Below are 47,803 nucleotides of genomic sequence, written 5' to 3'. Positions count from 1 at the left end.
CTTCCCGCCCGCCCCGACGACCACGACGACGGGCCACCGCCCGAGAGCCGCTACCAGCACCTGGACGACCAGGCCGTGCGCGCGTCCGCGGCCGCCCTGCAGCGCAGGATCTACTCCCGCTTCCCCCAGCGCAGCCTGTGGGAGGTCTGCGGTGAGCTGATCGCCCTGGTGGACGAGGTCACCGAGGGCGGTGGCATCAGCCGGCGCCGGATCCGCACCGCCCGCACCCTGTCCCGGCTGGGCGTCCTGGTGGTGCTGCTCGTCTTCGGCACCGCCATCACCCTGGCGGCGCTGAGCATCTGGGCGGACCCGGATGCCCTCGGCCCGGTGGACTGGCTACCCCTGCTGGAGACGGTGGTCAACGACCTCGTCTTCGCGGGCATCGCCATCTTCTTCCTGCTCGCGGTACCGCAACGCCTGGAGCGCGCCCGCGTGCTGCGCGTGGTGCACCGGTTGCGCTCGCTCGCCCACGTGATTGACATGCACCAGCTCGTGAAGGTCCCGGAGCGCCTGCCCGCCGCCAGGGTCTACACCGAGGACGCGCGGGAGGACGAACTGGCACTGACGCGCGCACAGATGACCCAGTACCTGGACTACTGCACGGAGATGCTCTCGCTCGTGGGCAAGACCGCCGCACTGTTCGCAGAGGACACCACAGACGCAGACGTGCTGGACGCCGTGGAGGGCATCGAGGCCCTCACGTCGGACATGGCGCGGAAGGTGTGGCAGAAGATCGCGATCATCCAGGAGCAGGGCGGCTGACCACCCACCGCGGGGGTGCCCGCCACGTCGTGAAGACCCGTAGAGCCGGGAGCACCACACAGGCCACGAGGCCCGCGACCGAGGAGCGGACCCCGAAGCCCAGGACGCACGCCAGCAGCACCATCAGACCGATGGCAGGTGTCCCCTCGCCGATGCCCGCGGCCACGAGCGGGACGCCCGAGTCGATGCAGCGGGCCGCGGGTCAGCGCAAGGCCCAGGGGAAGGACGAGCACGAGGGCGATCACCGTGGCCAGCGCCGTGAGGCCCAGGTGCTGCCAACAGGCGGCGAAGAACTGCTCGGGGCGCCGGTCCAGAAACTCTCCCACGGGCCTGCCCCCTCTCTGCTCGACACACCCAGACCCGTCGACCAGGGCTCGGCCGAGTGGTCAGGGTCGGTTGGCCGCCCGAGGGGCGACGTGGTGATTGGCCCATCACAAGGTGGCTTTTTGTTGACGTGCATCCATGTTTTTGTCCGGATGTACTTGCGGCAGTAACTATTTTTTAGGTAATATGTTGAGTATTACGGCGGCCTCCCGGGCCGTCCCCCGACAAGGAAGTGGTTCCCCTGTCCCTGCTCATCCAGCGCCCCGATCCCCGCAGCCTGCGCCGCCGCCCGGCGGACGACCTGCTCTCCGACGGCACCACCATGGGTGCCGTGGAGCTGCTCGTGAAGGACCTGGACGGGATGATCGCCTACTACTCCACCGGCGTGACCCTGGACGTCCTGCAGCACTCCGGGGACACCGCCGTACTGGGCCACGACGGCCGCATGGTCCTGCGCCTGCGCCGCGTCACGGACCTGCCATCCTGGCGCCCGAACCAGGCGGGCCTGTTCCACACCGCCGTGCTCTTCGACGACGACGCTGCCCTGGCCCGCGCGCTCGCCTCGATGGCCCGTTTCGCACCGGGCACCTTCACCGGTTCCGCGGACCACCTCTACAGCCAGGCCTTCTACTTCACGGACCCCGAGGGCAACGGCGTGGAGCTCTATGCCGACCGCCCCCGGGAGACCTGGCAGCGCGAGGCGAACGGCCTGCTCAGCCTGGCCTCCAACTATCTGGACCCGAACGAGTTCCTGCGCACGAATCTGTCCCGGGAGGCGCCACAGCCGACCACGGCACCGGCCTCCACGCTGGGACACGTCCACCTGCAGGTGGGCGACATTCCCACCGGGCGCGAGTTCTACGTGGACACGCTCGGCTTTGAGGTGATGAGCGACGCCGGGTCCGCCCTGTTCATCTCCGCCGGCGGCTACCACCACCACATCGCTCTGAACACATGGAACAGCGCGGGCGCCGGTCCGCGCGCCGCGTCCCTGGGCCTGGGCCAGGTCAACATCGACCTCCCCACCGGCGAGGACATCGCCGCGCTGGAGGAGCGCCTCACGGACCACCGCGTGGCCACCCGCCACGACGGCGCCGTGCTGCGCTTCGAGGACCCCTGGGGCACTCTCATCCAGGTCGCGCAGGCCCCCGAGCCGGGCGTCGCCTGACACTGCCCGCCCCGTCATGTCGGCTTGCTACAGTCGCCAGGGAAAAGGCCCCGACCGGCCACCACACCACCGCAGGAGGTTCCCATGAGCCAGCACGCACCCACCACCGCACGGATCGCCGGGATCGAGCAGGAGATCTTCCGGCTGAACCTGGGCGGGAACACGTTCGGGTGGACGAGCGACGAGCAGCAGTCCTTCGACGTCCTGGACACCTTCGTGGCCGCGGGCGGAAACTTCGTGGACACCGCCGACATGTACTCCGTGTGGGCCGAGGGCCACGAGGGCGGGGAGTCCGAGACGGTTCTGGGGCGCTGGTTCGCGGCGCGCGGCAACCGTGACTCCGTGGTGCTCGCGACCAAGACCGGTGCGCACCCGCGGTTTCGCGGCCTGGCGCACGACACCGTGGTGGCTTCTCTCGAGGCGTCCCTCGATCGGTTGCAGACCGGCTACGTGGACCTCTACTACGCACACTATGACGACGCGGACACGCCCATCGAGCAGCAAGTGGAAACCTTTCACGAGCTCGTGGACTCCGGGCGCGTGCACGCGGTAGGGCTGTCCAACTACTCGCCGCAGCGCATGCGCGAGTTCTTCACGGTGGCCCGCGAGCGCGGCTTGGCGGTGCCCGCGGCCATCCAGCCGCAGTACAACCTGGTGCACCGCCGCGATTTCGAGCGGGACTACGCCGCGATCGCCCGGGAGTACGACGCTGCCGTGTTCCCCTACTTCGCCCTGGCCTCCGGCTTCCTCACGGGCAAGTACCGCACCACCGATGACCTCGAAGGAGCGGCCCGCGAGCAGATGGCCCGGGAGTACGTCTCCCCCGAGGGTTTCGCGGTTGTGGAGGAACTGGTCTCCGTGGCGGACAGGCACCGCGCCGAGCCGGCCACCGTGGCCCTCGCATGGCTGCTCGCCAAGGGCGTCACCGCACCCATTGCTTCCGCATCCTCCGCCGCGCAGCTGTCCTCGCTGGTGGCGGCGCCCGCACTGCACCTGGGCGCGGACGACATCGCCGCACTGGACCGGGTGTCGCAGCCCTTCGCGTGAGGGGACGCTGGGTGCACGCAGCAGACGCCGCGCGGCGGCGTCATGATCGTGTCGCTAATAGCGGAACCGGCGGGGACACCCTTGCCAGGGAAAGTGCCGCGGTGCCACAGTGGAACCGCGACCCAAGAGAAAGGATTCTCGACAATGGCTGAACTATCCGGCAAGAAGATTCTCGTTCTGGTGACCAACCAGGGCGTGGAGCAGGACGAGTTGAAGGTGCCCCTGGAGAAGTTGCGGGCCGACGGGGCGGAGGTCACGGTGGCCGCCCCCGAGACCGGCGAGGTGAAGTCCCTCGTGGGCGACTGGGACCGGGGGGAGACCTTCCCCGTGGACCAGACCATCTCCAGCGTCAACGAGTCCGAGTACGACCTGCTGCTGCTGCCCGGCGGCACGCTCAATGCGGACGCCCTGCGCCTGAACGAGGACGCGCAGGAGATCGCGAAGTCCTTCGCGTCCTCCGGCCGCCCAGTGGCCGCCTTGTGCCACGGCCCGTGGCTGCTCGTGGAGACCGGCGTGGTGGACGGCAAGACCCTCACGTCCTACGCGTCGCTGAAGACCGACATCACCAATGCCGGCGGCAACTGGGTGGACCAGGAGGTCAAGGTGTGCCCCGCCAACGAGTGGACCCTGATCACCTCCCGCGACCCCGGTGACCTTGAGGCCTTCGTGGGTGCGATCAAGAAGCAGTTGAGCATCTGATCCCGTCTTTGCACCGACGCACAGTGGGCCCCGCCGGATCCGGCGGGGCCCACTGCGTCGTCGGGGGTCGTGTGCGGTGGACCGCTGTCCGTGCGGGTGGCGGCGGGCCAGCGAGGGTGCTGCGGATGAGGGCGTCGGCGGGTGCGCACAACTTCTGTGCTGCACCACGCACATCAGAACCCCGATTTCGCCTCTTATCGCAGCACAGATGTTCCCCGAAATGGGCGGGCTCGGCGCCCGTTAGCGGCCCAGCACCTCCCGCAGCGCACCCAGGATCAGCGTGACCGACTCCGGGGCGGCGTTCGGACCCATGAGCCCGATGCGCCACACCGTGTTCGTGTACTCCTTCACACCGGCGCCGATCTCGATGTCGTACTTCTCGAGCAGTTCCTTGCGCACCGCGGCCGAATCGACCCCCTCGGGCACCTTGACCGTGGTCAGCTCCGGCAAGCGGTGTCCCTGCGCCGCGAACAGTTCCAGGCCCATGGCCTCCAAACCGCCCTGCAGCGCGCGGCCGGCGGCCTCGTGACGCTCGCGAACGGCGTCGAGCCCCTCGTCGAGGACACGGCGCAGACCCGCCTCGAGGGACGCGACCATCGCCACGGGCGCGGTGTGGTGGTAGGTGCGACTGGAACCGGAGGCCTCCCCCACGTAACCGCCCAGCATGCCGAGGTCCAGGTACCACGAGCGCGGCTTCTCGACCCGGCGCTGCCACGCCCGCTCGGACACCGTGAACGGCGCGAGCCCCGGAGCCACGCCCAGGCATTTCTGGGTCCCGGCGTAGCCGATGTCGATACCCCACTCGTCCGCCTTGAGCTCGATGCCGCCGATCGAGGTCACGGCGTCCACGAGCAGCAGTGCGTCACCCTTGATCCGGCCCAGGGCGGCGATGTCCGAGCGCACGCCCGTGGAAGTCTCCGCGTGCACCGCCGCGATGATCTTGGGCGAGGGGTGGGCCGCGGCGACCTTCTCCGCGTCCACGGCTTCGCCGAAGGGGAAGTCCACGCGGATCACGTCCGCGCCGCACCGGCAGGCGACGTCGCACATGCGCTCCCCGAACAGACCGTTGACCGCGATCACCACGGGGTCTCCGGGGTTCACGAAGTTCACGAACGCCGCTTCCATCCCGGCCGAACCGGTCGCGGAGAGCGGAAGCGTACGGCGGTTCTCGGTGCCCCACACCGCGCGCAAACCGTCGCATGCACTGTCCATGATCTCCAGGAACTGCGGATCGAGGTGGCCCAGCAGCGGCCGTGCCAGCGCCTCGGTGGCTTCCGGATACGGGTTGGTGGGGCCGGGTCCGAAGAGGTGACGGATGAGGATCTGGCTCATGACTGGGTCTCCTTGCTGGCACCGCCGCGGCGGACCGGGGTTCGCCCGCGGAACGTGCGGGCCCATCGGACGTGTTCCGGGTTACGTCCAGCGTAGGCCCAGGGCCCCGGGCCGCGCGATTCACCACCCGGTGGGTATCACACGACGACGCCGCTCGGGTTCTGTCGTACGTCACCCGGCGGCACACCTCAGTTCCCGCTGGGTGCCACCGGGCGGCGTGGCAGGAAGATGGCGGCCAGGACGATCGCGATCACGATCAACGCACCGATGCACAGGGTCGCCCCGCCCCAGCCCGCGCTCGTGAACGCGATGCCGGCGGCGTACCCCAGCGCGGAGGAGCCGCCGTAGTAGAAGAGTGTGTAGAGGGAGGACGCCTGGGCCCGCCCCTCGGTGGCCATGGCGGGAACCCATCCGTTGGCCACGGAGTGCGCCGCGAAGAATCCGGCGGTGAACACCAACAGACCCGCGACGATCACCGGCAGCCACGGGACGACCGTGAGCAGCAGACCGCCCAGCATGATCAGGGCCGCGGCGATCAACACGGGGCGGCGGCCGAAGCGATCGGCGAGGCTTCCCGCCCGCGCGGAGGACCACGTCCCGGAGAGATAGGCCAGAAACAGCAGGGACACCACGCTCTGGGGCACGTTGAACGGTTCATCCCCCAGGTGGAAACCGATGTAGTTGTACACCGCCACGAAACCACCCATGAGCAGGAACCCCTGCAGGTAGAGGGTTACCAGGCGCGCGTCCTTGAGGTTGACCCACAGGTGCGCGATCAGCCCCTGCTCCCCCGTGAGCCGCACGGGCTGGGGCGTGAAACCGCGCTGACGCGGGATCAACAGGATGAAGGTCACGGCCGCGGCGGCGGCGATCAGCGCGACGACGCTCGTCCCCACGCGCCAACCGAAGAAGTCCGCGAGCGGGGCGGCCACGATGCGCCCGGAGAGTCCTCCCAGACTCGTCCCGGAGATGTAGGTCCCGGCCGCCACGGCCCCATAGCGCGGATTGACCTCCTCTGCGAGGTACGCCATGGCCACCGCGGGAATCCCGCCCAGAGCCACGCCCTCCAGGAACCGCAGGCCCACGAGGGATTCGAACGTGGGCATGACGTTGATGAGCACGCCCAGGACGGCGGCGCAGCTGATCGCGGCGACCATGGCGCAGCGTCGTCCCCAGCGGTCCGAGACGAGCGACCACGGGATCACCCCCACAGCGAGACCCAACGTGGCGGTGGAGACGGCGAGCGCGGCCTGGGCGGCGTCGATGTCGAGGTCCTGGGCCATGATGGGCAGCACGCCCTGCACGGAGTAGAGCTGGGCGAACGTGGCCACGCCGGCGCACAACAGGGCCACGAGAATGCGCCGATAGCCCGAGCTCCCCTTGTCGTAGCCCTCCCACACCCTGCGTGACGATCCCATACCCGGGTGCACCTCCTGCTGCGACTGTCCTGCCCGGGCAGCTGCGTCTTCCCGGGCCCGGCCGTACCATGCGTGCACGACCTCGGCCAGGGTACGCCCGGTGCGCGCCCGGGCCCGGGCCGCTCCCGCGCGAGGTTTCCGTGCGGCGTCGTGCGGGAGTCACGCGGAAGCGGCGGCACCGCACCCGGACACGACGACGCCCGCGTCCGCCCTCGGGAGGACGCGGGCGAACGGTCATTCTGGCGCGGGACGCACCGCTCCGCGGGGTGTCAGGAGCCGGCGACGGTGGAGGCGAGCCGCTCGAGGGACTCCTCCAGAACCTTCTCGCCGAAGAGCGGGAAGCTGATCTTCTTCGTCACCTTGGGGTTGGCGTGCTCCCACGAGTAGGTGAGGGTCACGGTGGTGGAGTCCGAGCCCTCGGGCTGCAGCTCGTACACCCATTCCCAGCCGTTGTCCTCCACGGAGGTGCCCTCGGGGCAGGGCTTCCACGCGATGAGCTTGTTGGGGTCCAGACCGGTGACGTGGTTCTCCGTCTTGTAGTCCCCGCCCATCATCTCGGCGTGCATGTTCATCACGAAGACGTCGCCGACGTTCTGGATGCGCTGGTCCGTGCCAGAGATGACGGTCCCGGAGGCGTCCAGGGTGGGGTGTTTGGCGGGCAGTGTCAAGATCTCGAAGATCTCCTCCGCCGGGGCGTCGATGAGACGGCTGACGGTGATGGACTTCTCACTCATGGCATACCTCCTGATTGACGATGCTGATGGTTTCTACGTTAGCCACGGGAGAGGGAGGCCCTTCAAGCGTTTTTGCGATGGGCGAAGCGGGCGCGCGCCACTCCGATTCCTCCCGCGGCAGTGAGAGCGTCCGCAGGTGATGCGCGAACCCGAGCTCCGCACGTCCTTCGAGCCGCCCCGACGTCACCGCACGGATCCGGTCCGTGGCCTCGACCCGTGCGCCCACTCGGTGCAGTGCAGCCAGCAGGGCTTCGTCCTCGCTGCACGCCAGGGGTGGGAAACCGCCCGTGTGCTCGTAGAACGAGGCGCGCACACCCATGTTCGCCGCGTGGATGTGCGGGTGGCTCTCTACGAGCGTGTGTTCGCGCTGCCACAGCTCGTACACGTGCGGCGGACACTCCGTCGGGTCCGGTTCCACGGTCCCGAGAATCGCATCCACACCGGCGCCCGCGCGCTGCACCTGGTAGCGCAGCCAGTTCTCGGGCACCACCGTGTCCGCGTCCGTGGAGGCGATCCACTCCGGGTCCGACGCCGCGAGCGCCTGCCGGGCTGCTGCGGCGCGCGCTCCCCCGGCGCTGTGCCATTGCCCCGAAACGATCTCCAGTCGGGCTCGGCCACCGTCCCGGTTCGGCACCGCCCACGCCTGGCGCGCGCGCTCCACCGTCCGGTCCGTGCAGCCGTCCGCGGCGAGCACGACCGTGACCTCGACGTCGCCCGTCCCCACACCGCGCGGCGCCCCCCACAAGGGCGGCATGGCATCGATTCGGGACGTGCCGGGAGCGGGCCCGGCGACGTCGTCGGCGGATGCCCACTCGGACCGTGCGAACGACGGATCATGACCCAGCCCCGCGATCGCACCGGCGACCGACTCGAGGCACCGGCCCACGCGGTCCTCTTCGTTGCACGCCGGGATGATCACGGCGATCCGGCGGATCACGTGTTCTCCGCGGGAACGGGCGCGAAGACCTCGATCACGAAATCGGTTTCGCGGTGGCTCAGCACCCCGTGCAGCCCGGGAGTGCGCCGAGCCTCTCGGTGGACGTCCGCGCCGTCGAGCGGCCAGTCCGCGATCGGGTGCCGCCAGTGGCACAGCACGAGGTGCCCGCCGTCCGCGAGCGCCGCCACGCAACGCCGCAACAGCTCGCGCCATTGCTCGGGCGAGCAGAAGTACCCCATCTCGCTCACCACGATCAGCTCTCGCGGGGACCAGTCCTCGTCCCAATCGCGCGGCAGCACGGCGCTGACGAGTTCCACGTTCGGCACGCCCTTCCGTTCGAGCCGGGTGCGGGCGGCGCTCAGGGCGACGTCGCTCGCGTCCACCGCGGTCACGGAACGCGCGCGCCGGGCCAGTTCCACCGTGAGGGCGCCCGTGGAGCACCCCAGATCCAGGACGCTGCCGTAATGCTCCCGCGGCAGGCACGCGAGTAGCACGTCCCGTTTGCGCCGCTCGTACCACGAGGTGTCCACGGCCCAGGGGTCCGCGCTCGCGGTGTGCACACGGTCGAACACGGTCCGCTGATCGGGCGTGCCGAGCACGAAAAACTCGACCGAACGATCGAAGTGTTCGAGCACGTGGGGGCCTAGGAGCACCTCGTCCCCCCGCCGGTCGGACAGCGGCTGCACCTGGGTCACGTGGTGGGCCAGGGCGGAGCGCTTGGCAGCGCGAGCGGCGTCGTCCAGTGGGACCCGCACGAGCCCGCGCGGCAGGCGCGTGGGGGAACCCCAGTGCCAGAACCACACGGGGTACTGCAGGCAGCGCACACCCCACGCCCCGGCGGCCGCGACGACCGTGCGGGCCAGAACCTCGTGGTCGGTGTGCCCGTCCTCCTCCCACGTGACGATCACCAACGGCTGCTCCCCCTGCTCGAGCCATTCGAGATGACGGGCCACCGGCTCGGACAGTTCATCCTCGGACAGGCCGCCGTCGGTCAGGGCGAGGTACTCCGGCGGGGTGTCCGTGCTGGTCAGGGTGTGCACCGCGGCGGCGAGCTCTTCGTGGCGCAATGCGGCCAATCGTTCGGGCGTGTGGGTCGGTGAATCCGGGTGGGAGTTCTCCCCCAGGGTCGCCACGACCACCCGCACATCCGCTCCCGCGTCCGCGAGCCGGTGCATGGTGCCGCCGGCCCCCAGGGTCTCGTCGTCCGGGTGGGCCGCGAACACGACGACCCGGTCCACGCCGGTCAAGTCCACCTCGGGGGCGCGGTGCAGAGCGCCGCAGCGGGCCCAGTCGGCCTCGGGCGTGCCCGGATCACGGTGGTCGAAGCTCACCACGGGGTCTCCTCCGACCCATCCTGGACCAGCTCCAGCAGGGTGCGTCCGAGGGCGGCGGTGTCCCGCTCGGCGTGGTCCTGGCGGATGTAGACCTGCAGGGACTCGACCCGCCGCACGTGTGCGGGGTCCCCCGTGAGCGGACCGGGCCCGGTGGCGCGGGAGACCACGCGGATCACGGTGTCGGCGGCGTCGGCCACCGTGCGGCGCACGCGCAACGCCCATGCGGCGCCGTGCTCACCCGTGGCCTCGCCGCGGTCCACCGCCGCAGCCACACGGTCCAGGACGGCCTGAGCCGCACCGAGCGTGAGGTCGAGCTGCCCGAGGGCGGTGCGAGCGGCGTCGTCGACGGGGCGTGCGGGGCGCACGAGTTTGCACCACAGCAGATCCGCGACGGACTGTGCGCCGCCGAGCCACACGGCCGCCACGCCCATCCCGCCCCACGCGAAGCCCGGGCGGGTCAGGTACCACTCGTCCGCGCCGAGCGGTTGCGCCGGAACGCCCTCGAAACGGACGGGTACCGTGACGACCTCGGCGAGACCGCGGGACGTCCACCCCGCGGCGGCTTCGGGCCGGAATCCCGGGTGGTCCGTGGCCACGACGAACGCCCGACGGTGTCCCGTGGGTTCCCCGACCTCGTCGGTGACGTGCGCGGTCACGACGGCGCGTGAGACGGAACCCGCGAGCGAGCACCAGGGCTTGGTCCCGGTCAGGGTCCAGTGCGGACCGTCGGCGGCGTCATCATCGGCCGAGTGCGCAGCGGACGACGGCGTGGCCAGCAACGGCTCGCCCGACCCCTCCGCGGCCCACACGCCCCACGTGTCGCGGTCGGTGATCAGGTCGGTGCGGCCCGCCTGGCGCAGGATGGCCAGGGCATCCAGGTGGGGTTCGATGATCCTCGCGTACGCGAGGTCCATCCGACCCAGTGCGCTCAGCTCGCGCCACAGTTCACGCGTGGCGCCCTCACCCGGGGCGGGCAGGTCGCGTCCGAGTACGCGCGCCCGGCCCAGGGCGTGATCGACGAAGCGTTGCACGGCCCGGGGATCGGTCGGAGCCGCGGCGGGGACGGGAAGTTCTGGGTGCTCGGACACCCCATCAGCCTACGTGTCGGGGCGGACACCCACCCCACCTTTTCAGCGGTAGGCCACCTACCATGAGGGGAGTCGATCGAAGGGGACAAGGCATGTTCACGGTGGATCCCGCCGCTTCCACACCGGTGTACGAACAGCTCGTGGAATGCGTCCTGCGGGACGTCTCCTCCGGGGAACTCATGGTGGGTGACCGCATCCCACCGGTGCGCGCGCTCGCGTCCGAGCTGGGGCTGTCCGCGGGCACCGTGGCCAAGGCCTACCGGGAGATGGAGACCCACGGCGTGATCGAGACACGCGGGCGCAAGGGCACGTTCATCGCGCAGGGCCGGGACGACCGCGACGCCGCCGCGGCACGCGCCGCCGCCCGGTACCTCGACGAGGTGGCCGGGCAGCTGCATTACTCCCCCGAGGAGTGCATGGCGCTCGTGCAGCACGCGCTGCGCGCCCGTTCGGAGGGGTGACAGCGGCGTCGTCGTCCATGCCTCGGACAACGACGCCGCCAACCTCACTTCTCGGCCTTGCGCCCCCCGTGCCGGACCACCAGTGCCAGCAGGAACGCGGCAAGGCAGAACACCGCGAGCAGGGTGAGCCCCACGAAGTAGGAGTTGCTCTCGGGGTCGTAGGTGGCACCCATGACCAAGGGCGGGAAGTAGCCGCCCAGACCGCCGGCCGCGGCGATGATCCCACCCACGGTGCCCACGTTCTTGGCGGGGGTCGCCCGACCCACCCAGCCGAACACACCGCCGGTGCCGAGGCCCAGGAACAGGGCCATGAGCAGGAACAGCGGACCGTAGACGTGTTCACCGCTGGGCTGGAGGGCCACGAGCATCGCGAGCACGATCGTGCCGCCGAACGAGAGCAGGGTGATGATCTTGGGACCGAAGCGGTCCGCGAGGGTACCGCCCACGGGGCGTGCGATCACGGCGGCGAGCGCAAAGCCCGCGGTGCGCGTGCCGGCCGCGGTGGGATCGTACGAGTACACGTTGGCCAGGTACGTGGGCAGGTAGTTGGAGAAGGCCACGAACGCACCGAAGACCACCGCGTAGAGGAAGCACAGCTGCCACGTGACCTTGAGCTTGAACGCGGCCTTGAGCTTGGGCATGGCCGGTTCCGCCACGACCCCGGCGCGGGCGGGCGAGTCGCGCAGCAGCAACCAGCACAGCAGGGCGCTCACGGCCACGATGACGGCCACGATCACGTGGGTCATGAAGTACCCGGTCGCGGCGACCAGGCGCGGGGTGAAGAACGCGGAGACCGCGGTACCCACCATGCCCGCACCGAACACGCCCGTGGCGAAGCCCTTGCGGTGGGACTCGTACCACGCGGAACAGAACGGGATACCGATCGCGAACACGGTGCCCGCGATCCCCAGGAAGAACGCCACGACCACCAGCAGCGGGAAGGTGTTGAGCTGACCCACCACACCCGTGAGCAGCACGAGCGGTGCGGTGATCCCCAGGATCACGGTGAACATGAGCCGCCCGCCAAACTTGTCGGTGAGCGCACCCACGGGAACCCGGGCGATCGAGCCCACGAAGATCGGCATGGCCACGAGGATCGCGGTCTGCCCGGGACTCAGGTGCATGTCGTTCGCGTAGCGCTTGGACAGGGGCCCCACGATGGTCCACGCCCAGAAACCCACGGTGGACGCCAACGTGGCCAGGATGAGGTTCCTGAACTGGCCCTGTTTCAGGTTCGGTGCGGCCTCAGCGGCGGGGACGGCGGACATGACTCTCCTCAGGGGTGGGGCGGGGAAGGGGCCGGGTTATTTGACGCGCGTGGAACCGGAGCGTTCGCGCGGGGGCCGCGTGCGGCGTCGTGAACTGGCGCGGTCCTGGGTGCCGATGGGCTCCCAACCGCGGCGGTAGTTCACGGAACCGGCACGCGGGCCGTTACCCCGCGAGCGGTAGACGATGTACGGGCGGAAGAGGTAGTGCAGCGGCGCCGTGAAGGCGTGGACCAGGCGGGTGAACGGCCACACCGCGAACAGGGCCATGCCCCACAGCACGTGCACGTGGAAGCTCGTGGAGGCGGCGGCCATGGCCCCCACGTCCGGTTGCAGGATCCACAGGGACCGGAACCACGGCGACACCGTTTCGCGGTAGTCCACGGTGGCCGGGTCGAACACGGACAGCACCGTGGTGGCCAGACCGGCCAGGATCGCGCCGAGCAGCATCACGTACATGAACTTGTCGTTGGCCGTGGTGGCCATGAACACGGGCCCGGTCCGGCGGCGGCGCACGATGAGCATCACGATGCCCACGAGCGTTCCCACACCGGCGACCGAACCGATGGACAGCGCCAGGAAGTGGTAGGCGTGCTGGGACAGACCCGCCGCCTCCGTCCACGACTTGGGGATCACGAGCCCCATGATGTGCCCCACGAGCACGGCCAGGATGCCGAAGTGGAACAGCGGCGAGGCGATGCGCAGCAACCGGGACTCGTAGAGCTGGGACGAGCGCGTGGTCCACCCGAACTGGTCGTACTTGTACCGCCAGATCAGCCCTCCCACGAGGGTCAGCATGACCACGTACGGCAGGATCCCCCACAAGAGGGTGTCGATCACGTTCACTGGTTTCCTCCGGTCATGGGCAGCAGGCGGGGGTCGTAGGCGTCCAGGCCCACGGCCTCGGTGGGCGGTCCGTAACCGGCCATCCGGGCCACGGCTGACTCGTCCTCGGGCGACGGCCCGGGAAGCGTGGAGCACACGAGTTCCACGGCGCACGCCTGGGGCAGGTCGTCCCGGATCAACGCCAGACGCAACAGCTCCAGGGACGGGCGGTAGCGCTGCAACAGCTCGAAACCGTCCTCGCCGGAGACCCGCGCGGCGAATTCGAGCACCACGGGCAAGTGGTCCGGCAGTTCCTCGTCCCCGAACTCGCACCCGCGCGCGCGGTAGACCTGTTTGAACGCGGACAGGGCCTCACCGCGACGGCGCGTGTCACCGTCCGTCCAATAGGTCAGGTGCAGGCTGTGGCGCCGGGACAGGTCGAACTCCTGGACGTAGTCGCCCTGGATCTCCCGCAGGTCCGATTCCCGCAGCCACCGGATCAGGGGTGCCACCTGCTCGGGGTCCACGCCCACCTCGGCCAGCGCCCGTTCCACGAGGGGCAGCTGCTCGATCACCTCGGGGCGCGGGTAGCTCAGCAGCAGGGCCGCCGATTGGCGGATCACCGCGGAACGCTGCGGGTTGCGGTCCCGGTACCCGGGCACCTCCACGGTCCCCTTCCCGGCCCTACCCAGAAGGCTCGACAGCAGCCCCATCACCGGCCCCCGCTCGCCCCGGCGGTGCCCTGGTCCGGTCGCGAACCCGGGTTGTCGGAGGTCGCCGCGAGCGACGCCGCATCTCGCTCCGGTTGCGCCGGGAACAGTCCCGCGGGGGTCCCGTTGCCGTCCCAGTTGAGCAGGTTCACGCGACCGGCCAACTGGTCGTTGCCCGTGGGGTCCTCGCCCGTCTGCCGTGCCCGCAAGGCTGCGAAGTTCTCGACGGCGACCGGCATGGGTCGGCCGGAGGCCTCACCGAACACGCCGGTCTGGCCCATGCCCGGGCCGCCGTCCACGTCCAGGGAACACCCGATCTCCTCGAGGTTGTGGGCGTCCTCCACGTGGGCGGCGGGGATCACGTAGCGCTCGTCGTACTTGGCGATCGCCATGAGCCGGTACATCTGGCGGATCTCGGAACCCGTCATCCCCACGGCCTGGGCGATCGACTCGTCCGGTTCGTCCCCGAGCGTGACGTTGCGCATGTAGGCGCGCATCGCGGCGAGCTTGCGCAGCACGTGGGTGACCAGCTCGGTGTCCCCCGCGGTGAACAGTTCTGCGAGGTACTCCACCGGGATCCGCAGGGACTCGATGGCGCCGAACAGGTTGTCCGGGTCCTCGCCGTCGTGGCCCTGTTCCTTGAGCAGGTCCACGATGGGCGACAGCGGCGGGACGTACCAGACCATGGGCATGGTGCGGTACTCGGGGTGCAGCGGCAGGGCCACGCGCAGGGTCTTGGCGAGTGCGTACACAGGCGACTTGCGGGCCGCCTCGAGCCAGTCCTCGGGAATCCCGTCCCGGCGAGCGGCGTCGATCACCTCGGGGTCGCTGGGGTCCAACATGAGGTCCAATTGGGCCTCGTAGAGGTCCTGCTCGTTGGGCGTCGCGGCCGCCTGGGTGACCTTGTCGGCGTCGTACAGGAAGATGCCGATGTAGCGCATGCGCCCTACGCACGTCTCCGCGCACACCGTGGGGATGCCCACCTCGATGCGGGGGTAGCAGAACGTGCACTTCTCGGCCTTGCCGGACTTGTGGTTGTAGTAGATCTTCTTGTACGGGCACCCGGTCACGCACTGGCGCCACCCGCGGCACCGGTCCTGGTCCACGAGCACGATCCCGTCCTCGGACCGTTTGTAGATGGCGCCGGACGGGCACGAGGCCATGCAGGACGGGTTGAGGCAGTGCTCGCACAACCGCGGCAGGTAGAACATGAACGTCTGTTCGAACTCGAACTTGATCCGGTCGTTCGCCTCGTCCCGCAGCTTCTGCACCACGGGGTCCAGGTGACCCATCTCGGTGGTGCCACCGAGATCGTCGTCCCAGTTGGCGGACCACTCGATCTTGGTGTCCTCACCCGTGATGAGGGACTTGGGCCGGGCCACGGGGAAGTCGTCACTCGCGGGGGCGTTGACCAGGTTCTCGTAGTCGTAGGTCCACGGCTCGTAGTAGTCCGCGAGTTCCGGCTGCACCGGGGACGCGAACAACTGCGCGAGCTTCTTGAGCCGGCCACCGGACTTGAGCTTGAGGTTGCCGCGCCGGTTCAGTTCCCAGCCGCCCTTCCACCGCTCCTGGTCCTCGTAGCGGCGCGGGTAGCCCTGACCGGGGCGGGTCTCCACGTTGTTGAACCACACGTACTCGGTGCCCGCCCGGTTGGTCCACGCCTGCTTGCACGTGACCGAACAGGTGTGACAACCGATGCACTTGTCCAGGGTCATCACCATGGCAACTTGGGACATCACACGCATCAGTACTCGACCTCCTGGGAACGCTTGCGGACCACGGACACGATGTCCCGTTGGTTTCCGGTGGGCCCCATGTAGTTGAAGGCCCAGGACAGGTGGGCGTAGCCACCGATCATGTGGGTGGGTTTGACCAGGATGCGCGTGACGGAGTTATGGATCCCGCCGCGCTTGCCCGTGGTCTCGGACTTGGGGACGTCGATCGTGCGCTCCTGTGCGTGGTGGACGTACACCACGCCCTCCGGCATGCGGTGGGAGACCACCGCGCGGCCCACGAACACGCCGTTGGTGTTGACGCACTCGACCCAGTCGTTGTCCTTGACCTCGATCGCGCGGGCGTCCTGTGGGGCCATCCACACAGTGGTGCCACCGCGGGAGAGGGACAACATGAACAGGTTGTCCTGGTACTCGGAGTGGATGGACCACTTGTTGTGCGGGGTCAGGTAGCGCACTGCGATCGACAGTTCGCCCTTCTCCCCGAGCTGTGGTTCACCGAAGAGCCGGTGCATGTCCAGCGGAGGCCGGTAGATGGGCAGCATCTCCCCCATGTCCTTGAGCCAGTCGTGGTCCAGGAAGAAGTGCATGCGCCCGGTCAGGGTGTGGAACGGCTTGAGGCGTTCGATGTTCACCGTGAACGGCGCGTACCTGCGGCCACCGGTCTCGGAACCGGACCACTCGGGGGACGTGATCACGGGCACGGGGGCCTGCTGGGTCTCCGTGAAGGTGATCACCTTCTCCTCCGAGCCCCGGGAGAGGTCCGCGAGCGGTTTGCCCACGCGCTTCTCGAGGGTCTCGAAGCCCTGGGTCGCAAGCGCGCCGTTGGTGGTCCCGGACAGGCTCAGGATGGCCTCCGCCATCCGGGCGTCCGAGTCCAACGCGGGGCGGCCTTCGGCCGGACCGGAGTCGAACACGCCGTGCTGACGGCCTAGCCGGCCCACGACCCCGGTGACGTCGAACGTGACGTTCTTGGTGGTCAGCCCGAGCTTGTCCGCGAGCGGGCCGAGCGCCACGAACTTGTCCCCGATGGCCGTGTAGTCACGCTCCACAATCTTCAGTTGGGGCAAGTTCTTGCCCGGCACGGCGGGAACATCCGTGCCCTTCCACTCGGGCACGCGTCCGCCGGGTTGGGCGATCTCCCCCGGGGTGTCGTGCTGCAGCGCGGTGGCCACCACGTCCTTGCGGGTGTCCAGGTGCCCGGCCGAGAGCCTGCCGACCTCGTCCGCGAGCAACTGGAACAGCTTCCAGTCCGTCTTGGCCTCCCACGGCGGGGTGATCGCCGGGGTGAACGCGTGCACGTAGGGGTGCATGTCCGTGGAGGAGAGGTCGAACTTCTCGTACCACGTGGCCGCGGGGAAGACGACGTCGCTCAGCAGCGTGGAGGACGTCATGCGGAAGTCCGCGGAAACCAACAGGTCGAGCTTCCCCTCGGGTGCTTCGTCGCGCCAGCGCACGTCGTGCGGCGTGGACTCCGCGTGGTCCTGCCCCTGCACGCTATTGCTGGTCCCGAGCAGGTGCTTGAGGAAGTACTCCTCGCCCTTCGCAGAGGAACCGAACAGGTTGGAGCGCCACAGCACGAGGGTGCGCGGCCAGTTCTCGGGGGCGTCCGGATCCTCGACCGCGAAGTTCAGCTCGCCGTTCTTGAGCTTGGCCGCGATCCATTCGGGTTCCGACGCCGCTTCGCCGCGTTCCACACCCGCGATCGCCGCGTCCGCGACGTCCAGCGAGTTCTCGTGGAACTGGGGGTAGAACGGCATCCACCCGAGCCGCGTGGACTGGGCCACGACGTCCGCGGTGTGCATGCCTCTCAGGTGACCCTCCGCGAGCGGCGACTGCAGGGAGTCGGAGGAGTACCCGTCCGAGCGCCACTGGTCCGTGTGCATGTACCAGAACGCGGTGCCGATCATGAACCGCGGGGGACGCATCCAGTCGTTCGCGGACGCCATGGCCGCCCACCCGGTGATGGGGCGGGCCTTCTCCTGACCCACGTAGTGGGCCCACCCGCCGCCGTTGCGTCCCTGACACCCGCACAGCATGAGCATGGCCAGGATGGCCCGGTACGTGGTGTCACCGTGGTACCACTGGCAGATGCCCGCGCCCAGGATGATCATGGAGCGTCCGCGGGACTTCTCCGCGTTCGCGGCGAACTCGCGTGCCGTGCGGATCACGGCCTCCGCGGGGACGGACGTGACCTCCTCCTGCCACGCGGGGGTGTAGGGGGTCCGTGCGTCGTCGTAGCCGGCGGACCACTCACCCGGTAGGCCCTCGCGACCCACGCCGTACTGCGCGAGCATGATGTCGAAGACCGTGGTCACCGCGCGCCCGGCCACCGTGGTGGTGGGTACGCCGCGGCGGATCGTGGAACCGGCCCCCGTGGGGTCGGTGAACGCGGGCAGATCGAGGTGGGTGACACCGCCGTCGTACCCGGCCGAATCCGCGATCGACAGTGCGGGCAGGGTGTCCCCCAGGTCCAGGTTCCACTTGCCCTCGTCCTGGTCGTTGTAGCGGAAGCCCATGGAGCCCTGCGGGATGACGGCCTTGTGCGTGTGCCGATCCAGCAGGACGGTCTTGAACGCGGGATCGGCCTGCCCCGCGGCGGCGGGATCACCCGCTGCCGCGAGATCCTCCGCGGTGACGAACTTGTCCGGGACCACCGTGCCGTCCGCGCGCTCGTCGAGCGAGATGAGGAACGGGAGGTCCGTGTACTGCAGCACGTACTCCTCGAAGAACCGCACGCGACGGTCCACGAAGTTCTCCTTGAGGATCACGTGACCCATGCCCATGGCGAGCGCGGCGTCCGTGCCGGCCTGTGCGGGCAACCACTCGTCCGCGAACTTGGTGTTGTCCGCGTAGTCCGGGCTCACCGAGACCACCTTGGTCCCGCGGTAGCGCACTTCCGCGAGCCAGTGCGCGTCCGGGGTGCGGGTCACGGGGATGTTGGAACCCCACATCATGAGGTAGGTGGCATCCCACCAGTCCCCGGACTCGGGGACGTCCGTCTGGTCGCCGAAGACCTGTGGCGAGGCCACGGGCAGATCGGCGTACCAGTCGTAGAAGCTGTTCATGACCCCACCGATGAGGTTGATGAACCGCGCACCCGCCGCGTGGGACACCATGGACATCGCGGGGATCGGCGAGAACCCCGTGCACCGGTCCGGGCCGTAGGTCTTGATGGTGTGCACGTGCGCGGCCGCGGTCATCTCCACGGCCTCCTGCCAGCTCGCGCGCACCAACCCGCCCTTGCCGCGGGCCTGCTGGAACTCACGACGCTTGACGGGGTCGTTGACGATCGACTCCCACGCGAGCACCGGATCGTGGTGGAGCTGCTTGGCCTCGCGGTACATCTGCAACAGCACGCCCCGGATGTACGGGTAGCGCACGCGGGTGGGCGAGTAGGTGTACCACGAGAACGCCGCACCGCGCGGGCACCCGCGGGGCTCGTACTCGGGGCGGTCCGGGCCCACGGAGGGGTAGTCCGTCTCCTGCGCCTCCCACGTGATGATGCCGTCCTTGACGTACACCTTCCACGAGCATGACCCCGTGCAGTTCACACCGTGGGTGGAGCGCACCACCTTGTCGTGGCTCCAGCGGTTGCGGTAGAAGGCGTCACCCGCGCGACCACCCTCACGGAAGACGGCGCGGCCGTCCGGCGTCTCCTCCCAGCAGGAGAAGAAACGTCCCATTTTCAACAGCGCATCTGATGCCGGTCCGTCGATCCCGGCAGGGGTCTCGGTGGTTGCCATACCGGCATGCTAAGTCGATTTGGTATCGAAAATGCGTATTTTGTTCGGCGTGGCTCGAACATTGCGGTGAACCCGTGTGACGTGCGGGAATACGACATATTTAGCTGGACTAATAAGCCTGGGTGCTGCCGCTGGTTCCCGAGGTTTTCAGGAGCGGTCTCGCGGTTCGCCGTCCCGGTCCCGACGGCGGCCGCACGGACGGTCCCTCAAGGCTGCCGGGCGATTCCCGACGGCGTCCGCGCACCGGTTCCCGGGGGCTCGCGAGGCAACCATGCGACGTCGTTCCCGGATGTCCGTGCGAACGGCTCCAGGCGCTCGCGGGGCGACCGAGCGACGTCGTCCCCTCCCGGCCGATGGTGCCCGACCCGGTCGCGGAGGGCCGGGGCCCGCGCCCGTAGACTGGTGCCCCATGAAGTCGTTCGTCGCTCCCGTGCTGCTCGTGATCACCGCGCTCGTCCAGGCCATGGGCATCTACCCCTACGTCCAGGACGGCATCACGCTCACGGGGCAGCTGCTGTTCCCCATCCTCTTCGCGCTCGCGGCCATGTACCTGGCCCGCAAGGGTCGCCCCGGCGCGTTCGGCACGGCGCACATGGTCATCCTGGTGCTGTCCGTGGTCCTGGTGGTGCTGTCCCTCGTGGGCATGAGCCAGCAGCTCCCATACTTCTACCCCACCATGATCCTGTACTACATCGCGTTCGTGCTCATGGCCGTGGAATGCGCGCTGCGCATCGCCGGGTTGCCCAAGAAGTCACGTGCCGTGGGTCCGGAGTCCGACGACGTCGCCCCCACCCACTGAGCCGTGCCCTCCTCCCCGAACGCGTCCTTGCAGTTGCCCTTCGACACCGTGGTCGTGGCAGGGGGTCGCTCCTCCCGACTCGGAGGCGCCCCCAAAGCCCAGTTGTCCTTCGAGGGCTCCACGCTGGTGGCCCACACGGTCGCGGCGGTGCGCCTGTTCGGTGCCGTGGTGGTCGTGGGGCCCGAGGATCCGCGGCTGCCGCCGGACGTATTACGCGCCCGGGAGGATCCGCCCTTCTCGGGACCGGCGGCGGCGGTGGCCGCGGGCGTCGTCGTCCTGGACGGCGTGAGCGGACGTCACGAGTGGACGGCGGTGCTCGCATGCGACATGCCGCATGTCGACCGCGCACTGCCCGCGCTCGTGCGGGCTGCGCAGGACGTCCCCCCGGAGGTCGACGGCGTGATGGCGTTGTCCGACGAGGGCCGGGCCGAGAACCTCGCCGTGCTGATCCGTTCCGCGGCGCTGAGCGCGGTGCTGCGCGAGGTGCCCACGGTGGACGTGTCCGTGCGCTCGGTGTGGCGTCATCTGACGTTGGACACCGTCCCCGTCCCCCACGCCAGCACGAGCGACGTGGATACATGGGAAGATGTGCGTAGATTCGACCTGCACTGAATCGCCACGTCGAGGAGACATCATGCCCGGACTTCCGCACCAGCACGATCCCGCCGCTCACGAGGACGACGACCAGCGCGAGAACCGTTCGGCGGCGTCGGAACCGACCGTGCGCTGGGCCTCGTGGGACGAGGCCCGACGGATCGCCTACGGCACCCCGCACTCCCTCCCCAACATCCTGTTGCCGCTGGCGAAATGCCTCGACGAGATCCTCGCCGAGTCCGTGACCGCCGAGATGCCCGTGCCCCACTACGCCTCCGCCGCGGCGGACGGCTGGGCCGTAGCCGGGGAGGGCCCGTGGCGGATCCGCATGCCGCGCCCCGCCGAGACCGACGAGCGCCTGCTGCTGACCCTGCCCCCGGACCAGCGCATCCTCCCGGTGGTGGAGCTCAAGCCGGGTGAGGCCACCCACGTCAATGCCGGGGACGCCGTCCCGTTCGGGACCCGCGCGGTTCTCGAGGCCCACCGGGGTCACGTGGTCCCCGCCGACCCCGCGGCCCGCGACATGCCGACCGGTGAGCACGGCCGCGGACCCGAGGAGGGCGACACCCTCGAGGACGCCACACCCGCAGCGACCCTCGTGAAGAACCAGGACGTCCGGGCCGTGGGCGAGGAGATCGAGCAGGGGGACCTCCTGCTGCGCGCCGGTCGCAAGCTCAACCCCGCCCACCTCGGTCTCGCCGCGAGCGCGGGCCACGACATGCTCCCCGTACGACGCCGCCCGCGCGTGACCGTGCTGCTGGGTTTCGCCAACGTGGTCGAGGACGGCATTCCCGGCCCCGGTGAGGTGCGCGACGTCCTCGGACTGCAGCTGCCCGCCGCACTGCGCGAACTGGGCGCGAACGTGGATCAGGTCCGGCGCGTGGCCGACGGCGCGGACGGAATGATCTCCGCATTCACGGAAGCCCCCATGGGTGCGAGCTCGCTGCTCGACGCCCGCGCGGAGATCGTGGTCTCCACCGGCGGCACGGGTCACGGGGAGGACGATCACGTCCGTAAGGCCCTCGAGGATCTCGGGGCCCACCTCATCATCGACGGCGTGGCGCAAGAACCCGCCCACGGGGTGATCGTGGCCCAGCTGCCTGACGACGGTCCCGTGGTGCTCGCGCTTCCCGGTTCACCGCTGTCCGCGATGACCGGCCTGCTGAGTGTGGGGCACGCCCTGATCGCCGGGGCCAAAGGTGAGGCCATGCCGTTCACGCGCCGCGTCACCGCGGGTCAGGACCTCGAGGCCACAGGCCGCACCCGCGTGATTCCCGCCTACCTTCAGGACGGCCGTGTGTTGCCGGAACCCACCGTGGGTCCCACGATGCTCTCGGGTCTCGCCCACGCGGATGTGCTCCTGGTGGTTCCGGAGGACGGCATGAGCGCGGGCCAAGACGTGGAGGTCATCCCCCTCCCCTGGCGGGGCTGAGGCAGGGGCGTCACGGGGTGGGCCTACGGGGTGCGTCCGGCCGCCAGGAACTTTTGGGTGCCCTGACGCCCCCGCGCAATTTTCAGGCGCCGTGAGGCCATGGAGCCCAGCCGGTGGTGGCTCCAGAGTGACTTGGAATTCGCGGGTGGCCTTGGAATGACTGATATGTCCAGGACGGCTTTGGAACGCCTGGGAGTTCCTCAGCGGCCCGGGCATGGCTGAGAGTTACCGCGTGGCCCGGGGTGACTCATAAATTCGCCCGCGGGCGGGCACCGGGGCGGACCTCAGTTCACGGTGACGAAATAGACGATCGCCCCGATGATGAACGTCAGCGAGGCCAGCAGGGCGCACGACAGTTCCACCAGGATGCCCACGCCCATGGCCTTCGCGGCCACCCAGGATGTGCTCAATGCGGTGTTGAAGTCTCTGTTGCGCACGGTCTCGGACAGCAGGAGCCCCACCACGAAACCGATGAACAGGCCTACCACGGGGATCACGAACATCCCGATCACCGCGCCCACCACACCGAAGAGCAGCGTGCGGTTCGGGATGGCCCGGCGTTTGAGCTTGCTGCCGGTGAGCACGAGACTCGCGGACATCCCCGCGAGGAGGAGCGTGCCGCCCAGGGCGAGCACGACCCACCCCTCGGGGGCACGCACCACGAACGCCCAGATGATCAACCCGATCAACGCGGTGATGGAGCCCGGGAGCACCGGGACCACGATCCCCACGCAGCCGATGACGATGAGGACGGCTGTCGCGATGGTGGCGATAATGTCTGCGGTCACGCCCTCATCGTACGGGCAGGGCCGCTGACGAACGGCCCGCCGCGGCGGAACGCGGCGCGCGCGGGGGTCGTCATCGACTGCGCAACCCATGCACAACACCCGGTGGCACCAGTGGTTCCGCAGACCCATGGCCCGTGAACCGCGATCCGAACAGCGGTCCCCGTGGCGCTCCGGGCGGCGGTCCGGGCGGCGGTCCGGGCGGCGGTCCGGGCGGAACCGGCAGCCGCCTATTATGGTATTTCGTACACCAATTATGGAACGGATTCAGCGTGCCCCCCATCAGTGCCCCGCAGCGGCCCAGCACCTCCACCGCCCGCAGGGGCCGCTCATGGCACCGCACCGCGGGCAAGCCCGTGCGCTGGTGGCTCGTGGCCCTCGTGATCGTGATCGCAGCGCACCGGTGGATCCCGGACACCCGATGGCTCATGGTGCACATGGTCACGCTCGGGCTGATCACCACGTCCATCATGGTGTGGTCCCAGCACTTCACCGAGGCACTGCTGCACCACAAGCTCCCGGACTCCGGCCGTCCGCGGCAGATCGTGCGGATCTACGGGGTCACGGTGGGCACCGCCCTGTTGATCGTGGGGATGCTCGCGGGGTGGTGGTGGCTCACTGTGGCCGCGGCCACCGTGATCGGCGTGATGCTCACCTGGCACGGCCTGGCCCTGCTGGCACAATCGCGCACCGCACTGCCCGCGAGATTCGGACTCACCGTGCGCTGGTACGCCACGGCCGCGTTCTTCTTACCCGTGGGGGCGGTGTTCGGCACGATCCTGGCCCGCGACCTCTCCGCGACGTGGCACTCCCGGCTCCTGCTGGCCCACCAGGCCGTCAATGTCCTGGGTTTCGTGGGCCTCACCGTGTGCGCGACCCTGCTGACGCTGTGGCCCACGATCCTGCGCACCCGGATGCGCGACGACGCGGTGCGGTTGTCACGCATCGCTCTGCCCCTCATGGCCGCGGGCAGTCTCCTCGCTGCCGTGTTCGCGGTGCTCGGAACGGCCTCACTCACGGCCGCCGCGTTGCTGCTCTACGCCGCCGGCGCGGCCACGGTGGGGTGGCTCATGCTGCGCACCGGGATGCAGCGCCGCCCCGAGGGTTACATGGGATGGTCCGTGGCCTCGGGCATCGCCTGGCTCGTGATGACCACGGTGCTGGCCGCGTGGCTCGTGCTGACCCGCGGGGTGGAGACCTCCGTGGCGCAGTCCCTCACGATCCCGTTCGTGGCGGGATTCCTGGTGCAGACTCTCTTCGGCGCCATGAGCTACATCCTGCCCTCGACCATGGGCGGCGGCCCCGCAACCGTGCGCGCATCTCTTGCCGCCATGAACCGCGCCGGGGTCTACCGCGTCACGGTCGCCAACCTGTGCATCACGTTGTTCGCCCTGCCCGCCGGGGTCCTGCCCTCGTGGGTCCGCGCGCTCGTGTCGATCGTGGGGGCCGTGGTCCTCGCGGCCTTCATCCCGCTCATGATCTCCTCGGCCAAGGTGGCCATCGCCGCACGACGCCGCGCCGTCGCCGAACGCGCGGCCGGCACAGCACCCACGGACCGCACCGGGGCAACCGCTGCCGAGTCCTCCCGCCGCGGGATGGGAACGGCCGCCCAGTTCCTGGCCGGGGTACTCACGGTGCTGCTCACGATCGCGGCGGGGATCGCCGTCTCACCCCAGTCCGCGGGTTTCTCTCTCACGGGCAGCAACAGTTCGAGCGCGGAGGGCACCGGGGAAACCACCGAGGTCAGGATGCATGCCCAGCAGGACATGCGTTTCGACCCGTCCGAGATCCGGGTACCTCAGGGAAACCGCCTGGTGATCCACCTGACCAACGACGACCCCACCACGGTGCACGATCTCGTCGTCGCCAACGGCGCCACCTCCGGCCGCCTGGACCCGGGAGCCTCCGCGACCGTGGACGTGGGAGTGATCACCGACAGGCTGGAAGGCTGGTGCTCGGTGATCGGCCACCGTTCCATGGGGATGGCCGTCGACGTGATCCCCGTGGACGCACAGGGCCAAGAGGTCACCGCCACCGGAACGGATGGCGCCCACGGTTCACACGGGCACGCGGAGCACACCGGAACGGACCCGGCGCAGGCGGCGGATCTCAACGCCGCCCCCGGTGAGGGTTTCACGACCCGCTCCCCCGAACTGGCCCCCGCATCGAACGAAACCGTGCACCGGATGACGCTGGACGTCCAGGAAGTGGCCCGCGAGGTGGCCCCCGGCGTGACCCAGGACGTGTGGACCTACAACGGTCAATACATGGGGCCCACGCTGCGCGGGAAGGTGGGTGACACCTTCGAGATCACCCTGACCAACGGCGGCACCATGGGTCACTCCGTGGACTTCCACGCGGGGGACGTCTCCCCCGACCAGGCCATGCGCACGATCGCCCCCGGCGAATCGCTCGTGTATCGGTTCACGGCCCTCCGTTCCGGGATCTGGCTCTACCACTGCTCCACCATGCCCATGAGCAGTCATGTCGCAGCGGGCATGTTCGGCGCGGTGATCATCGATCCCCCGAACCTGCCGAGCGTGGACCGTGAGTACCTGCTCGTGCAGAGCGAGACGTACCTCGCGGCCCCGTCCCCGGATCAACCCGGTCTCCCGGAGGGGGTCAACGCGGTTGTGGATCCGGAGAAGATCGCCGCGAAGCAACCCTCGTTCACGATGTTCAACGGCCATGCCACCCAGTACATGCACGACCCGCTCACGGCCCGCCCGGGAGAGCGCGTACGGATCTGGGTGCTCGCGGCCGGCCCGTCCCAAGGGTTGAGCTTCCACGTGGTGGGCGGCCAGTTCGACACCGTCTACACGGAGGGCGCGTACCAGCTCTCTCCCGATGGACCCGGTAATCCCGGTGGGACGGGTGGCGCTCAGGCCCTGGATCTCGCACCAGCGCAGGGCGGCTTCGTGGAACTCGACTTCCGCGAGCCCGGGACCTACACGTTCGTCAATCACTCGTTCGCCGAGGCCGAGCGGGGCGCCCGGGGGCTGATCCGGGTCCAGGAGTGAGCGGGGCCCGGGCGACGTCGCATCGTCACCCGGGCCCCCGGTCACGTCCCGACTCAGTCGGTCAGTGCGCTGCGCAGCGTCCGTAGCGCCACGGACAGCGCGGCGAGTTCGGCGCCGGCGTCTCCGCTGTCGGCCATGGACTCGATCTCGTCCAGGACCTCCCGCAACCGCTCGAGCCGGTCCGCGTTCTCCTGCTCCCACGCCTGGACCTTCTCCTGAGCGTTGTCCCCCGGGGAGTCCAGGGCCTGACCCGCGAGCGCCACGAGCGTGGAGTACAGGTCCTCGCGCATGGCGATCCGGGCCATGTTCTCCCACCGCGTGGTCTGCGGCAGGGCCGTGATCCGGTTGAGCAGGTTCTCCAGGCCGTAGCGGTCGAACAGGGCGAAGTACACGCGGGCGATCATCTGCACGGTCACGCCCTCGCCGGAACCCTGCGCGGTGTCGTCCGACGACGCCGCGGCGTCGCCGGGCTCGTACCCCGCGATGCCCTGCGCCTGGGCGAGCCGGGCGACGTCGAGCAGCGCGAACGCGTCGAGCAGTTCCGCCCATTCCACGGCGAGTGCGCGGGGCACGCCCTGGCGCTCGGCGAGCTCGGCCTCGGTCCGGGCGCGCTCGGCGGATTCCTCGCCCAGCAAGCGGTCCTTGCCGAAGCGCAGTGCCACGATGGGCCGGTACATCTCCACGAGCTCCTGGATTCCGGAGTCGGTGTCCTGGCGGTGCAGGAACCAGCGGACCACGCGGTCCAGCAGCCGCCGCATGCGCAGCGACATCCGGTTCCACAGCTCCAGGGGCACGTCCGCGTCCAGCTGGGCGTGGCGGGTGGCATAGCTCTCGAGCTCGAAGATCTCCATGGCCACAGTGAACGCGCGGGCCACGTCCACGAGGTCCGAACCGGAGTCGTCCACCACTCGGTACGCGAAGGCGATCCCGCCGTAGTTGATGATCTGGTTGGCCACCACGGTGGCGATGATCTCCCGGCGCAACGGGTGGGTGTCCAGCTTGTCATCGAAGCGCTCCCGGATCTGGGCCGGGAAGTACTGGGACAGCGTGCGGTGGAACCAGGGGTCGTCCGCGAGGTCGCTGTCCACGAGTGCCGCGGAGAGCTGGATCTTCGCGTACGCCGTGAGCACGGACAGCTCCGGGCCGGTCAGGGGCTGGCCCTGGGCGGCGCGCTCGCGCAGCTCGGAGTCGGAGGGCAGGAACTCCAGCTCCCGGTTGAGGTCCGCGTGCTCCTCCAACCAGTGCATGAGCCGGATGAACGTCTCGGTGAATTCCACACCGCGAGCGCGCTCGGTGGTCAGCAGGACGTTCTGGGCCACGTTGGTGCGGAGCACGAGTTCGGCGACCTCGTCCGTCATGGACTCGATGAACTCCGCGCGCTCGTCCGTGGAGAGCAGGCCGGCCTGGACCATGCCGTCCACCAGGATTTTGATATTGACCTCGCGGTCGGAGGACTCCACGCCGCCGGAGTTGTCGATCGCGTCCGTGTTGACCAGGATCCCGTTCAGCGCGGCCTCGGTGCGCCCGAGCTGGGTGGCCCCCAGGTTGCCGCCCTCACCGATGACCTTGACGCGCAGGTCCTCGCCGTTGACGCGGATGGCGTCGTTGGCCTTGTCCCCGACCTCCTGGTTGGTCTCGGTGGACGCCTTCACGTAGGTACCGATGCCACCGTTGTACAAAAGGTCCGCGGGCGCGAGCAGCACCCTGCGCACGAGTTCCTGCGGGCTGAGCGACTCGACGTCGTCCTCGATCCCGAGCGCCTCGCGCACCTGCGGGGTGATGGGCACGGACTTGTCCCGGCGCGAGTACACGCCGCCGCCCTCGGAGATCACGTCCCGGTCGAAGTCCTGCCACGAGGTACGCCCGGCGGTGAACAGCCGTTCGCGCTCCTGGTAGGAGGCCGCGGCGTTCGGGGTGGGGTCCAGGAAGATGTCCCGGTGGTCGAACGCGGCGATCAGGTGGATGTGCTCGGACAGCAGCATGCCGTTGCCGAACACGTCCCCGGACATGTCGCCCACGCCCACCACGGTGAACGCCTCGGACTGGGTGTCCACGCCCAGCTCGAAGAAGTGGCGCTTGACGGACTCCCACGCGCCGCGGGCGGTGATGCCCATGGCCTTGTGGTCGTAACCCACGGACCCACCGGACGCGAACGCGTCACCGAGCCAGAAGCCGCGCTCCAGGGAGATCGCGTTCGCGGTGTCGGAGAACGCGGCCGTGCCCTTGTCCGCGGCGACCACCAGGTAGGAGTCGTCGTCGTCGCGGCGCACCACGTTCTCGGGGTGCACCACGGTGTCCCCGGCCACACCGGAGGTCTCGGCCGACTCGCTCGCACCGCCCTCGGAGCCCGGGGTGGCATCACCGCGGGACGACGACGCCGTGTCCCGCGCGGTCTCGCCGGTCCCGTCCTGCGCGGTGCCGGTCTCGGCCTCGCGCTCGATGTTGTCGGTGACGTCCAGCAGGGAGGCGATGAACAGCTTGTAGGCCTCCCGACCCTCGGTCAGCCAGCCCTCGCGGTCGGTCGCGGGGTCCGGCAGCTGTTTGGGGAAGAACCCACCTTTCGCACCCGTGGGCACGATCACCGCGTTCTTGACCATCTGCGCCTTGACCAGCCCCAGCACCTCGGTGCGGAAGTCCTCGCGCCGGTCGGACCAGCGCAGACCGCCGCGGGCCACCTGGCCGAAGCGCAGGTGCGTGCCCTCCACGCGCGGGGACCACACCCAGATCTCGAAGGCGGGGCGCGGTTGCGGGGCCGCGGGGATGGCCGCCGGGTCCAGTTTGAACGCCATGGTGGGCCGGCTCTGGAACACGTTGGTGCGCAGCGTGGCCGTGACCACGTCCGCGAGCGCGCGGAACAGCCGGTCCGCATTCAGGCTGGGGACCTCGTCGAGCACCCCGGCCAGGCGCTCCAGGGCGCCGTTGCGCGCCTCGTCGCGGGCGGCGTCGTCGTCGGTGAAGCGGGAGGGGTCGAAGCTCGCCGAGAACAGCTCCGCGAGCTCGTGGGTGGCCCGCGGGTAGTCCACCAGGGTGTCCGCGATGAACTCGAACGAGTTGGGGTAGTTCAGCTGCAGCAGGTAGCGCACGTAGGCGCGCAGCACGGCCACGGTGCGCCAGCCCATGCGCTCGGTGAGCACCAAGCGGTCCAGGCTGTCCGACTCGGAGCGGTTGGAGAGCACCGCGCACAGGGTGTGCTCGATGAGGTCCTCCGTCTTGGCGTCCTCGGGGCCCTGGGGGTCCACACCCTCGGGCAGCTCCACACCGAAGTCGTAGAGCTGGAACTCGCGCCCGTCCGCGGGGGTGACCGTGTAGGGGCGCTGGTCCAGCACGGTCAGGCCCATGTTGTGCAGCAGCGGCAGCAGCTCGGTGAGGGACAGCGCCTGGGTGAGGTAGATGTTCAGCCGGACCTGGCCGTCCGCGGTCTGCGCCACGCGCACCTCCGCGGGCAGGTCAGGGTCGCGGCCCCACAGCTCCTCGCAGCGCTTGAGGTCCTGGATGGCCTCCTCGATCTCGTAGTCCTCGCGGTACGAGCCCGGGAACGCGTTCTCCCACACGGGGCCCAGCGCACCGGCCTTGTCGTCCTCGAACTCCAGGCCGATCGCCCGGCCCAGGGACTCGGGCCAGGAGCGCACCGCCGCGCGCAGGCGGGCTTCGAGGTCCTCGTGGTCGAAGTCCCGCACCTCACCCGTGTAGGGCAGCCGGATGCGGAAGAACAGGCGGGCCAGGGAGGAGGAGGTCAGGCGCACCTCGAAGTCGATGGCCTCGGCGTCGAAGACCTCGAACAGCTGGGCCTCGATGCGCTGGCGCACCGAGGTGTTGTAGCGGTCCCTGGGCAGGAACACCACGGCGGACATGAAGCGCCCAAAGGTGTCCTGGCGCAGGAACAGACGGGTCTGGCGTCGTTCGTTGAGCCCCAGCACACCCCCCGCGGTCTCGTAGAGCTTCTCCGCGGACATGTGGAACAGCTCGTCCCGTGGGTAGTCCTCGATGATGCCCATGAGGTCACGGGCGGAGTGGGAGTCCGGGAGGAAGCCGAAGCGCTCGACCACCCGCTGCACCTTCTCGCGCACGAGCGGGGTCTGATGGGCCGGGACCGAGTAGGCGTGGCGGGAGAACAGCCCGAGGATCAGGTACTCGCCATCCACATCCCCGTTCTCGGCGAACGTGCGCACCCCGATGTAGTCCAGGTACTCGCGGCGGTGGATCGAGGAGCGGCGGTTGGCCTTGGTCACGAACACCACCTGGTGGTCGCGCGCATGGGCGCTGCCCAGGCCCGTGAGCTTCTGGGCATGGCCCTCGGTGCCCTGCTCCCGCAGCAGCCCCAGGCCCGTGTCCGGGCGCGAGTGCAGCACGGCGTCCTCGCCGTCCACCTCGAGGTCGTAGCGCTTGATGCCCATGAACACGAAATTGCCGCCGCGCAGCCACTCCAGGAACTCCTGGGACGCGCCCACGTCCGGCAGCCGCGAGCCGTCCTCGAACGTGATGTCCTCCAGGGGCGCGAGGGAGTCGGCGATGCGTCGGGTCTGCTCCAGCATGACCTCCTGGTCCTCCGCAACCCGGCGCACGTCCGCCACGAGCGCCTCGATGTGGCGCGCGAGCTCCCCGCGGGCCTGCTCGTCCAGGGTGCGGTGCAGCTCCACGCGGATCCAGGACTCCACGGCGGTGTGTGAGCGCCCACCGGCGGCGCCGCCCACGAGCTCGTCCGTGATGGGGATCGAGGTGGTGTCCCCGGAGGAGACCGCGGAGATGTTGGGGACCTCCCCCAGGGATCTCAGCACGTCCTCGGAGTCACGTGCGGCGAGGAGCAGCGGGTGCAGCACGAGCTTCGCGCCGCCCCAGTTAGCGGCGATCTCCGTGGTCAGCGTGGACACCAGGAACGGCATGTCCGTGGTGACCATGTACAGCACGGTGTCCCCGTGGTCCTCCCGGACCTCGATGCACAGTTCGTCCGTCCGGCGGCTGCGCCCGACCTCCCGGTGGCTCTCCGCCCGTTCCGTGAGCACCTGCTGGTCCGTTCCCGCCATGTCCGCGTCCGGGACCGAGCGGTAGTACTCGTTGAGCCACGCCTGCTCTGCACTCCATCGCGGCCGCTGCCACACCGTGGGGATGGCCTGGGTGGTGGCTTGAGGAGAGGTCACTGCTGCATCACGCCTTAGCTGTCGTTGAGTTGGGATGTCACTCCACGGCGTGGCTCGTGGTGCCCGGTGGGGCACGGCGCACAGACCTCCGCCGGACCGCTCGCCCCGGAACCCATGACGTCTGCCTAACCCACGGCCACACTGCCGCATGTTCCACCACCATAGGACCCCGCGAGCACCGGGACCAGACGCCGCGCGTGTTCGCGCAAGCGTTGCACGGCCCTACACTCATGCAGTTACGGTTTTCCCCTCGCACCCCGCCCACCGGCGACTGCGGGTGCCCCTGACCCCGCAGCCGGGGCGCAGGCCCGCCCCCCCACGACAGAAAGCAGAGCAGTCATGACCAACGTGAACCCATCGGATGTGGTGGCGAACGCCGTCACCGCCGGGGAGGCCAAGGCCACAGCGCCCTCCGGCGCCCTCGTGCTGCGCGGCGTGCTGGGCGGTGCCGTGCTCGCGGCCACCACCTCGTTCGCAGTGTCGGCCACCGTGAGCTCCGGCTCGCCCGTGGTGGGCGCCCTGCTCTTCCCCGCCGGCATCACCATCGTGATCCTCATGGGCATGGAGCTGCTCACCGGCGGCTTCGCCCTGACCCCCATGGCCGCGCTGCGCGGACTCGTCCCGTGGTCGGCCGTGGCCCGGTACTGCCTGATGGTGACCATCGGCCACATCATCGGGGCTGCGCTGTTCGCCCTGCTCTACGCGGGCACCCTCACGGGCTTCGGCTCCCACGACGCCGGCGCGCTGGGCAAGAAGTTCGCCGACACCGCCGCGGCCAAGACCACTGCCTACCAGGCCATGGGCTTCGCGGGCATGGTCACGGTGTTCGTCAAGGCCGTGCTGTGCAACTGGCTCGTGTCCCTGGGCGTGTTCATGGGCATGGTCTCCAAGGACACCATCGGCAAGATCGCCGCCATCTGGCTGCCCATCATGGCGTTCTTCGGCCTGGGCTTCGAGCACGCCGTGGTCAACTTCTTCATGATCCCCATGGGCATGCTCATGGGCGCGGACGTGGGGCTGGGCGACTGGTGGATCTGGAACCAGATCCCTGTGCTGCTGGGCAACCTGGTGGGTGGTTTCGTCTTCACCGGACTCGCGCTGATGTACGCGCACCGTCCGGCCCGCACGGAGGCCATCGAGACCGCGGCCGCTCGCCCCGGCGCAGAGCAGTAGTCCGGTAGGTCGGTCAGGGGGCGGCAGCCAGCTGCTGCGTGGTCACCTCGACCACTTCCCCGTTCTGCAGGCTCGGCAGCTCGACCCCCAGGATCCGGCCCGCAGTCAGGCGGATGAACGTCCCGTGGGCCACGATCATCACGTCCTGCTGCGGGTACCGCGCGGCGATCTCGCGCAGTACCGCGATCCCCCGCTGCACCACGTGCTCGGCCGCCTCACCGTGCTCCTCCATGAACGCGTGCCGCTCGTCCTCTGTCATCCCGGTGCAGTCGTAGCCCTCCGCGTCCCCGAAGGAGCGCTCCGCGAGGTCCGCGTAGGTCCCCGCCGGCGTGAGTCCGAGCTGCGCCCCGATGATCCGGGCCGTCTCCCGCGCGCGCTGCAGGGGTGAGGAGACCAGCGCGTCCCAGTGTCGCCCCGACGCCGCGAGTTCCCGGCCCACCGCGCGGGCCTGTTCCCTGCCCGTGTCGTTGAGGGGGATGTCCGTGTGGCCCTGCAACAACCGTTGCAGGTTCCAGTCCGTCTGGCCGTGGCGGATCAGGGTCAGGGTCGTTTCGCTCACCCCACCAAACTACCCCGCGGGCACCCGGGCGCCGCAGCGGCGTCGTCCCCCTGTGGCGCGGACGCGGACGACGCCGCACCCACCGCGGGTGCCTCGGGCCGGGTGTTCCGTCGCGAGCGCGGACGACGACGGACCGGCACTCCGCTCGGGGATGCCGGTCCGTTCGAAGCTCTTGCCGCGGGCGACGCCGCGTGACTCAGTGCGCGGGGCGCTCGTCCGTCTCGATGTCCACGCGCTCCTTGCGCAGGGTCTCCTCGATGACCTCGGTGCGCTCGACGCGCTCGGCGACCAGGCGGACACGCTGGTACGGGACCCGCATGGTCTGCACCACGGGCTCGGTGCGGTACAGTATCAGTTCGTCCTCACCCACGGGTAGTTCGCGACCGTCCAGGAACGCCTGACGCTCCTCCTCGGTGATGGGGGTGCGCACCACGTTGGCCTCCTCCGAGGCGAGGGTGACCTCCTGGCGGACGGGCTCACTCACCACGTACTTGCGAAGCCGGGCACGGCCGGTGACCTCCTCCTCGCGGTTGATCACCAGACGCTCCTCGTGACGGATCACGGAAGCATGCTCGTCGTCCGGGGCTGCTGCGTGGCGGGGGTCGCGCGGGTCCTGCCCCGGTGCGGTGTTCTGTACTGCCATCCTGACCTCCTGGGAGAGTGTGGTTTTGAGATTAGCAGCCGGGTTCCGAATCGGCCCACCATGTAGCATCCTTAGATTCTTACTGGGTCCCGGGAGGTTGATCTGATGAGTTACTCGGATGACGGCAACGGTTATTTCACGCGTGCCCTGGACGCCGAGGACCGCGGTGAGCACGCCCTCGCGGAGACCGCGTACCGGCAGGCCATCGAGCTGTTCCACGAATCCGGCGACACCGCCAAGGAACTCGCCGCGTGCCACTACAACCTGGGCCACATCTACGTGGTCATGGAACGCACCAGCAAAGCCGTGGCGGAATACCGCACCGCGCTCGAGTACTTCTCCCAGCTCCCGGGCAGTGGCAAGCACAAGGCCCGCGCGCACCTGATCCTGGGGTCCCTGCTGGTCGAGACCGGGGAGTTGCGCGCGGCCGAGACCCAGTTGTTGGACGCCCTGGGCCAGTACCTGGACGCTCCCCACGAACCCCGCGATCAGGCCGACTGCTACAGCAACCTCGCACGGGTCTACCGCGAGACCCAACGCAATGCCCAGGCCGTGACCGCGTACAACCGTGCCGTGGACTTCTACGAGGAGGTCCCCGATTCCCTGCGCGACCGCTCCGACTGCTTCACCGAGCTCGGCACGGTCTACGAGAGCACGGGCAAACTCGACGAGGCCGCCGCCGCATTCGCCGAAGCCGCCCGCTTGCGCCGCGGCGCCGAGCAGCAGGGCGGGCGCCCGTGAGCACTCCCCTGATCTACGGGTGCATGGCCCTGGGTGGCACCTGGGGTCAGGAGTCCGTCCCGGCATCCCAGTACGACGTCGCTCGCGAGGCCGTGTACGTCGCGCACCGGGCCGGCTTCGAACTCTTCGACCACGCGGACATCTACATCGGCGGTGCCTCGGAGACCCTGTTCGGTCGCATCCTGGCCGAGGACGCCCTTCTGCGGCGCGCGGTGCGGATCCAGACCAAGTGCGGGATCAAGCTGCCGGGTAACACCGGGCCCCAGGGCTCACCCGTCCACTACCGGCTGGACCGGGACTCGGTGCGGTCCTCCCTGGAGGGGTCCCTGCAGCGGCTCGGCGTGGACCACGTGGAGCGGTTGTTCCTGCACCGCCCGGATCCGCTCACGCCCCTGGGCGAGACCGCGCGGGCCCTGGACGAACTGCACCGTGAGGGGCTGATCGGTTCCGTGGGGCTGTCCAACATGACGCCGCATCACGTGGCCGCGTTCCAGCAACTGTTGAGGGTGCCGGTGACCGCGGTGCAGATCCAGATGAGCCTGGCCCACCGGGATTTCGTGGAGTCCCAGGTGCTCGCCAACCACCCGGAGGGGACCGGGGTGTCCTTCCCCGGTGGGCTGCTCGCCCAGTGCATCGCGGACGAGATCGAACTGCAGGCATGGGGTGCCATGGCCGGTGGGATCTATTCGGGTGCACCCGCGCCCACGTCCGGCCTCGCATCCGCGCCCGCTGTCGAGTCCGGCGAGGACGAAGACCCCGTGCAGCGGACGAGCGCCCTCGTGGAGCAGCTCGCCCAGCGCATGGGTGTGTCCCGCGAGGCCGTGGTGGTGGGCTGGTTGCTGCGCCACCCGTACGGTATCCGCCCGGTGGTGGGGACCCTGAACCCGCAGCGGATCGCCGCGTGCGCGCAGGCCCCGCGGGCCGCCGAGCTCATGACCCACGAGGACTGGTACGCACTGTGGACGGCGGCGCGGGGCCGTCCGCTGCCCTGATCCAGACCCTGTCACCGCGGCCGTCCCGCCACGCACCGCGTCCGTGTGAGCCCGGGTGGCATGTATGCGTCGTCATCAAACGGTGACCTTCCGGTGCTTGCCTGCGCCCTGCTCCGTGGATATTTTCTTCTGTAAAGCCGATGCGGCGGGCTGCCGCGTGGCCGAAGAGGGAGAACAAGGCTATGGAGCATCGCTGGCTCACCCCGTTGCACGGGCATGTCGTGTGCCGCCCGGAACAGTTCGGGTACCGCACGGACCTGGGCGTGCTGGACGCACCGGCCGGGCGCTCACTACGAGTGGACGAGCACACGGTCGTGGAACTGCGTGTGGGTTCCGGGCACCACCAATGCGTGATCACCCACGCCGGGGAGCAGTGGGTCGAGACAGTAGGGCTGTTCGAGGACTCCGCGGCGCAACTGCCCACGCTGTGCAGCATCGCCCACCCCACGCCGTTCGCCTCGCACGTGGAAGTGGGCTGCACGGTCACCGAGCACTCCCCCCGCGGTCTGCAGCGGGAACTCGCGCGCCTGCACGACACCCTGGATGCGGCGCCCCTGGCGGTGTGCGTCCAAGACACCGAGGACCCCGCGGCGGTCACCGCCGCTACGTGCCACGCGGACCCGGATTCCCATGCCGTGCTGTGGTGGACGTGGCGGGTCTTGCCGGAAAGCGGCCACATCCTGCGCACCCGCGCGCAGCTGTGGTTGCGGACCCCGGTGAAGCTCGCCGCCTGAGCGACGTCGCCGGCCTGCGCCCTCACGCCGCGAACCCGTACCGCCCCCTCTACGTGCCGGGGCCGGTTACGAACATCTGTGCTGCGATACGCCCCATTTCAGGCCGGATTCGCGTCTTTCCGCAGCACAGATGTAGTGCCCCGCGGGCGGGGCGAGGGCGTGTGGTGCGGCAGCGCGGCGTCGGCGCGGTGCGCGGGTGTGCGCAGGTCAGAACAGCGACGGCGCCGTATACGGTTCCAGCAGTTCGCGCTGTTCGGGGGTCAGGCGCACCACCGTGCGCGTGCTCGGGAGGTAGAACGCGAGCTGGGTCTGGGCCCGGACGCAGGGAGCGCCGTCGGCGGAGTCGAGGATCTCGAACCCCAGGACCAGGGTGGCGGCCCGGGCGGAGACCACCCACACGCGCACGTCCACGGGGACGTTGCGGTACTCGAGCGGGCGCAGGTACTTGACCCGGTGCTCGGCGATCAGCGCCTGGGTGCCCTCCGGGAGCACCGAGAACAAGGGGATCTCGGCGGGGAGGACCTGTTCGCCCGTGCCCACGGGGACGCCGAACGCCGCGATGCGCGCTTCCTCGAGCACACGGATGACCTCCACGTTGTTCACGTGGCCGTACGGGTCCATGTCCCCCCACCGCAAGGGAACCTGGCAGGTCACTGAGCGTTCGAGGTGGTCGTTCGAGCGCATGCGCTGACTCCTTGCTGGGTGTTTACCGGTGCGAGATGCAGAAGCCTCGGAAGGGGTTCCGCTGGATGAGATGATATCCGCGGCATTCCTGCAAAGCCCCACATCGGAAGGACATCCGTGGCACACGCGGCCCCCGGGCAGACCCTCGCCAAGAAGCGGCGGTGGCCCCTGCTGGTGTTGATCGTCCTGACGATCCTCGTGGTGCTGTGGCTCGCGGTGTGCCACGCGGTGCTGGACAACCCCCGCGTGGATCCGCCGAAACGGTCGGACGCGGTGTTCGTGCTCGGACCACCGGACACGTCCCGCATGGCCTACGCCGAGGACCTCGTGTTCAACCAGCACGTGGCCGACACCCTGGTGATCTCCGCCCCGGACCCCCAGCCGTACGAACCACCGCAGATGCAGGAGTACTACTCGACCCGCCCGTTCTGCGCGCCCCGGGAGGGCGTGGAGGTGATCTGCTTCAAACCGGATCCGTCCACGACCCAGGGCGAGGCCATGGAACTGCAGAAGCTCGCCGCGGAACGCGGGTGGGACACCGTGACCGCCGTGACCTTCACCCAGCACGTGCCCCGATCGCGGCTCATCCTCTCCCGCTGTTATCCCGGTGAGCTGCGCATGTCCGCCGTGGACTTCCACATCACGGGCAAGAGCCTGCTCATGCAGTACCTGCACCAGACGGGCGGCTTCATCAAGGCCTGGCTCACACCGGGATGCGATCAACAGCTCCCCTGGAACCCCAAGTCCCTGGACTGAGTTCCCACCTTGATGGGGTGACTGGCGGTGCGCGGTTCCACGCACGCTGGTTCGGCAGGGCAGGGCATGGCCCCGCGCGGGTGGCTGGGCCGCGGTGCACCGACCGTCGTGAACGGATGGCGCGGGGCGCGGACGCGCGGTGGTCGGCTGCCGCGCACAGCACGGATCCGGGCGAGTTGCCGAGGCGTCCTCCGCGGGCGCTTATGCAGGTCGGAACCGGTTCCTACCCTGGGGTCTGCTTCTTCCCCGAGGTCTTGAGAGGACCACCACCATGCCCAGGTTCCCCCGATGATGGGCCCCAGCCATGCCGCGTGCGGTGCAGCCGCGTGGGTGGCGCTGACCGGCACCTACACCGTGCATCTCGCCGACGTCTCCGTCCCGGTGGGTCTGGGGGTGATGCCCGTGGGCGATCCCGGCGTCATCACCGGCGCGCTGATCTGCGCCGGCGCGGCCCTGCTCCCGGATCTCGACCACCCCGGGGGCACGGTCGCCCGCTCCCTCCCGCCACTGTCCACGTGGGTGGCCTGGGCGGTCGGCAAACTCTCCGGGGGTCACCGCAGGGCCACGCACTCGCTCGTGGGGCTGCTCCTGATCATCGTCCTCTCGCTGTTGTCCCAGCGCGCGTCCGTTCCCGTGGGGGACGCCCTGCGCTGGAACTCGTTCTCCTGGCCCGGGACGGGAGGTCAGGCGGGAGAGATCCCGGACGCTGCGGCGTCGTTACCCGGACAGGTGTGGCCCCTGGCGGCGGTGCTGTCCGTGCTGCTCATCGCGTGCGCGGTGAAGGTCCTGGCGTTCGTCCCGGACCGGCTCTCCCACGCGAACTGGATCGTGGGAATCCTGCTGGGGGCGTTCGTCGCCGCGAATCCCCCGCAGGACCCGCGCTGGTTCGTGGTGGCCGTGGGTCTCGGGTGCGCCGTGCACATGCTGGGGGACCTGCTCACGACCCAGGGGATCCACCTGTTGTGGCCCCTGCGCACGTCCCTGCCGCTGCCCACCACGTTCTACAAGGGCCGCTCATTCGTGCGCTTCCCCGTGCTCGGCAACGCGGGCTCCGCCCGGGAGATCGCCCTGCTGGTCCCGGTGACGCTCTACGCGCTCGCCGGACTGTTCTGTGCCAGCGTCACGTGGGCGGGACTCACGGTGAGCATCTGAGGCGCCCACGGCGTCGTCGCCCGAGTTCGATGACGTCGCGATTCGCCAAACGTCGCACGCGTCAGGTATTCTTTTCGACGTTGCTCACCGGCGAATGCCGCGTGGAACAACGAGCGCGAGTGGCGGAATAGGCAGACGCGCACGGTTCAGGTCCGTGTGCCCGAGAGGGCGTGGGGGTTCAACTCCCCCCTCGCGCACCGCAGGAAGTCCCGTTCGACCGGAAGGTCGGGCGGGACTTCGTCATTCGCGGGGCCGGTCGAAGGCAACCGTCTACCGGCGCTTCCCATCGGTCAGTCCCGCGAGACCGAAGCGGCTGGAGACCGCCGGGGCCGACGGCACCCCCGGTCCGGACGACCCCCCCTCGGGCCGCGGCCCCGCTCAGTCGCTACCTCGTAGAGCGTCGGCCTGACTTCGTCAGCCGGCTCGCCAGATCCTGGAGCCGCGTGCGCGCCCAGAGGGTCCGCCATTCGATCTTGCTCACCAAGTCGCCACTCTCCAATGGCATCTTGATCACTGGGTACTCCCACCAGGCTGCGCGGTCAGTATCCTTACTCCAGTTGGCCCGAAACCAGATGTAGCCGATGTGGTAACCGTAGTCGACGCCGGAGAACTTCCCGTCTCGTTGATATGCATTCGATTGGGGGAGACCGACAAAGGTCGTGATCCCTTCACCAAACCCGTCCGTTCGAAGCATCCGATGCGCATCTATGGCCCGCCAATTCCGATGAACCACGAACGTGACTGAGGGGCATCGTGGCGCTCCGTTCAGGAAATTGATGAGGTCATTGGGTATGGGGAGGCGTTGGGTGGCCAGCATGCAACCCACCTGCTTCGCGAAATAGCGACCGAGGTTTGCCGCGCCCGTCTGCCATTCAGCTCCATACACGTCTGCCCATGCCAGGCGCGGCCAGCGGCCCATCTCATCGGCGTGGCTAACGATGAACTGTTCCATGACGTCGTAAGCCAGGTCGAATGGTTGACTCCTAGCGTTGTTGCAGTTGGCACACATGTTTCTGCGCCACTTCACCTGGGCGCCCTTCTTCAGTGACCGCAGTGGGCCCTCAAAGTCATCCGCTTTCTTGTACGTGTTAGACAAGTCGATCCTGCCTGCGTCTGTGCGTGCGACTCTGCGAAGGGTCGAGTACTTGATCCGATGCTCCTCCGTGGTGGCGATGTCCCCGCACCACCAACAGCGATCGGACGGTGGCAAGCGCCAGGCATCGAGCGCAGGATCAAACCCCATTGGTCCTCGTCGCCACAAGTCTTGCGCCCGCTCGTCCCCGTCCACGCCATTATGGTGCCGCACGGTTCCGACAAGATCAGAAATCTTCTGGCCGGTTGGTCTGTACTCAGGTGTGAGGTCTCCACGAACTCAGTTCCTCCCAAACCCTGGCAGAGCCCGTGGTCACATCATGCTGTGAACGGCGCACCGCAGGAAGTCCCGTTCGACCGGAAGGTCGGGCGGGACTTCGTCATTCGCGGGGCCGGTCGAAGGCAACCGTCTACCGGCACATCCCACCGGACGGCTCCGTGGGACCGAAGCCGACGGAGACCGCGGGAACCCTCCGCATCGATGGTGCGGCCGGCCCTCTCGCGCCGCGGCCCCCGCTTAGTCCTCGGTCAGTTCGTAGCGGGTCCCGTCCGGGGAGCGCCTGAGCACTCCCGTGTCCACGGCGTGCCGGCGGAAGAACGCGACGTCGAGCACGAACATCCGCAGCCGCTCATTGAGCGCGGACTCCGCGATGGCTTCCCCCGGGCGGACGACCCGCCGGGCCACCGCGGCCACGACGTCGTCGACCCGGCGCGCGGGCAGGTCCGGCACGTCGATCAGTTCACCCTGCAGCACGCCCTCCGGGCTCAGGTAGCGCTCGAGGACGTCCTGGCCGTCGCGCAGGAACTCATCCGAGACCCGGATCCGCCCGGCCTCCTCCCGCGCGAAGCCGAGCTTCACGAGATTGCCCAGCTCGGGATCGCCCGCGGGGACCTCGCCGGAGGCCAACAATTCGCCGATGGCCGTGCGCGTCCGGAGCCGCCGCAGCATGGCCCACACCGAACGCACGGATCGCAGGTTCGCGCTCACGCGGTCTCCTCCCGTCCGCGGGCGGTGGCTCCGCCCGGTTGCGCCCATCGTGTCACGCGCCGCACGTGGGCGGCGCGTCACTCGGCGGGGGTCTCCCCCGCGCCGCCCACGTGCGCGAACAGGGGCAGCAATCGGTTCTGGAAATGGGTCTGCAGGACGACGACGCTGCGCGTCCGGTTGACCGCGCCCGTCCGGGAGATCGAGTCGATGACCCGTTGCAGGTCGTCGTTGGACCGGGCGACCACCCGCACCATGACGTCGTGGTCACCGGACACCGTGTACATCTCCACGATCTCGGGAATCTCACGCAGGGCCGTACCCACCGGGACGTGACCCACGCCCTGGGAGATCTCGATCGAGACGATCGCCATGACGGGGTACCCGATCTTGGCGGGGTTGAGCATGGGCGCCACACCCTGGATGACCCCGGCGGCCTTGAGCTTGTCCAACCGCGACTGGACGGTGGGCCGGGCGACCCCGAGTTCCCGCGATGCGGCGAGCACCCCGATCCCCGCGTCCTCGCTGAACAGTTCCACGATCCGCACGTCCAGCTCGTCGATCTTCATTCGGTGCCTCGCAGTGTCGGTGGGGAAGGGTGACAATTTGTCCAGTGATCGGCCCCGGGAGCGGCGAAAACTGGACATGATGATCAGTCCGGCCCTGGTTGGTTGTCAACCTCTGAGACGTGTGTCACCGTGACTGCCACCACAAATCCTCTGAGGAGTCCTACGTGACCATTCATTCCTCGCGGGACGCGGCGTCATCCACCGTTCCCCTGCGATCCGCTCTGCGCGACCTCCCGCCGTACACCCCCGGGAAGTCCGCCTCGTCCGACACGGTGCAGCACAAGCTGTCCTCGAACGAGAACCCCTACCCGCCCCTGCCCTCCGTGCTGGACACCCTGACCCAGGCCTGCCCGGACATCAACCGTTACCCGGACATGACGTGCCGCGCCGTCACGGAAGCCGTGGCGCAGCGCTGGGACGTGGCGCCGTCATCCGTGAGCTTCGGCGCCGGCTCCGTGGAGGTGGCCTCCCAGATCATCCGCGCCGTGTGCGAGGAGGGCGACGAGGTCGTCTTCGCGTGGCGTTCCTTCGAGGCCTACCCGATCCTCACGGGCCTCGCCGGGGCCACCGCGGTGCGCGTGGCCCTGGACGAGAACGAGCGGCACGACCTGCCCGCGATGGCCGAGGCCATCACGGACCGCACGCGCGTGGTGCTCGTGTGCACCCCGAACAACCCCACGGGGACCTCCGTGACCGCGGACGAACTGCACGAGTTCATGGCCCGGGTCCCGAGCCACGTGCTCGTGGTGGTGGACGAGGCCTACGTGCACTTCAACGTGGACCCGCAGGCCGCCCGCGGCATCGACTTCTTCCGGGCGTACCCCAACGTGGTGGTACTGCACACCTTCTCCAAGGCGTACGGGCTGGCCGGGCTGCGCATCGGGTACGCGATCGCCCCCGAGTACATCAGCGCCGCCCTGCGCGCCGTGGCCATCCCGTTCGGGGTGACCACCCTGGCCCAGCAGGCCGCGCTCGCGAGCCTCGCGGCGGAGGCCGAGATCCAGGAACGCATCACGGCCCTCGTGGAGCAGCGCACCCTCGTGCACCGTGAACTCACCGAGCAGGGCTGGGACGTCGTGGAATCCCAGGCGAACTTCGTATGGTTGCGCACGGGGTCCCACACGGCGGACGCGGAAGCGATCTTCAACGACCACGGAGTGATCGTGCGGGCCTTCGCGGGCGAGGGCATCCGCGTCAGCATCGGGAGCCCCGCCGCCAACCAGACCTTCCTCCTCGCGGCCCGGGACGTGCTCGAGCACCTCGCCGCCGCCACGTCCCACGCACCGGGAGCCGCTCGTTCATGAAAACCACCGTGACCCCCGCCCCGGAGCGCTCCGCAGAGCACGCTCCCGCGGATTCGACGAAGACCGTCCGCGGTCTGAAACAACGCCAGCTGACCATGATGGGGCTCGGCGGTGCGATCGGCGCCGGGCTCTTCCTGGGAAGCGGCAAGGGGGTGGCCGTGGCCGGGCCCGCCATCCTGGTCTCCTACATCGTGGCCGGCGCCCTGGTGATCCTGGTGATGTGGATGATCGGCGAACTCTCCGCCGCGAATCCCGCCAGCGGCGCGTTCTCCACGCACGCCCAGAACGCCTTCGGCCCGGTCGCCGGGTACACGGTCGGCTGGCTCTACTGAATCCAGTTGGCCGTGGTGACCGCCGCGGAAGCCGGTGGCGCGGCCACCATCCTCACGGGCATCCTGCACAACACGCTCGACGGCGCGGCCGTACCGCCCACGTGGTTGCTGGGCCTGATCTTCATGGCCGTATTCACGACCATAAACATGTTCGCGGTGAGCAAGTACGGTGAGTTCGAGTTCTGGTTCGCGTTCATCAAGGTGGCCGTGATCCTCGCGTTCCTGCTGGTGGGCGTGCTCATGCTGATCGGCGTGATCCCGGGTCACGCGGGTGGGCTGTCCAACTTCGCGCACTTCGCACCCTCCGGGCTCAGCGGCATCGGCGCCGGACTGCTGATCGTGATCTTCGCGTTCGGCGGCACGGAGATCGTCGCGATCGCCGCGGGTGAGACGCAGGACCCGCAGCGCAGCGTGGCCACGGCCATCCGCACGGTCGCATGGCGCATCTGCATCTTCTACATCGGTTCGGTCTTCGTGATCGTCGCGATCCTGGAGCCCTCCCAGGCGGATCCGCCCGAGGGTCCCTTCGCGGCCGTGCTCAACGTGGCGGGCCTGCCCGCGGCGGGCAACATCATGGCGTTGATCGCCGTGTTCGCCCTGCTCAGCGCTCTGAACGCGAACATCTATGCCGCATCGCGCATGTTGCACTCGCTGTCCCAGCGCGGTTACGCCCCGGGTGCCCTCATGCGCACGGGCCGCAACAGCGTGCCGCGGCGCGCGGTGCTGCTGACCGTGATGTTCGGTTTCGTCGCCGGGATCCTCGAGGCCATCTTCCCGGGCAAGGTCCTGGACACGCTGTTGGCCATCGTGGGCTCCACGATCATCGTCATCTGGATCTCGATCGCCGCGTCCCAGATCACGCTGCGTCACCGTCGTGACCGGGCGAACCCCGGGGTGCGGTCCACCACGTACCGCATGCCGCTGTTCCCGTTCCTGTCCTACCTGGCGGTGGCCATGCTGGTGGTCATCATCGTGGTGGGCATGCTCGACGCCGCCACGCGCACCCAGTTGCTGCTCACGCTCACCGCCACGGTGATCATCGCGATCACCGGCGTCTTCATGACCCGCCGCGTGCCCTCCGACCGCGCCGACCTCGACGCCGACGCCGATCACTCCGATCACGCGCCCACCGTCCGGTAGGCAGAGAGGAACCTCCCATGACCACGCCCGCTGTCTCCCGCCCCGACCATGACCTCGCCACCCCGACCCTTCGGACCGCCGGTGAAGCGGTCGTGGCCGGGCTGCGGGAGCACGGCGTGGACACCGTGTTCGGCATCCCCGGGGTGCAGACCTACGAACTGTTCGACGCCCTGCGCCGCGAACCCGGCATCGAGGTGATCGGTGCGCGTCATGAACAGGCGTGCGCCTACATGGCGCTGGGCTACGCCCAGTCCACCGGCCGGCCGGGAGTGTTCAGCGTGGTCCCGGGACCGGGTGTGCTCAATGCCGGCGCGGGCATGTTGACCTCGCTGGCCACGAGCACGCCCACCGTGTGCGTGACCAGCGAGATCCCCACCCAGTTCATGGGCCGGGGCATGGGACACCTGCACGAGATGCCGGACCAGCAGGCCACGGTGTCCTCGTTCACCAAGTGGGCCTCCACGGTCGTGGATCCCTCGGAGGTCCCGAACGCCATGACCCGGGCCTTCGAGGAGGCGACGACCGGGCGGCCCGGCCCGTCCGTCGTCGCCGTGCCGTGGGACGTGCTGACCCGGACGGCGGAGATGCCCCGGGTGGCCGCGCAACCCGCCGCGGCCGACGGGGCGGACGACGGCGCGGACGGGGACCTGGTGCGACGCGCCGTGGAGGCACTCACGAGTGCGCGCAACCCCATGATCATGGTGGGCAGCGGGGCCAGTCACGCCGCGGATCAGATCCGCGCGCTGGCCGAGAAGCTGCAGGCGCCGGTCGTGTCCCTGCGCGGTGGCCGGGGCATCATCCCGGACGACGACCCCTTAGGGTTCACGAGCGCCGAGGGCTTCGAGCGGTGGGCGCACACGGACGCGCTGCTCGCCGTGGGGACCCGGCAGGAACTCGTGTGGTTCCGCTGGCCGGACACTCCCGAGAGCCTCGTGAGCGTGAACGTGGACATCGATCCCGCCCAGCACGAGCGGTTGCGCCCAGACGTGGGGTCACCGGGGACTCCCGCGTGGTGTGCACCCAGCTGCTCGACGCCCTCGAGCAGCTCCCCGAGCGCGCCTCCCGGCGGGAGGAGTTCGCGGCGCTCAAGGCCGCCACCCGGGCGGAGATCGCCGAACTCACTCCGCACAGCGACTACCTCGCGGCCATCCGTGACGTCCTCCCCCGGGACGGGTACTTCGTGGAGGAGGTCTCGCAGATCGGTTTCGCGTCCTACTTCGCACTCGAGATCTACGAACCGCGCCACTTCATCACGTGCGGCTACCAGGGCAACATGGGCTATGGCTTCCCCACGGCGTTGGGTGTGCAGGCCGCGCACCGTGACGCCGTGGTGGTCTCCGTAACGGGCGATGGCGGGTTCCTCTACGGCGTGCAGGAACTCGCGACCGCCGTGCAGTACGGGCTCAACGTGATCACCGTGGTCTTCGACAACGCGGCGTTCGGCAACGTGCAGGCCGACCAGATGCGGATCTACGGCCACGGCTCGGCCACCGAGCTGCGCAACCCGGACTTCGTGGCGATGGCCGAGTCCTTCGGGGCCCTGGGGCTGCGCGCCACGACCCCGGACGAGCTGCGCACCGCCTTGGACAAAGCGGTACGCGCTCAGCGCCCCACGGTGATCGAGGTGCCCATGCCGTTGTCCCTCGAGCAGAGCCCGTGGAAGTTCATCATGCCGGCGAGCCGGTCCCGGGCCGCCGAGCGCTGAGCCTCCCGGACCCGGGACCTCGCAATCAACGCGCGCCACACAGCGTTCGAACCGTGGGCGTCACGCCCTCGTCCGGACGATGGGCGCAACACCCCGGGTGGCACGCCCCGGACGCGCGGCAACGGCCGTGCGTCCGGGGCACCGGCCGGGTACCGCTACCCCCGACTCACCGTGACCTTGCCGGTGGAGCGGTGCCACGTGGCCACCACACCGCGGGAGAAGCGCTGGGCCATACCACCAGCGACGGCGTACTCGTCGGTCGCGGGGTATCCCCACGCGTGTTCGTGCCCGGCCTTCTGCCAGGCCATACCGATCCCGCCGCTGAGCTTGATCACACGGGTGCCCGTGGCCGGGGAGTACATGGCGCGGTAGCGGGCGTTGCCGTTGCGGAAGTCCTGGTAGGCGCCGCCGGGGATCTTGCGCTCCGCCATCACGGGATAACCCCACCCGCGCTCCAGACCGGCGGCCTTGTAGGCGTTACCGATCCCGGTCCCCCACTTCACGGGGTGGGCGCCGGTCGCGGGGCTCCAGTAATACGTGTAGTTCTTCGTGTAGCCCTGGTAGACCCCGCCGGCGCGGCCCGTGGGCTTCTCCGCCGACGTCGGTTGCCCGTACGTCCCTGCCCCGCCCGTGGCGAGGTAGTGGGTCCGGATGGCCCCGCGCAGCCAGGACGCCTGAGGGGTGCCCAGTGTGGCGGTCTGGCCCGTCGTCGTCGGCGCGGGCGGCAGCGTGGCCAGGCCCTGGGCGATCAGGCCCACGATGTCGTAGTCCTCGTGGTCGTAGCCCTGCAGGGTCTTGAGGGAGGTGCGGGTGAACCCGTCCGCCCGGAACCGCTTCATGCCCTGGGCTGCGGCGGCGGACGCGGACCACGTGGGCGGGTTGGTGCTTCCGACCACGTCCTTGGTCCCGGCGTACCACGTGATCGGTAGGGAGCGCACCGCGGCACTCGGCGCGGTCTGCATACCGCTGGCACCGCCGCCGCCGATGACCGTGGCACCGCCGCCACGGATCCAGTTCTGCCGATCGGCCAGCAGCTCGTACGTGATGAACTCCGCGCCACCCGAGTAGCCGGCGAGCCATACGCGGGAGGTGTCCAGGTCGTAGGTCTTCACGAGGGAGTCCTTGAGGGCCCGGAAGTAGTCGCCGTTACCGTCCGCGTCCTCCCACCACGTGATGCCGTTGGGCTTGGGGTTGTGATCCGGGGAGATGGGGACCACCAGGATCATGTTCTTCTTGCGGGCCTGAGCGGCCAACGCTGTGAGCGCGGTTCCCTTAGGGCTGTGCACCCAGGTCTCGCCGGGGTTGTCGTAGTCGCCGCCCAGGTAGAACAGCACACCCACGGCCTTCGAACGGTCGATGCCGTTCGTGTAGATGTGATAGCTCGAGTTCTTGCCCGCGGCCTTGAAGGGTTTGTGATGGGCGGTCGCGGGAAGGGCGGGGGCCTGGGCCGCGTGCACGGGCGCCTCGGGAACACGCGGCGCGGTCCGGACTGCGGGAACCGCGGGAGCGGCCACTGCGGGAGCGGCGTTCGCCGGGGCCAGGAGTGACGGGGAGAGCGCCAACGGGGACAGCGCCGTGACCACGGCGAGGGCCGCCGCGGGCACCACGGAGGAACGGAAGAAACGCATGGGGGGCTGCTTTCTACATGGGGGGGTATTCAGTTGTGGCCCGCCCGGTCAGCTCATTCCGGGCGCAGCACTGGCCGAGCATCGGGGGAAATGCTCAGCCAGGTGAAGATCATGCCATCGGCGTGATCGAATTTTGCGAACGCGAGGCCCGTGCCGCGTTAATTTTTGGTGTCCCGGCCGCTCGCAGTCGTCGCCCCCCCCCCACGACTGGCCGCCTGCTGTCTCTTATACTCCTCTGCCGCTGCCGACGATAAGGAACGTGTAGC

Annotated in this window: 38 protein-coding genes, 1 tRNA gene and 2 pseudogenes; 20 read left to right on the top strand and 21 right to left on the bottom strand. The window is 69.3% G+C overall.

Annotated features, from left to right (window positions below; genetic code table 11):
• The 4 genes from J1M36_RS09795 to J1M36_RS09780 form a co-directional block, all read left to right on the top strand.
• Positions 1-762, top strand: a 762-nt coding sequence (locus J1M36_RS09795; RefSeq protein WP_241247054.1) for a hypothetical protein, incomplete at its 5' end; no start/stop codon positions are given.
• 556 nt (positions 763-1,318) lie between these two features.
• The gene (locus J1M36_RS09790; protein WP_206479223.1) at positions 1,319-2,254 is read left to right on the top strand and encodes a VOC family protein; all 936 of its coding nucleotides are present in this window, start codon (positions 1,319-1,321) and stop codon (positions 2,252-2,254) included.
• A gap of 84 nt (positions 2,255-2,338) precedes the next feature.
• A complete protein-coding gene (locus J1M36_RS09785; RefSeq protein WP_098053601.1) occupies positions 2,339-3,301 on the top strand; it encodes an aldo/keto reductase in 963 nt (320 codons plus the stop codon).
• A 144-nt stretch (positions 3,302-3,445) separates the two neighbouring features.
• Entirely contained in the window at positions 3,446-4,000 is a 555-nt protein-coding gene (locus J1M36_RS09780) for a type 1 glutamine amidotransferase domain-containing protein (RefSeq protein WP_206479215.1), read from the top strand.
• Between the two features lie 240 nt (positions 4,001-4,240).
• On the opposite strand, the gene J1M36_RS09775 is transcribed toward J1M36_RS09780, so the two are convergent.
• The 6 genes from J1M36_RS09775 to J1M36_RS09750 form a co-directional block, all read right to left on the bottom strand.
• A complete protein-coding gene (locus J1M36_RS09775) occupies positions 4,241-5,332 on the bottom strand; it encodes an alanine--glyoxylate aminotransferase family protein (RefSeq protein ID WP_206479213.1) in 1,092 nt (363 codons plus the stop codon).
• Positions 5,333-5,520: 188 nt separating this feature from the next.
• Positions 5,521-6,750 carry an MFS transporter gene (locus J1M36_RS09770; RefSeq protein WP_206479212.1) on the bottom strand — a complete coding sequence of 410 codons (1,230 nt, stop codon included), beginning with the start codon at positions 6,748-6,750 and terminating at the stop codon, positions 5,521-5,523.
• Positions 6,751-7,019: 269 nt separating this feature from the next.
• Positions 7,020-7,484, bottom strand: coding sequence for an SRPBCC domain-containing protein (locus tag J1M36_RS09765; protein WP_206479210.1), 465 nt, complete (start codon positions 7,482-7,484; stop codon positions 7,020-7,022).
• A complete protein-coding gene (locus tag J1M36_RS09760; protein WP_098053604.1) occupies positions 7,477-8,421 on the bottom strand; it encodes a glycosyltransferase family 2 protein in 945 nt (314 codons plus the stop codon). The genes J1M36_RS09765 and J1M36_RS09760 overlap by 8 nt, the downstream gene beginning before the upstream one ends.
• Positions 8,418-9,752, bottom strand: coding sequence for a bifunctional PIG-L family deacetylase/class I SAM-dependent methyltransferase (locus tag J1M36_RS09755; RefSeq protein ID WP_342358330.1), 1,335 nt, complete (start codon positions 9,750-9,752; stop codon positions 8,418-8,420). Before J1M36_RS09755 ends, J1M36_RS09760 begins: the two co-directional genes overlap by 4 nt.
• A complete protein-coding gene (locus J1M36_RS09750; RefSeq protein ID WP_342358329.1) occupies positions 9,749-10,843 on the bottom strand; it encodes an acyl-CoA dehydrogenase family protein in 1,095 nt (364 codons plus the stop codon). The genes J1M36_RS09755 and J1M36_RS09750 overlap by 4 nt, the downstream gene beginning before the upstream one ends.
• Before the next feature lie 92 nt (positions 10,844-10,935).
• On the opposite strand from J1M36_RS09750, the gene J1M36_RS09745 reads away from it, so the two are divergent.
• Positions 10,936-11,304 carry a GntR family transcriptional regulator gene (locus J1M36_RS09745; protein ID WP_068468289.1) on the top strand — a complete coding sequence of 123 codons (369 nt, stop codon included), beginning with the start codon at positions 10,936-10,938 and terminating at the stop codon, positions 11,302-11,304.
• 44 nt (positions 11,305-11,348) lie between these two features.
• Here the strand turns inward: J1M36_RS09745 and J1M36_RS09740 are convergent, their stop codons facing one another.
• Genes J1M36_RS09740 through J1M36_RS09720 form a run of 5 tightly spaced genes read right to left on the bottom strand, consistent with a single transcriptional unit; the run spans position 11,349 to position 19,583 of the window.
• On the bottom strand, positions 11,349-12,572 hold the full coding sequence (locus tag J1M36_RS09740; protein WP_064845564.1) for a nitrate/nitrite transporter: 1,224 nt from the start codon (positions 12,570-12,572) through the stop codon (positions 11,349-11,351).
• Positions 12,573-12,608: 36 nt separating this feature from the next.
• Complete coding sequence (narI, locus tag J1M36_RS09735; RefSeq protein ID WP_206479202.1) at positions 12,609-13,415, bottom strand: respiratory nitrate reductase subunit gamma; 807 nt, start codon at positions 13,413-13,415, stop codon at positions 12,609-12,611.
• Complete coding sequence (gene narJ / locus J1M36_RS09730) at positions 13,412-14,062, bottom strand: nitrate reductase molybdenum cofactor assembly chaperone (RefSeq protein WP_313362131.1); 651 nt, start codon at positions 14,060-14,062, stop codon at positions 13,412-13,414. Before narJ ends, narI begins: the two co-directional genes overlap by 4 nt.
• Before the next feature lie 44 nt (positions 14,063-14,106).
• Positions 14,107-15,849, bottom strand: coding sequence for a nitrate reductase subunit beta (narH, locus tag J1M36_RS09725; RefSeq protein ID WP_206479197.1), 1,743 nt, complete (start codon positions 15,847-15,849; stop codon positions 14,107-14,109).
• Positions 15,849-19,583 (bottom strand): nitrate reductase subunit alpha, encoded by a 3,735-nt coding sequence (locus J1M36_RS09720; RefSeq protein ID WP_206479196.1) that lies wholly within the window; start codon positions 19,581-19,583, stop codon positions 15,849-15,851. The genes narH and J1M36_RS09720 overlap by 1 nt, the downstream gene beginning before the upstream one ends.
• A gap of 409 nt (positions 19,584-19,992) precedes the next feature.
• On the opposite strand from J1M36_RS09720, the gene J1M36_RS09715 reads away from it, so the two are divergent.
• From J1M36_RS09715 to J1M36_RS09705, 3 genes are read left to right on the top strand one after another with little or no spacing between them, the layout of a single operon-like run.
• Complete coding sequence (locus J1M36_RS09715; RefSeq protein ID WP_206479195.1) at positions 19,993-20,382, top strand: hypothetical protein; 390 nt, start codon at positions 19,993-19,995, stop codon at positions 20,380-20,382.
• A 3-nt stretch (positions 20,383-20,385) separates the two neighbouring features.
• The gene (locus J1M36_RS09710) at positions 20,386-20,994 is read left to right on the top strand and encodes a molybdenum cofactor guanylyltransferase (protein ID WP_206399597.1); all 609 of its coding nucleotides are present in this window, start codon (positions 20,386-20,388) and stop codon (positions 20,992-20,994) included.
• 22 nt (positions 20,995-21,016) lie between these two features.
• The gene (locus J1M36_RS09705) at positions 21,017-22,408 is read left to right on the top strand and encodes a molybdopterin molybdotransferase MoeA (RefSeq protein WP_206479194.1); all 1,392 of its coding nucleotides are present in this window, start codon (positions 21,017-21,019) and stop codon (positions 22,406-22,408) included.
• A 284-nt stretch (positions 22,409-22,692) separates the two neighbouring features.
• On the opposite strand, the gene J1M36_RS09700 is transcribed toward J1M36_RS09705, so the two are convergent.
• The gene (locus J1M36_RS09700; protein WP_085106516.1) at positions 22,693-23,196 is read right to left on the bottom strand and encodes a DUF456 domain-containing protein; all 504 of its coding nucleotides are present in this window, start codon (positions 23,194-23,196) and stop codon (positions 22,693-22,695) included.
• Positions 23,197-23,465: 269 nt separating this feature from the next.
• Between J1M36_RS09700 and J1M36_RS09695 the strand changes: the two genes are divergently transcribed.
• On the top strand, positions 23,466-26,213 hold the full coding sequence (locus tag J1M36_RS09695; RefSeq protein ID WP_342358328.1) for a multicopper oxidase domain-containing protein: 2,748 nt from the start codon (positions 23,466-23,468) through the stop codon (positions 26,211-26,213).
• Positions 26,214-26,266: 53 nt separating this feature from the next.
• Here the strand turns inward: J1M36_RS09695 and J1M36_RS09690 are convergent, their stop codons facing one another.
• Positions 26,267-31,348, bottom strand: a complete 5,082-nt coding sequence (locus J1M36_RS09690) for an NAD-glutamate dehydrogenase (RefSeq protein WP_206479193.1) — start codon at positions 31,346-31,348, stop codon at positions 26,267-26,269.
• A 339-nt stretch (positions 31,349-31,687) separates the two neighbouring features.
• Between J1M36_RS09690 and J1M36_RS09685 the strand changes: the two genes are divergently transcribed.
• Complete coding sequence (locus J1M36_RS09685; protein WP_206479192.1) at positions 31,688-32,521, top strand: formate/nitrite transporter family protein; 834 nt, start codon at positions 31,688-31,690, stop codon at positions 32,519-32,521.
• 13 nt (positions 32,522-32,534) lie between these two features.
• Here J1M36_RS09685 and J1M36_RS09680 read toward each other — a convergent pair whose 3' ends face one another.
• Together J1M36_RS09680 and J1M36_RS09675 are read right to left on the bottom strand one after the other, a co-directional pair.
• Positions 32,535-33,080 (bottom strand): histidine phosphatase family protein, encoded by a 546-nt coding sequence (locus J1M36_RS09680; RefSeq protein WP_206479191.1) that lies wholly within the window; start codon positions 33,078-33,080, stop codon positions 32,535-32,537.
• Positions 33,081-33,276: 196 nt separating this feature from the next.
• The gene (locus J1M36_RS09675; protein ID WP_035964880.1) at positions 33,277-33,723 is read right to left on the bottom strand and encodes a YsnF/AvaK domain-containing protein; all 447 of its coding nucleotides are present in this window, start codon (positions 33,721-33,723) and stop codon (positions 33,277-33,279) included.
• Between the two features lie 105 nt (positions 33,724-33,828).
• On the opposite strand from J1M36_RS09675, the gene J1M36_RS09670 reads away from it, so the two are divergent.
• The 3 genes from J1M36_RS09670 to J1M36_RS09660 all read left to right on the top strand — a co-directional run bounded on the left by J1M36_RS09670 (position 33,829) and on the right by J1M36_RS09660 (position 36,190).
• Positions 33,829-34,464, top strand: coding sequence for a tetratricopeptide repeat protein (locus J1M36_RS09670; RefSeq protein ID WP_035964882.1), 636 nt, complete (start codon positions 33,829-33,831; stop codon positions 34,462-34,464).
• Positions 34,461-35,456, top strand: a complete 996-nt coding sequence (locus J1M36_RS09665) for an aldo/keto reductase (RefSeq protein ID WP_342358327.1) — start codon at positions 34,461-34,463, stop codon at positions 35,454-35,456. The genes J1M36_RS09670 and J1M36_RS09665 overlap by 4 nt, the downstream gene beginning before the upstream one ends.
• 182 nt (positions 35,457-35,638) lie before the next feature.
• On the top strand, positions 35,639-36,190 hold the full coding sequence (locus tag J1M36_RS09660; protein WP_162230037.1) for a DUF2617 family protein: 552 nt from the start codon (positions 35,639-35,641) through the stop codon (positions 36,188-36,190).
• A 207-nt stretch (positions 36,191-36,397) separates the two neighbouring features.
• Here J1M36_RS09660 and J1M36_RS09655 read toward each other — a convergent pair whose 3' ends face one another.
• Positions 36,398-36,874 (bottom strand): thioesterase family protein, encoded by a 477-nt coding sequence (locus tag J1M36_RS09655; protein ID WP_206479190.1) that lies wholly within the window; start codon positions 36,872-36,874, stop codon positions 36,398-36,400.
• 117 nt (positions 36,875-36,991) lie between these two features.
• On the opposite strand from J1M36_RS09655, the gene J1M36_RS09650 reads away from it, so the two are divergent.
• The 3 genes from J1M36_RS09650 (at position 36,992) to J1M36_RS09640 (ending at position 38,979) form a co-directional block, all read left to right on the top strand.
• Positions 36,992-37,630 carry a YdcF family protein gene (locus J1M36_RS09650; RefSeq protein ID WP_342358326.1) on the top strand — a complete coding sequence of 213 codons (639 nt, stop codon included), beginning with the start codon at positions 36,992-36,994 and terminating at the stop codon, positions 37,628-37,630.
• A 288-nt stretch (positions 37,631-37,918) separates the two neighbouring features.
• Positions 37,919-38,782, top strand: a complete 864-nt coding sequence (locus J1M36_RS09645; RefSeq protein ID WP_206479189.1) for a metal-dependent hydrolase — start codon at positions 37,919-37,921, stop codon at positions 38,780-38,782.
• Positions 38,783-38,895: 113 nt separating this feature from the next.
• Positions 38,896-38,979: transfer RNA gene (locus tag J1M36_RS09640), tRNA-Leu, on the top strand.
• 188 nt (positions 38,980-39,167) lie between these two features.
• On the opposite strand, the gene J1M36_RS09635 is transcribed toward J1M36_RS09640, so the two are convergent.
• The 3 genes from J1M36_RS09635 to J1M36_RS09625 form a co-directional block, all read right to left on the bottom strand.
• The gene (locus tag J1M36_RS09635) at positions 39,168-39,734 is read right to left on the bottom strand and encodes a hypothetical protein (protein WP_206479188.1); all 567 of its coding nucleotides are present in this window, start codon (positions 39,732-39,734) and stop codon (positions 39,168-39,170) included.
• Between the two features lie 657 nt (positions 39,735-40,391).
• Positions 40,392-40,862, bottom strand: a complete 471-nt coding sequence (locus J1M36_RS09630) for a DUF2087 domain-containing protein (RefSeq protein WP_206479187.1) — start codon at positions 40,860-40,862, stop codon at positions 40,392-40,394.
• Positions 40,863-40,939: 77 nt separating this feature from the next.
• Positions 40,940-41,428, bottom strand: coding sequence for an Lrp/AsnC family transcriptional regulator (locus J1M36_RS09625; RefSeq protein ID WP_162229826.1), 489 nt, complete (start codon positions 41,426-41,428; stop codon positions 40,940-40,942).
• Between the two features lie 164 nt (positions 41,429-41,592).
• Here J1M36_RS09625 and hisC point away from each other — a divergent pair, with 164 nt between their 5' ends.
• Both hisC and J1M36_RS09615 read left to right on the top strand, forming a co-directional pair.
• Positions 41,593-42,732, top strand: coding sequence for a histidinol-phosphate transaminase (gene hisC / locus J1M36_RS09620; RefSeq protein WP_206479186.1), 1,140 nt, complete (start codon positions 41,593-41,595; stop codon positions 42,730-42,732).
• Positions 42,729-44,204: pseudogene (locus J1M36_RS09615) on the top strand (amino acid permease). Before hisC ends, J1M36_RS09615 begins: the two are co-directional and overlap by 4 nt.
• On the opposite strand, the gene J1M36_RS09610 reads toward J1M36_RS09615, so the two are convergent.
• Entirely contained in the window at positions 44,183-44,416 is a 234-nt protein-coding gene (locus J1M36_RS09610) for a hypothetical protein (RefSeq protein ID WP_206479185.1), read from the bottom strand. The pseudogene J1M36_RS09615 and the gene J1M36_RS09610 overlap by 22 nt on opposite strands.
• Between J1M36_RS09610 and J1M36_RS12845 the strand changes: the two are divergent.
• Positions 44,321-45,136: pseudogene (locus J1M36_RS12845) on the top strand (thiamine pyrophosphate-binding protein); the annotation flags it as partial. The gene J1M36_RS09610 and the pseudogene J1M36_RS12845 overlap by 96 nt on opposite strands.
• Before the next feature lie 77 nt (positions 45,137-45,213).
• Positions 45,214-45,909 (top strand): thiamine pyrophosphate-dependent enzyme, encoded by a 696-nt coding sequence (locus J1M36_RS13125; protein ID WP_206479183.1) that lies wholly within the window; start codon positions 45,214-45,216, stop codon positions 45,907-45,909.
• Positions 45,910-46,064: 155 nt separating this feature from the next.
• Here the strand turns inward: J1M36_RS13125 and J1M36_RS09595 are convergent, their stop codons facing one another.
• Positions 46,065-47,537, bottom strand: coding sequence for a hypothetical protein (locus tag J1M36_RS09595; protein ID WP_241247052.1), 1,473 nt, complete (start codon positions 47,535-47,537; stop codon positions 46,065-46,067).
• Between the last annotated feature and the right edge of the window lie 266 nt (positions 47,538-47,803).

Origin of the sequence: Kocuria sp. KRD140, assembly GCF_017168375.1 — a bacterium.
Taxonomy (GTDB): Bacteria; Actinomycetota; Actinomycetes; order Actinomycetales; family Micrococcaceae; genus Kocuria; species Kocuria marina.
The sequence above is the reverse complement of the archived record's forward strand: the minus strand, read 5'-3'. Positions and strand labels throughout refer to the sequence as shown.

Coding starts and splice junctions, on each gene's coding strand:
- J1M36_RS09785 (WP_098053601.1), top strand. CDS start 2,339: ATGAGCCAGCACGCACCCACCACCGCACGGATCGCCGGGATCGAGCAG.
- J1M36_RS09780 (WP_206479215.1), top strand. CDS start 3,446: ATGGCTGAACTATCCGGCAAGAAGATTCTCGTTCTGGTGACCAACCAG.
- J1M36_RS09775 (WP_206479213.1), bottom strand. CDS start 5,332: ATGAGCCAGATCCTCATCCGTCACCTCTTCGGACCCGGCCCCACCAAC.
- J1M36_RS09770 (WP_206479212.1), bottom strand. CDS start 6,750: ATGGGATCGTCACGCAGGGTGTGGGAGGGCTACGACAAGGGGAGCTCG.
- J1M36_RS09765 (WP_206479210.1), bottom strand. CDS start 7,484: ATGAGTGAGAAGTCCATCACCGTCAGCCGTCTCATCGACGCCCCGGCG.
- J1M36_RS09745 (WP_068468289.1), top strand. CDS start 10,936: ATGTTCACGGTGGATCCCGCCGCTTCCACACCGGTGTACGAACAGCTC.
- J1M36_RS09740 (WP_064845564.1), bottom strand. CDS start 12,572: ATGTCCGCCGTCCCCGCCGCTGAGGCCGCACCGAACCTGAAACAGGGC.
- narH (WP_206479197.1), bottom strand. CDS start 15,849: ATGCGTGTGATGTCCCAAGTTGCCATGGTGATGACCCTGGACAAGTGC.
- J1M36_RS09720 (WP_206479196.1), bottom strand. CDS start 19,583: ATGGCAACCACCGAGACCCCTGCCGGGATCGACGGACCGGCATCAGAT.
- J1M36_RS09715 (WP_206479195.1), top strand. CDS start 19,993: ATGAAGTCGTTCGTCGCTCCCGTGCTGCTCGTGATCACCGCGCTCGTC.
- J1M36_RS09705 (WP_206479194.1), top strand. CDS start 21,017: ATGCCCGGACTTCCGCACCAGCACGATCCCGCCGCTCACGAGGACGAC.
- J1M36_RS09685 (WP_206479192.1), top strand. CDS start 31,688: ATGACCAACGTGAACCCATCGGATGTGGTGGCGAACGCCGTCACCGCC.
- J1M36_RS09675 (WP_035964880.1), bottom strand. CDS start 33,723: ATGGCAGTACAGAACACCGCACCGGGGCAGGACCCGCGCGACCCCCGC.
- J1M36_RS09670 (WP_035964882.1), top strand. CDS start 33,829: ATGAGTTACTCGGATGACGGCAACGGTTATTTCACGCGTGCCCTGGAC.
- J1M36_RS09660 (WP_162230037.1), top strand. CDS start 35,639: ATGGAGCATCGCTGGCTCACCCCGTTGCACGGGCATGTCGTGTGCCGC.
- J1M36_RS09655 (WP_206479190.1), bottom strand. CDS start 36,874: ATGCGCTCGAACGACCACCTCGAACGCTCAGTGACCTGCCAGGTTCCC.
- J1M36_RS09645 (WP_206479189.1), top strand. CDS start 37,919: ATGATGGGCCCCAGCCATGCCGCGTGCGGTGCAGCCGCGTGGGTGGCG.
- J1M36_RS09635 (WP_206479188.1), bottom strand. CDS start 39,734: ATGGAACAGTTCATCGTTAGCCACGCCGATGAGATGGGCCGCTGGCCG.
- J1M36_RS09625 (WP_162229826.1), bottom strand. CDS start 41,428: ATGAAGATCGACGAGCTGGACGTGCGGATCGTGGAACTGTTCAGCGAG.
- J1M36_RS09610 (WP_206479185.1), bottom strand. CDS start 44,416: ATGACGCGCACCGATCACCTCGATGCCGGGTTCGCGGCGCAGGGCGTC.
- J1M36_RS09595 (WP_241247052.1), bottom strand. CDS start 47,537: ATGCGTTTCTTCCGTTCCTCCGTGGTGCCCGCGGCGGCCCTCGCCGTG.